Annotated in this window: 52 protein-coding genes, 2 pseudogenes and 1 riboswitch (1 of these 55 cut by a window edge); of the genes and pseudogenes, 29 read left to right on the top strand and 25 right to left on the bottom strand. The window is 69.0% G+C overall.

Annotated features, from left to right (window positions below):
- Positions 1–610, top strand: partial view of a hypothetical protein gene (locus GSI01S_RS19435; RefSeq protein ID WP_006894631.1) — the 3' portion only. Its footprint begins 143 nt before the window's first position; the window shows 610 of its 753 coding nt (coding positions 144–753); its start codon lies off the left edge, out of view; the stop codon is at positions 608–610.
- Between the two features lie 24 nt (positions 611–634).
- Here the strand turns inward: GSI01S_RS19435 and GSI01S_RS01900 are convergent, their stop codons facing one another.
- Positions 635–1,072 (bottom strand): type II toxin-antitoxin system Rv0910 family toxin, encoded by a 438-nt coding sequence (locus GSI01S_RS01900; protein ID WP_006894629.1) that lies wholly within the window; start codon positions 1,070–1,072, stop codon positions 635–637.
- On the opposite strand from GSI01S_RS01900, the gene GSI01S_RS01895 reads away from it, so the two are divergent.
- Positions 1,050–1,703, top strand: coding sequence for a DNA-3-methyladenine glycosylase (locus GSI01S_RS01895; RefSeq protein WP_006894627.1), 654 nt, complete (start codon positions 1,050–1,052; stop codon positions 1,701–1,703). The genes GSI01S_RS01900 and GSI01S_RS01895 overlap by 23 nt on opposite strands.
- A gap of 18 nt (positions 1,704–1,721) precedes the next feature.
- Here GSI01S_RS01895 and GSI01S_RS01890 read toward each other — a convergent pair whose 3' ends face one another.
- Genes GSI01S_RS01890 through GSI01S_RS01880 form a run of 3 tightly spaced genes read right to left on the bottom strand, consistent with a single transcriptional unit; the run spans position 1,722 to position 5,620 of the window.
- The gene (locus tag GSI01S_RS01890) at positions 1,722–1,982 is read right to left on the bottom strand and encodes an antitoxin (protein ID WP_039866711.1); all 261 of its coding nucleotides are present in this window, start codon (positions 1,980–1,982) and stop codon (positions 1,722–1,724) included.
- Positions 1,983–2,033: 51 nt separating this feature from the next.
- On the bottom strand, positions 2,034–4,571 hold the full coding sequence (locus GSI01S_RS01885; protein ID WP_006894625.1) for an HAD-IC family P-type ATPase: 2,538 nt from the start codon (positions 4,569–4,571) through the stop codon (positions 2,034–2,036).
- Positions 4,568–5,620 carry an MBL fold metallo-hydrolase gene (locus GSI01S_RS01880; RefSeq protein WP_006894624.1) on the bottom strand — a complete coding sequence of 351 codons (1,053 nt, stop codon included), beginning with the start codon at positions 5,618–5,620 and terminating at the stop codon, positions 4,568–4,570. The genes GSI01S_RS01885 and GSI01S_RS01880 overlap by 4 nt, the downstream gene beginning before the upstream one ends.
- Before the next feature lie 143 nt (positions 5,621–5,763).
- Here GSI01S_RS01880 and GSI01S_RS01875 point away from each other — a divergent pair, with 143 nt between their 5' ends.
- Positions 5,764–7,014 (top strand): alanine racemase, encoded by a 1,251-nt coding sequence (locus tag GSI01S_RS01875; RefSeq protein WP_006894622.1) that lies wholly within the window; start codon positions 5,764–5,766, stop codon positions 7,012–7,014.
- Positions 7,011–8,330, top strand: coding sequence for a D-arabinono-1,4-lactone oxidase (locus tag GSI01S_RS01870; protein ID WP_006894621.1), 1,320 nt, complete (start codon positions 7,011–7,013; stop codon positions 8,328–8,330). Before GSI01S_RS01875 ends, GSI01S_RS01870 begins: the two co-directional genes overlap by 4 nt.
- 16 nt (positions 8,331–8,346) lie before the next feature.
- On the opposite strand, the gene GSI01S_RS01865 is transcribed toward GSI01S_RS01870, so the two are convergent.
- Positions 8,347–9,078: an enoyl-CoA hydratase gene (locus GSI01S_RS01865; protein ID WP_006894620.1), complete on the bottom strand. Its 732-nt coding sequence runs from the start codon at positions 9,076–9,078 to the stop codon at positions 8,347–8,349.
- Between the two features lie 97 nt (positions 9,079–9,175).
- On the opposite strand from GSI01S_RS01865, the gene GSI01S_RS01860 reads away from it, so the two are divergent.
- The 6 genes and pseudogenes from GSI01S_RS01860 to GSI01S_RS01835 all read left to right on the top strand — a co-directional run bounded on the left by GSI01S_RS01860 (position 9,176) and on the right by GSI01S_RS01835 (position 14,116).
- A complete protein-coding gene (locus GSI01S_RS01860; protein ID WP_006894618.1) occupies positions 9,176–9,448 on the top strand; it encodes a helix-turn-helix transcriptional regulator in 273 nt (90 codons plus the stop codon).
- Positions 9,441–10,016 carry a hypothetical protein gene (locus GSI01S_RS01855; protein ID WP_006894616.1) on the top strand — a complete coding sequence of 192 codons (576 nt, stop codon included), beginning with the start codon at positions 9,441–9,443 and terminating at the stop codon, positions 10,014–10,016. Before GSI01S_RS01860 ends, GSI01S_RS01855 begins: the two co-directional genes overlap by 8 nt.
- A 9-nt stretch (positions 10,017–10,025) precedes the next feature.
- On the top strand, positions 10,026–10,916 hold the full coding sequence (locus tag GSI01S_RS01850) for an ABC transporter ATP-binding protein (RefSeq protein ID WP_006894615.1): 891 nt from the start codon (positions 10,026–10,028) through the stop codon (positions 10,914–10,916).
- Between the two features lie 4 nt (positions 10,917–10,920).
- Positions 10,921–12,108 (top strand): ABC transporter permease, encoded by a 1,188-nt coding sequence (locus tag GSI01S_RS01845; protein ID WP_039866710.1) that lies wholly within the window; start codon positions 10,921–10,923, stop codon positions 12,106–12,108.
- A 145-nt stretch (positions 12,109–12,253) separates the two neighbouring features.
- Positions 12,254–13,713, top strand: a pseudogene (locus GSI01S_RS01840) (HNH endonuclease signature motif containing protein).
- A 49-nt stretch (positions 13,714–13,762) separates the two neighbouring features.
- On the top strand, positions 13,763–14,116 hold the full coding sequence (locus GSI01S_RS01835) for an Rv0313 family protein (RefSeq protein ID WP_006894606.1): 354 nt from the start codon (positions 13,763–13,765) through the stop codon (positions 14,114–14,116).
- 8 nt (positions 14,117–14,124) lie between these two features.
- Here GSI01S_RS01835 and GSI01S_RS01830 read toward each other — a convergent pair whose 3' ends face one another.
- The 3 genes from GSI01S_RS01830 to GSI01S_RS01820 form a co-directional block, all read right to left on the bottom strand.
- Entirely contained in the window at positions 14,125–15,108 is a 984-nt protein-coding gene (locus GSI01S_RS01830) for an oxidoreductase (protein ID WP_006894605.1), read from the bottom strand.
- Between the two features lie 211 nt (positions 15,109–15,319).
- The gene (locus GSI01S_RS01825; RefSeq protein WP_006894604.1) at positions 15,320–15,676 is read right to left on the bottom strand and encodes an FKBP-type peptidyl-prolyl cis-trans isomerase; all 357 of its coding nucleotides are present in this window, start codon (positions 15,674–15,676) and stop codon (positions 15,320–15,322) included.
- A gap of 2 nt (positions 15,677–15,678) precedes the next feature.
- Entirely contained in the window at positions 15,679–16,989 is a 1,311-nt protein-coding gene (locus tag GSI01S_RS01820; RefSeq protein WP_006894603.1) for a citrate synthase, read from the bottom strand.
- Positions 16,990–17,131: 142 nt separating this feature from the next.
- Here GSI01S_RS01820 and GSI01S_RS19970 point away from each other — a divergent pair, with 142 nt between their 5' ends.
- From GSI01S_RS19970 to GSI01S_RS01805, 3 genes are all read left to right on the top strand, one after another.
- The gene (locus GSI01S_RS19970) at positions 17,132–17,818 is read left to right on the top strand and encodes a 5-oxoprolinase subunit B family protein (RefSeq protein ID WP_006894602.1); all 687 of its coding nucleotides are present in this window, start codon (positions 17,132–17,134) and stop codon (positions 17,816–17,818) included.
- On the top strand, positions 17,815–18,717 hold the full coding sequence (locus tag GSI01S_RS19965; protein WP_006894601.1) for a 5-oxoprolinase subunit C family protein: 903 nt from the start codon (positions 17,815–17,817) through the stop codon (positions 18,715–18,717). The genes GSI01S_RS19970 and GSI01S_RS19965 overlap by 4 nt, the downstream gene beginning before the upstream one ends.
- 134 nt (positions 18,718–18,851) lie before the next feature.
- On the top strand, positions 18,852–19,895 hold the full coding sequence (locus GSI01S_RS01805; RefSeq protein WP_006894600.1) for an oxygenase MpaB family protein: 1,044 nt from the start codon (positions 18,852–18,854) through the stop codon (positions 19,893–19,895).
- 82 nt (positions 19,896–19,977) lie between these two features.
- On the opposite strand, the gene GSI01S_RS01800 is transcribed toward GSI01S_RS01805, so the two are convergent.
- Genes GSI01S_RS01800 through yczR form a run of 3 tightly spaced genes read right to left on the bottom strand, consistent with a single transcriptional unit; the run spans position 19,978 to position 23,491 of the window.
- The gene (locus tag GSI01S_RS01800) at positions 19,978–21,276 is read right to left on the bottom strand and encodes an MFS transporter (protein WP_006894599.1); all 1,299 of its coding nucleotides are present in this window, start codon (positions 21,274–21,276) and stop codon (positions 19,978–19,980) included.
- The gene (pdxH, locus tag GSI01S_RS01795; RefSeq protein ID WP_006894598.1) at positions 21,276–21,998 is read right to left on the bottom strand and encodes a pyridoxamine 5'-phosphate oxidase; all 723 of its coding nucleotides are present in this window, start codon (positions 21,996–21,998) and stop codon (positions 21,276–21,278) included. The genes GSI01S_RS01800 and pdxH overlap by 1 nt, the downstream gene beginning before the upstream one ends.
- Before the next feature lie 11 nt (positions 21,999–22,009).
- Positions 22,010–23,491 carry a MocR-like transcription factor YczR gene (yczR, locus tag GSI01S_RS01790; protein WP_039866708.1) on the bottom strand — a complete coding sequence of 494 codons (1,482 nt, stop codon included), beginning with the start codon at positions 23,489–23,491 and terminating at the stop codon, positions 22,010–22,012.
- Between the two features lie 60 nt (positions 23,492–23,551).
- On the opposite strand from yczR, the gene yczE reads away from it, so the two are divergent.
- Positions 23,552–24,328, top strand: a complete 777-nt coding sequence (gene yczE, locus GSI01S_RS01785) for a membrane protein YczE (RefSeq protein ID WP_231875717.1) — start codon at positions 23,552–23,554, stop codon at positions 24,326–24,328.
- Here the strand turns inward: yczE and GSI01S_RS20805 are convergent.
- Positions 24,291–25,367, bottom strand: a pseudogene (locus tag GSI01S_RS20805) (efflux permease Rv1217c-related protein); the annotation flags it as partial. The gene yczE and the pseudogene GSI01S_RS20805 sit on opposite strands and share 38 nt — an antisense overlap.
- Before the next feature lie 431 nt (positions 25,368–25,798).
- Positions 25,799–26,734, bottom strand: coding sequence for an ABC transporter ATP-binding protein (locus GSI01S_RS01775; RefSeq protein WP_039866706.1), 936 nt, complete (start codon positions 26,732–26,734; stop codon positions 25,799–25,801).
- A 106-nt stretch (positions 26,735–26,840) separates the two neighbouring features.
- Here GSI01S_RS01775 and serC point away from each other — a divergent pair, with 106 nt between their 5' ends.
- From serC to GSI01S_RS01760, 3 genes are all read left to right on the top strand, one after another.
- Positions 26,841–27,974 (top strand): phosphoserine transaminase, encoded by a 1,134-nt coding sequence (serC, locus tag GSI01S_RS01770; protein WP_006894593.1) that lies wholly within the window; start codon positions 26,841–26,843, stop codon positions 27,972–27,974.
- A gap of 116 nt (positions 27,975–28,090) precedes the next feature.
- Positions 28,091–29,062, top strand: coding sequence for a septation protein SepH (gene sepH / locus GSI01S_RS01765; protein WP_006894592.1), 972 nt, complete (start codon positions 28,091–28,093; stop codon positions 29,060–29,062).
- Entirely contained in the window at positions 29,062–29,934 is an 873-nt protein-coding gene (locus GSI01S_RS01760) for a DUF6928 family protein (protein WP_233500107.1), read from the top strand. The genes sepH and GSI01S_RS01760 overlap by 1 nt, the downstream gene beginning before the upstream one ends.
- A gap of 414 nt (positions 29,935–30,348) precedes the next feature.
- Here the strand turns inward: GSI01S_RS01760 and GSI01S_RS01755 are convergent, their stop codons facing one another.
- Entirely contained in the window at positions 30,349–31,212 is an 864-nt protein-coding gene (locus GSI01S_RS01755) for a TrmH family RNA methyltransferase (protein ID WP_006894589.1), read from the bottom strand.
- A 75-nt stretch (positions 31,213–31,287) separates the two neighbouring features.
- Here GSI01S_RS01755 and GSI01S_RS01750 point away from each other — a divergent pair, with 75 nt between their 5' ends.
- Positions 31,288–32,520: a GNAT family N-acetyltransferase gene (locus GSI01S_RS01750; protein ID WP_006894587.1), complete on the top strand. Its 1,233-nt coding sequence runs from the start codon at positions 31,288–31,290 to the stop codon at positions 32,518–32,520.
- A 4-nt stretch (positions 32,521–32,524) separates the two neighbouring features.
- Here GSI01S_RS01750 and GSI01S_RS01745 read toward each other — a convergent pair whose 3' ends face one another.
- On the bottom strand, positions 32,525–34,030 hold the full coding sequence (locus tag GSI01S_RS01745; RefSeq protein WP_006894586.1) for an NCS2 family permease: 1,506 nt from the start codon (positions 34,028–34,030) through the stop codon (positions 32,525–32,527).
- 97 nt (positions 34,031–34,127) lie between these two features.
- Here GSI01S_RS01745 and GSI01S_RS01740 point away from each other — a divergent pair, with 97 nt between their 5' ends.
- Positions 34,128–34,382, top strand: coding sequence for a DUF2530 domain-containing protein (locus GSI01S_RS01740; RefSeq protein ID WP_006894584.1), 255 nt, complete (start codon positions 34,128–34,130; stop codon positions 34,380–34,382).
- Here GSI01S_RS01740 and GSI01S_RS01735 read toward each other — a convergent pair.
- The 3 genes from GSI01S_RS01735 to GSI01S_RS01725 are packed head-to-tail and all read right to left on the bottom strand — an operon-like array spanning position 34,358 to position 38,618.
- Positions 34,358–35,011 (bottom strand): phosphatase PAP2 family protein, encoded by a 654-nt coding sequence (locus GSI01S_RS01735; protein WP_006894582.1) that lies wholly within the window; start codon positions 35,009–35,011, stop codon positions 34,358–34,360. The two genes, GSI01S_RS01740 and GSI01S_RS01735, sit on opposite strands and share 25 nt — an antisense overlap.
- Before the next feature lie 51 nt (positions 35,012–35,062).
- A complete protein-coding gene (locus tag GSI01S_RS01730) occupies positions 35,063–37,855 on the bottom strand; it encodes a sacsin N-terminal ATP-binding-like domain-containing protein (protein ID WP_006894580.1) in 2,793 nt (930 codons plus the stop codon).
- Entirely contained in the window at positions 37,836–38,618 is a 783-nt protein-coding gene (locus GSI01S_RS01725) for a DUF3027 domain-containing protein (RefSeq protein ID WP_039866704.1), read from the bottom strand. The genes GSI01S_RS01730 and GSI01S_RS01725 overlap by 20 nt, the downstream gene beginning before the upstream one ends.
- A gap of 142 nt (positions 38,619–38,760) precedes the next feature.
- Here GSI01S_RS01725 and GSI01S_RS01720 point away from each other — a divergent pair, with 142 nt between their 5' ends.
- On the top strand, positions 38,761–40,557 hold the full coding sequence (locus GSI01S_RS01720) for an MFS transporter (RefSeq protein ID WP_006894577.1): 1,797 nt from the start codon (positions 38,761–38,763) through the stop codon (positions 40,555–40,557).
- Between the two features lie 78 nt (positions 40,558–40,635).
- Entirely contained in the window at positions 40,636–41,220 is a 585-nt protein-coding gene (locus tag GSI01S_RS01715; RefSeq protein ID WP_039866702.1) for a DUF2771 family protein, read from the top strand.
- A gap of 22 nt (positions 41,221–41,242) precedes the next feature.
- Here GSI01S_RS01715 and GSI01S_RS01710 read toward each other — a convergent pair whose 3' ends face one another.
- Entirely contained in the window at positions 41,243–41,662 is a 420-nt protein-coding gene (locus tag GSI01S_RS01710) for a cold-shock protein (RefSeq protein ID WP_006894574.1), read from the bottom strand.
- A gap of 116 nt (positions 41,663–41,778) precedes the next feature.
- Between GSI01S_RS01710 and GSI01S_RS01705 the strand changes: the two genes are divergently transcribed.
- From GSI01S_RS01705 to GSI01S_RS01695, 3 genes are all read left to right on the top strand, one after another.
- Positions 41,779–41,988, top strand: a complete 210-nt coding sequence (locus GSI01S_RS01705) for a hypothetical protein (protein WP_006894572.1) — start codon at positions 41,779–41,781, stop codon at positions 41,986–41,988.
- Positions 41,985–42,515, top strand: coding sequence for a flavin reductase family protein (locus GSI01S_RS01700; RefSeq protein WP_006894569.1), 531 nt, complete (start codon positions 41,985–41,987; stop codon positions 42,513–42,515). The genes GSI01S_RS01705 and GSI01S_RS01700 overlap by 4 nt, the downstream gene beginning before the upstream one ends.
- 263 nt (positions 42,516–42,778) lie before the next feature.
- Positions 42,779–42,971: riboswitch (cyclic di-AMP (ydaO/yuaA leader) on the top strand.
- 8 nt (positions 42,972–42,979) lie between these two features.
- Positions 42,980–43,612 carry a transglycosylase family protein gene (locus GSI01S_RS01695; protein ID WP_006894567.1) on the top strand — a complete coding sequence of 211 codons (633 nt, stop codon included), beginning with the start codon at positions 42,980–42,982 and terminating at the stop codon, positions 43,610–43,612.
- Between the two features lie 147 nt (positions 43,613–43,759).
- On the opposite strand, the gene GSI01S_RS01690 is transcribed toward GSI01S_RS01695, so the two are convergent.
- Positions 43,760–43,942: a hypothetical protein gene (locus tag GSI01S_RS01690; protein ID WP_006894566.1), complete on the bottom strand. Its 183-nt coding sequence runs from the start codon at positions 43,940–43,942 to the stop codon at positions 43,760–43,762.
- A gap of 46 nt (positions 43,943–43,988) precedes the next feature.
- On the opposite strand from GSI01S_RS01690, the gene GSI01S_RS01685 reads away from it, so the two are divergent.
- The 5 genes from GSI01S_RS01685 (at position 43,989) to GSI01S_RS01665 (ending at position 50,441) form a co-directional block, all read left to right on the top strand.
- Positions 43,989–46,328, top strand: a complete 2,340-nt coding sequence (locus GSI01S_RS01685) for a helicase-associated domain-containing protein (protein WP_006894565.1) — start codon at positions 43,989–43,991, stop codon at positions 46,326–46,328.
- A gap of 49 nt (positions 46,329–46,377) precedes the next feature.
- Positions 46,378–48,030, top strand: a complete 1,653-nt coding sequence (locus tag GSI01S_RS01680) for a DNA repair helicase XPB (RefSeq protein ID WP_006894564.1) — start codon at positions 46,378–46,380, stop codon at positions 48,028–48,030.
- Between the two features lie 84 nt (positions 48,031–48,114).
- Positions 48,115–48,567 carry a hypothetical protein gene (locus GSI01S_RS01675; protein WP_006894563.1) on the top strand — a complete coding sequence of 151 codons (453 nt, stop codon included), beginning with the start codon at positions 48,115–48,117 and terminating at the stop codon, positions 48,565–48,567.
- Between the two features lie 33 nt (positions 48,568–48,600).
- On the top strand, positions 48,601–49,758 hold the full coding sequence (locus GSI01S_RS01670) for a pyridoxal phosphate-dependent aminotransferase (RefSeq protein WP_039866699.1): 1,158 nt from the start codon (positions 48,601–48,603) through the stop codon (positions 49,756–49,758).
- A 53-nt stretch (positions 49,759–49,811) separates the two neighbouring features.
- Complete coding sequence (locus tag GSI01S_RS01665) at positions 49,812–50,441, top strand: alpha-ketoglutarate-dependent dioxygenase AlkB (RefSeq protein WP_006894559.1); 630 nt, start codon at positions 49,812–49,814, stop codon at positions 50,439–50,441.
- An 11-nt stretch (positions 50,442–50,452) separates the two neighbouring features.
- Here the strand turns inward: GSI01S_RS01665 and GSI01S_RS01660 are convergent, their stop codons facing one another.
- The 5 genes from GSI01S_RS01660 to GSI01S_RS01640 all read right to left on the bottom strand — a co-directional run.
- Entirely contained in the window at positions 50,453–51,322 is an 870-nt protein-coding gene (locus tag GSI01S_RS01660) for an oxidoreductase (protein WP_006894557.1), read from the bottom strand.
- A 1-nt stretch (position 51,323) separates the two neighbouring features.
- Positions 51,324–53,051 (bottom strand): adenylate/guanylate cyclase domain-containing protein, encoded by a 1,728-nt coding sequence (locus GSI01S_RS01655; RefSeq protein ID WP_101841614.1) that lies wholly within the window; start codon positions 53,049–53,051, stop codon positions 51,324–51,326.
- 75 nt (positions 53,052–53,126) lie between these two features.
- The gene (locus GSI01S_RS01650) at positions 53,127–53,681 is read right to left on the bottom strand and encodes a YceI family protein (RefSeq protein ID WP_006894554.1); all 555 of its coding nucleotides are present in this window, start codon (positions 53,679–53,681) and stop codon (positions 53,127–53,129) included.
- A 151-nt stretch (positions 53,682–53,832) separates the two neighbouring features.
- Positions 53,833–54,996 (bottom strand): zinc-binding dehydrogenase, encoded by a 1,164-nt coding sequence (locus GSI01S_RS01645; protein ID WP_006894553.1) that lies wholly within the window; start codon positions 54,994–54,996, stop codon positions 53,833–53,835.
- A 93-nt stretch (positions 54,997–55,089) separates the two neighbouring features.
- Positions 55,090–57,163, bottom strand: a 2,074-nt coding sequence (locus GSI01S_RS01640; protein WP_006894552.1) for a hypothetical protein, incomplete at its 5' end; no start/stop codon positions are given.

Genomic DNA, 57,163 nt, shown 5'->3' with positions numbered 1-57,163 from the left:
GTTCTCCGAGTCGCCGGCTCCGGACACGACGGCCGTGGTTCCGACCGCGGAGCCGACTGTCACGCCTACCGCGGAGACCACTGAGCCCATCACCGAGACCACCCCCGAGGCCGCCACCAGCCGTCCCCCGTCGTCGGTGTCCCCGGCGACCTCGACGACTTCCTCGAACCCGTCCACCGAGGACGTGAAACACGGACGCGCCGCCGTCGCGCCGTCGGCGGCATCGGATCTGTCGGTCTCGGCGGGCTCCTACGGGACCATCGTGCCGTACGCCACCAGCGCCACCGGCATCCTGCCCGCCGTCACGGTGAGTACGTGGCAGGGACAGGGCTGGTCCGCGAGCGCGTCTTCGACGGACTTCACCTGCCCGAACGGCGCAGTGATTCCTAAATCGCAGGTCACCTACAGTGCGACGGCGCCCGCCGGCGTCGCGGGCACCGCGACCGGCCCGCAGACGCTCGCGTCGCCGAAGACCGTGTTCACCAGCGGCGGATCTGGGCTGAACGGTGTTCTCAACACCGGCACCTGGACTCCGGCGCTCACCGTCGCCTACCCGAACGGCGCCTCGATGTGCACCTACACGGGAACGATCACCGTGTCGGCGTACTGATCGGTCGGCTCCGCTCTGCCGGGCTCAGCCGAACAATTCGTTGAACTTGACGAGCGACTTCTCGATGTCGCCCTTGACCGCCATCGCCGCGGCCTTGCCCGCCGGTCCGATCAGCGGCAGACCGCCGAGGTCGATGAGGAACGTGACCCGGGAGCCGTCGCCCTCCGGCTTCACGAGCAGGTTGATCTTGGCCTTCACTCCGCCCTTGCCGTTACCCTTGAGCACGACCTCGCCGGGCCGGTCGAGCTTCTCGATCTCCCACGCGAACCGCACGCGCGCCCCCTTGACGGAGACCACCGACGAGACCGCGGTGCCCTTCTTGAGGTCGTCGGGGGCGGGCAGCGGGCTGCGCCAGCCGTCGTGGAGGACCAGCCAGTCGTCGTACCGGGCGAGATCGGCGGCACACTTGAAGGCGTCTTCCGGGGAGAGCGCGACATGAATGGAGTCACTGGTCTTTGCCATGAGTACAGAGACTAACCGCCACCGCGCGTCACAGGTAGATCCGGCCCACGCCGGGACGGCACCCGAGCCGACGATCCTCGCGGCGGCGCGGTCGCTCCTGAACCGTGTCCTGGTGGGGCACGGCGTGTCGGTGCGAATCACCGAAGTGGAGGCCTACAACGGGCCCGACGACCCCGCTTCGCACGCGTTCACCCGGACGCCGCGGTCGGAGATCATGTACGGTCCGCCGAACCGCCTGTACGTGTATCAGATCCACACCCACCACTGCGCGAACGTGGTCACCAGTCCGGAGGGGCAGGGCTCGGCGGTGCTGATCCGAGCCGGCGCGGTGATCGACGGAGTGCAGGCGGCCCGCGACCGCCGCGGAGGCGTCGCCGAGCATCTCCTCGCACGCGGCCCGGGCAATCTCACCCGCGCGCTCGGAATCACCAAAGCCGACCTCGACACCGATCTGCTCGATCCGGTCGGCGTGCACCTGCTGCCCGCCGACCCGGCGTCGGATCCGACCGCCGGCGGGCACGTGATCGCCGGGCCGCGCGTGGGCGTCCGGCTCGCCGCCGACCGACCGTGGCGGTTCTGGATCGACGGCGAGCCGTCGGTGTCGGCGTACCGGCGGCATCCACGGGCCTGACCGACCCCCGGGAGTTGCCTACTGGGCCGGGCCTTCGCCCTTCGGCGGTTCGGCCTGTTCGGCCTGGGGCTGCTCGGCCGGGGCGTGCTCGGCTCTGCGGTCCTCGGGCTTCGACTGCTCGGCACCGACCGCCTTGCGCGCGGCGTCCTGAGCCTTGTCGACCTGCGAGGCGTACTTGTTGCCGGTGGCCTTGTCGATTAGGTCGCCGCCCTTCTCGATGAGATCGGGGTTCGACTTCAGCGCGTCCTTGGCCTTGTCCACGAGTCCTTTGAGATCCATGTGCCGATGGTACGTCGACTCAGGCGGGCGCGCGTCACACCGGCGGTCCAGTCACACCAGCGGTTCAGCGGTGCGCGACCGCCGATTCAGCACGCCGTCGAGCACGCGTGTGGAGACCTCCACCGCGACGATGCCCACGACCGCACACACTCCCGCGACCGCCATCATCGGACCGTTCGACGAGTCGAGGTGGAACCACCGCTGGCTCAGCGGAAGCATGAAGATCAGCACGTACATCCCGACCGAGACCGCGAGCAGCAGGATCTTCCACCAGTTGTAGGGACGCGCGACCACCACGAGCACGTACACCGCGACCGCGATCATGGTCGCGAGCGCGGCCGTGGCCGCCTGTGTCTGGACCGCGCCGACGGTCTGCGTGGCGTTGGCGACGGCGGCGATCCCGTCGGAGGGCCGGGTCGCCGCATTCGCGACGTACCCGCCCAGGGCCGCGGAGTAGTCGCGGTTCACCAGCAAGAAGCAGACGAACGTGGACAGGCCCACGATGATGCCGTTCGGCACCGCCTGCGTCAGCACCCGGCGGACGAAGCCCGGCTGAGCGCGCTCGTTGTTCGGCGCCAGCGAGAGGATGAAGGCAGGCACCCCGATGGTGAACCAGGCCGAGATGGTGACATGGATCGGCTGGAACGGGTAGCTGATCGACGCCCAGCCCATCACCTTGGCGAGCAGCCCCGCGCCGCCGATGAGCAGCGCCAGCAGCACCGCGTACACCGTCTTGGTGAGGAACAGGTTCGACACACGCTCGATGTTGCCGATCACTCGGCGGCCCTCGCCGACCACGTAGGGCAGCGTCGCGAACTTGTTGTCCAGCAGGACGATCTGCGCCACCGAACGCGCGGCCGACGAACCCGAACCCATCGCGACGCCGATGTCGGAGTCCTTGAGCGCGAGCACGTCGTTGACGCCGTCGCCGGTCATCGCGACGGTGTGGTCCTTGGACTGCAGGGCCTTGACCATCGCGCGTTTCTGGTCCGGGCGCACCCGGCCGAAGGCATCGTGGTCGGCGATCACACCGGCCAGTTCGGCGTCGTCGGTCGGCAACTCGCGAGCGTCGACGGCGGTCTCGGGCGAGCCGAGTCCCAGCGACTCCCCGACGGCGCCCACCGATCGGGCGTTGTCGCCGGAGATGATCTTGACCGCGACATTCTGCGACTCGAAGTACTCGATGGTGTCGCGGGCGTCGGGTCGCACACGCTGCTCCAACACCACCAGGGCGGTGGGCACGAGCGTTCCGGGCACCGCCGTGTCGGCCGTCGGCTCGGTATCGACCGGAACATCGGTGGTCGCGACCAGCAGCACCCGCAATCCGGTCGATCCGAGGTCGGACGCCAGCCGGGCCGTGTCGCTGTCGGGGTCGAGCAATACGTCGGGTGCGCCGATCAGCCAGTTCCCCACCGAGACGCCGGACGCGTCGATGAACGACATGCCCGAGAACTTGTTGGCCGAACTGAACGGCAGCACCGCGGAGGTCGACCACTCGGGAGCGTCCGGGAACGCCTCCTGGATCGCCGCGATGCTGGCGTTGGGCCGCGGATCGTGCGCGGCGATCGCCGCGAGGGCCGCTTCCACATCCCCCTGCTTCACCGCGCCCGGACCCGAGCCGGGTGCCACGATCCGCACCTCCGACAGCCGCATGCCGTTCTCGGTCAGCGTGCCGGTCTTGTCGGTGCACACCACATCGACGCGCGCCAGACCTTCGATGGCCGGGAGTTCGTTCACCAGGCACTGCCGCTGCCCCAGGCGGACCACACCGACCGCGAAGGCGATCGACGTCATCAGCACGAGGCCTTCGGGCACCATCGGAACCAGCGCGGCGACCATGCCCAGCAGTGCGGTGCGCAGCCCGTTCTGGCTGATGAACAGCTGGTTGATGATCGTCAGGATGCCCGCCGGGATCAGCAGCCAGGTGATCACCCGGAGGATCTGATCGATTCCCGAACGCAGCTCCGACGACACGAGCGAGAACTTCGAGGCCTCCGCGGCGAGCTTGTTGGCGTACGAATCAGCGCCGACCTTGGTGGCGCGATACGCACCCGAGCCGGCCACCACGAAGCTGCCGGACATGATCTCGTCGCCGAGAGACTTATCGACGGCGTCCGCCTCGCCGGTGAGCAGCGACTCGTCCATGTCGAGCGACTCCGACTCGATGGTCTCGCCGTCGACGATCACCTGATCGCCGGGACCGAGTTCGATGACGTCGCCCAGCACCACCTGATCGGAGGGGATCTCGGCGGCGATTCCGTTGCGCCGGACCACCGGTCTGGTCTGTCCGACGATCGCCAGCCGGTCGAGGGTGCGCTTGGCGCGGACCTCCTGAATGATGCCGATGCCGCTGTTGGCGACGATCAGCAGCCCGAACAGTCCGTTGATGAACGAGCCGGTGGCGGCGACGATCAGGAACAGCACCCCGAGGATTGCGTTGATCCTGGTGAACACGTTGGCCCGGACGATGTCGGCGACCGAGCGGCCCGACTTGTCGGAGGTGACGTTGACCTGCCCCGCCGCGACGCGTGCGGCCACCTGCTCGTCGGTGAGCCCCGGATCGCGCTCGGTGGTCGTCGATGTGGTCATGCGGATCGCTCCCACCAGGTCGGATCGGAAAAGGCTGTGCCGCTGCGGCTGTGCGCGACCAGCGTGGCGCCGGGCCGCGGCACGCAGATGTCGACGCCCACCCGGTCCGCCTCGGTCGTGAGTCTGCCGACGGGGTCGGCCCACGAGTGCCGCGCGAGATTGAACGTACCCCAGTGGATCGGGACGAAGAGCGCGTCGCGCTCGTCGCCGTTCAGCAGTCGATGGACCACGAGTGCCTCTTCCGGGTCGACGTGGACGTCCGGCCACACGGGATCGTAGGCGCCGACGGCCACGAGGCTGAGATCGAACGGGCCGAGCGCCGCGCCGGTGTCGGCGTAGCTCTCCGTGAATCCGGTGTCGCCCGAGAAGAAGAAGCGGTGCTGCGGTCCCACGGCCGCCCAGCTGACCCACTGGGTCAGGTTGCGGGAGAGTCCACGGCCCGAGAAGTGCCGGGCGGGCACCGCGTGGAAGCTGATCGTGGTGCCGCGGACCGTCAGATCCACCTGTTCGAACCAGTCGGCCTGCCGAATGCGCGCGGCATCGACGCCCCATGAGATCAGATGCGCCGCGACACCGATCGGCACGACGAAGATCGCGTTCGGCTGTGTCAGCGCGATGGTCAGCACCGTCGGGGTGTCCAGATGGTCGTAGTGATCGTGGCTGATCAGCACGACGTCGAGCGGGGGCAGCTCGCCGGCCGTCAGGGGCGCCCGGTGCATGCGCCGGGGACCGATGCTCTGCGAGGGCGAGCAACGGTCGGACAGCACCGGATCAGTGACGATCCGCACGCCGTCGAGTTCGACGGCCATGCTCGCATGGCCCAGCCAGGTGGCTGACAGCGCACCGGGTTCGCCGGAGAACTCGGGACGCAGAACCGGGACGCGGTGGCCGGGCCTCCCCCGACGCCGCATCATGTCGATCATCACCGACATGTCCGGGCCCTGGACCTGAGCGGCGGCCTCGCGGTTGGCGAAGACTCCGTCCGTCGCGAACCGCGAAGCCGCGGTCATCGGTGCGATCTGTTCGCGGCTCGCGCCCACCGCGTGCACGGGCGGCAAGATCCGTGCCGTCCGCGCGAGTCTCGCCTGTACTGCCGAAGCGCTTTCGGCGACGGTGTTTCCCAGTGTCCTCACGCTTGTCTAGCGTAATCGTTGTCGAAACCGCCGGAGTTCTACACAAGGAGTGCCGCGCCATGCCGCCCACGCGAAGCCCGTACGTCACCGATCCCGCGGACTACTGGGGCGGGATCGACGACGCGGTGCGCCGCGCCGGACTCGACTCCCCTGTGCTCGCACTCGATCTCGGGGCACTCGAACACAACATCGCCGATCTGCGCGCCCGCGCCGGGGGCGTCCCGATCCGGGTGGCCAGCAAGTCGCTGCGTGTGCGCTCGGTCATCGACGACGTCCTCGGGCGCGACGGATTCGCCGGCGTCCTGGCCTACGACGTCGCCGAAGCGCACTGGCTGGCCACCGAATCCGGGATCACCGACGTACTCCTGGGATACCCGACGGTCAGACGGGGCGCCCTGGAACGGCTGCTGGCCGACGAGACGGCGTGCGAGCGGGTGACCCTGCTCATCGACGACCCGGCTCAACTCGACATCGTCGACGACGTCGCCGCCGCGCGGCGGCGACCGGAGGTCCGGATCGCGATCGACCTCGACGCCTCCCTGCGCGCCGCCGCCGGCCACGTCCACGTCGGGGTCCGCCGCTCCCCCGTTCACACCGTGGAGCAGGCACGCTCCCTGGCGCGCACGGTCGTCGCGCGCGACGGGTTCCGTCTGGTGGGCGCGATGTCGTACGAAGCGCAGGTCGCGGGGGTCGGAAACGAGGTCGCGGGCAAGTTCCTGACCAACACCGCGGTGCAGACCATGCAGGCGGTGTCGATGCTGGAACTGCGGCGCCGCCGCGGAAAGGCGATCGCGGCGCTGCGCGAGGTGGCCGACCTGGAGTTCGTCAACGCCGGCGGCACCGGATCGCTGGAGGAGACGGCCAAGGACCGGGCGATCACCGACATCGCCGCGGGCAGCGGCTTCTTCGGCGGACATCTCTTCGACACGTACAAGCACTTCCGTCCGGCGCCCGCGCTGTCCTTCGGACTCGACGTTCTGCGCCGTCCCGACGACGAAATCGTGACATGTGCCGGGGGTGGATGGATCGCCTCCGGACCCCCGGGACCCGACCGTCTCCCCAAGCCGGTCTGGCCCGCCGGCCTGCAGTTCATCGGCACCGAGGCCGCGGGCGAGGTGCAGACTCCGCTGCGTGGTTCGGCCGCACGGTCGCTGACGGTCGGCGATAGGGTGTGGTTCCGGCACACCAAGTCGGGTGAAGTGTGCGAGAGGTCGGAGTCGGTGGCCCTCATCGAACGAGACTCCGGCGGGCGTGCGGACGTCGTCGAGGTGGTTCCGACCTACCGTGGAGAAGGGAAGTGTTTCTTGTGAGCCGAGCGGCATCGGGTACGTGGACGAACTGGGGCGGGACCGCGCACTGCGCCCCCAGCAGGCTCATCGTCCCGCAGAGCGTCGACGAACTGGCCGCCGCCGTCCGGGCCGCGGCCGAACGCGGTGAGACGGTGAAGCCGGTCGGCGCAGGCCACAGTTTCTCGGAGATCGCCGTCGCACCGGGCATCCAGGTCGGCATGTCGGGATTCCAGGGCGTTCGCGCCGTCGACGCCGACCGCAAGCGCATCACCCTCGGAGCGGGCACCCACCTGCACCAGATTCCGGCGATGCTCGAGCCGCTGGGTCTGGCGATGACCAATCTCGGCGACATCGACCGGCAGACGGTCTCCGGAGCCACGTCCACCGGCACGCACGGCACGGGCGGGGCGTTCGGCGGCATCTCGACGCAGATCCGCGGCGTCACGCTGGTCGACGGAACCGGGCAGGTCCGCACCGTCGGCGAGGACGACCCCGACCTGAAGGCCGCAGCTCTCGGCCTCGGCGCACTCGGCGTGCTGACCGATGTCACGCTCCAGCTGGTGGACGCCTTCGCGATCGAAGCGGTGGAGGCACCCGCCGACGCGGACGAGACCATCGACGGCTTCCTCGATCGAGTCGCCTCCGTGGATCACTACGAGTTCTACTGGTTCCCGCACACCACCCGCACCCTCACCAAGACCAACACCCGGCTGCCCGCGGGCACCCCCGCGAACGGACCGTCCAAGATCCGCCGCTACATCGACGACGAACTGCTCTCGAACGGGATGTTCCGGGTGCTGTGCACGCTCAGCGCCACCCAGCCGCGCGTGGTCCCCGCGATCAATCAGGTGTCGGGGCGGGCGCTGTCGGCGCGCACATACACCGACCGCTCCGACAAGATCTTCATCTCCGCACGCAACGTTCGGTTCCGCGAGATGGAGTACGCGATCCCCCTCGAAGCGGTACCGGAGGCGCTGCGCGAACTGCGTGCCACCATCAACCGGCGCAGGCACAAGGTGAGCTTCCCGGTCGAGGTGCGCGCGGCCGCGGCCGACGACCTGATGCTCTCGACGGCGAGCGGCCGGGCGTCGGGTTACATCGCGGTACACCGCTATCACCGCGACGACGTGCGCGACTCCGAGGCCTACTTCCGCGACGTCGAGGACATCATGGTCGCGCACGGCGGCCGGCCGCACTGGGGCAAGATGCACACCCGCGACGCGGAGTACCTCCGCAGTGTGTATCCCGAGTTCGACGACTTCCTCGCCGTCCGGAATCACTTCGATCCGAACCGCACCTTCGCGAACCCCTATCTGCGGCAGACCCTCGGCGACTGATCAGCGCCCCTGAAACTCAGCGTCCCTGAAACACCGGGGCACGCTTCTCCGCCCGCGCGGCACGGGCCTCCTGAACGTCCTCGCTGAGCCACGCCGCGCGCATGGCGGCCGCTCGTTCCTCGGGCGCGTCGTCTCGCGCCCCGTCTCCGGTGAGCACGAGCTTGTAGTGCCGCAGGGTGAGCGGCGCGTACTCGGCGATCTCGGCGGCCCACTTCTGGGCGACGGCCAGATCACCGAACCTGTTGGCGAAGCCGAGCGTGAGGGCACGGTCCGACGAGAGCGGCTCGCAGCCGAGCAGCATCCCGCGCGCCTGGCCCGCACCCACCAGCGACACGAGCCTCCTGATGGTCCACTCGTCGACGGCGACGCCGATCTTGGCCGCCGGAATCCCCGCGAACGCCACATCGGCCATCACCCGGAGATCGGCCGCCATCGCCAGCTGCAATCCGGCTCCGAGCGCGGCGCCGTTCAGTGCGGCGATGACGGGGACGGGAGTCGATTCGATCTGCTCGATGAGCGCGACGAGCCGGTCCAGGAACGACTGGTCGTAGACGGGACCGGAGAGGTCGGCGCCAGCACTGAAGACATTGCCCCGACCGGTGAGCACGATGGCGCGGGCGCCGCCGTCGACCGCGGCCGTGAACGCCTCCGAGAGGCCCTGGACCATGTCCTGATCGAGGGCGTTCCGCTTCTCCTCGCGGGCGAGTTCGATGGTCGTCACGGATCCCACGGTGCTGCTCACAATCATGCGGGCATGCTATCCACCGCGCTTCAGCAGTGCCTTCCGGGCCCGACTTGATACTGAACCATTGACAATTTGTTGTGTTTTCCCAACACTATGTTTTGTGAGTCCGATCAGGCGGGGACCCAAGCTCCCCATCTACAACCGCATCGCCGTTCTGCGCGCGGAGCGGAAGATGTCACGGGCACAGTTGGCCGAACTGGTCGACATCAATGTTCAGTCGGTCGGCGCGCTGGAGCGTGGCGACAACTATCCGAGCCTCGACCTGGCGTTCCGGATCTGCGACGTCTTCGGCCTGCCGGTCGAAGCGGTCTTCAGCCGGACCGAGTTCACCGCCATGTCGACGGAACTGTACGGGGGACCCGACCATGCATGACCCGAACTACGTGTTTCCAGACTCCGCCATCCCCGAATGGGTGCGGCGGTACAGCCGGTCGGCGGCGCGACGCCACGACACCTTCGTCCGAACCACCGGTACGTGGCTGCCCGGCCTTCGCAACCGCCGCGGCCGACGATTGCTGTCGTCGGTCCTGCTGATCCTGCTCTGCGTGGTGGTGATCTCCTCGATCGCATCGTTCTGGGCGCCGCTGTGGTCGGCCGTGCCCTTCGCGATCGGCCTGGTGACCTCCCTCGTGGTGCTGATGATGCTGCGAGTGGTCACCGAATCCATCGCGGGCGCACCCGCCGACACCCTCGACGAGTTGCAGCTGACTCAGCGCAACGCCGCCCGCGCGCTCAGCTACAACCTGCTCCTGCCGCCGATGATGGTCGTCTACGCCATCCTCATCGTCCTCGGCTACCGCGACTACGTCTCCGGTGAGACCGTCATGTCGATCGCGTGGCTGCTGATCGCGTCCGTGTACGCGCTCTCCTGCGTTCCGGACGTCCTCATGTCCTGGTGGATGCAGGACCCCGAACCCGAACACTCCAGCGACGAGATCTAGGAGATCCCCGTGCCACAAGCACTGAACATCAATCACCTCGCCAAGTCGTACGGCTCCGTGCGGGCGCTCGACGATGTCACCTTCTCCGTGGCGCCGGGCGAGATCTTCGGATTCGTCGGCAGCAACGGGGCAGGCAAGTCGACCACGATGCGCATCGTGCTCGGCGTGCTGGCCGCCGATTCCGGCGACGTGCGGCTCGGCGACGCGCCCATCGACTTCGACGGCCGCAAGCGAATCGGGTACATGCCCGAGGAGCGCGGTCTCTACCCGAAGATGAAGGTCGGCGATCAGCTCGCCTACCTCGCACGGCTGCACGGATTGTCGAAGTCCGAGGCCGCCGACGCGACCGAGAAGTGGACTCGCAGGCTGGGCATCCACGGTCGGCTCGGCGACCAGGTCAACGACCTCTCGCTCGGCAACCAACAGCGCGTGCAGTTGGCCGCCGCACTGGTGCACGACCCCGATTTGCTGGTGCTCGACGAGCCCTTCTCCGGGCTCGATCCGGTGGCCGTCGACGTGATGAGCGAAGTCCTCACCGACAAGGCCGCGCAGGGCATCCCGGTCATCTTCTCCTCGCACCAGCTCGACCTGGTGGAGCGTCTCTGCGACCGAGTCGGCGTCATCTCCGGCGGGGTGATGAAGGCACTCGGCACCGTCGACGACCTCCGTGCCCGCGACGGCCTTCGCTTGGAGGTGCGCGGCCCACGGTCGGAGACCCGCTGGGCCGACGGCCTGCCGGGCGTCACCGATGTGGAGTACCGCGACGCTTCGGCCGTGCTGCACATCGACCACGGAACCGACGACCAGCAGATTCTCACCGCCGCGATGGCCGCCGGCCCAGTGCACCGGTTCGCCACCACCGCCCCTTCCCTGACCGAGCTGTTCCGAGAGTTGGTGTGACGAAATGAATTCCACGTTGAACAACATCAAGCTCGTCGCCGGGCGCGAGATCAACACCCGCGCGCGGGAGAAGTCGTTCATCATCTCGACCGGCGTGATGATGGCGGTGATCATCATCGGCGCCATCGTCTGGTCCGCACTGTCCGGCGGCGACAGCGTCGACAGGGTCGGGATCGTCGGCGCAGACGCCGGACTGTCGGCGACCATCGAGTCCGGCGGAGACGCCGCCGGACAGCGGATCGAGACCGAAGTGCTGCCGAACGCCGACGCGGCGCGGTCGGCCGTCGGCGACGGGGATCTGGCCGCGGCTCTCATCGTCACCGGACCCGGTGCCTACACCGCCGTCAGCAAGAACGGCATGGATCCGACGATCGAGGGCGTCCTGCGCGGTGCCGTCGCCCAGCGAGATCTGTCGGAGGCGCTGTCCGCCCGCGGCGTCGACGCCGCCTCGCTGCCGCAGCCTCGTTTCACGCTGGACCGGACGCAGGCCGAGAAGCCCGACGAGGCGCAGCGTGTGACCGTCGCCCTGATCGGATCGATCCTGCTGATCATGACGATCATGATGGGCGGGCTGATGGTGGCAGTGGGCGTGGTGGAGGAGAAGTCGTCGCGCATCGTCGAACTGCTGCTGTCGGCCGTGCGTCCGCTCCAGCTGCTCTGGGGCAAGATCCTCGGTATCGGCGCCATCTCTCTGGCACAGGTGGTGCTGATCGGAGCGACCGCGCTCATCGCGGGCCGCGCCACCGGGCTCCTCACCCTGACCGGCACCGCGACCACCGTCTTCGCCGCCGTGATCGCATGGTTCCTGCTCGGATTCCTCTTCTTCGCCGCGCTCTATGCGGCCACCGGCGCGATGGTGAGCCGGCAGGAGGAATTGAACTCCAGTTCGGCACCGCTGACGATCCTCGTGCTCGCCGCACTGTACTCCGGCACCTTCGGCATCCAGGCGCTCGATTCCACGCTGATTCAGACGCTCAGTTGGATCCCGCCGTTCAGCGCAGTGCTGATGCCCATCCGCATCGCGACCGGAGACACCGATCCGGGGCAGGTGATCGGCACCTTCGCCATCATGGTCGCCGCCTGCCTGCTCGCCGTCTGGGTCGCATCGCGGATCTACACGCGGTCGATCCTGCGCACCGGCAGTCGTATCAAGTGGGGTGAGGTGGCCGCGATGGTGTCGGGCCGGAAGTGAGCCGAGGCTGCGCGCCCGGCTTGAGCAGCAGAGGTTGCCAGAGGTCCTGTCGGAGGTTTTGTCGGAGGGGATCGGTATGATTCGAACATAGAAACACAGCAGAAGTGTTCTCGGACACTGTGCAGGTCGAAAGGGGGTGGGTTCGATGGTCGCGTCAGAAGTGCTGCTCCCGGACGACCCGGCCGCCCTCGCGCGGCTGTTGGAAGCTGCGGCGACCAAGTTCGCGTCCCTGCCGCTGTCCGCGGTCCCAGAAGACACCCTGCTGGAAACCGTCGAGACATTGGAACGTACGCATCGTCGTCTCGACGGTGTCGACGCCGCGGTGTTGGTGGAGGTCTCCGACCGGGCGCCTACCGCAAAGCCGGATACCTGTCGGTGCATCAGTATTTGGCGCAGGGGTTGCGGCTCGGTGACGGTGCCGCCCGACGCCGGCGCGTCAGCGCCGCCGGGATCGGACGGTTCACCGACCTGCAAGGCCAAACCCGCGAACCGGTACTGCCGGCGACCGCGGTCGCGGTCGGCGAGGGAGCGATCGGTGCCGACCACGTCCGCGAGATCGACGCCGTCATGGACAAGATCCCCACCGCCATCGACGCCGACACCCGAGCACGCGCCGAGGCACAGCTGGCGTCGGTCGCGCGCGAGCTGAGTCCGGCCGGAGTCCGCACCGCCGGCATCCGACTGCTCGCGCACCTGGATCCGGACGGAACCGTCACCGACGAACGCGACCGCAAACGCCTGCGCGGCTTCACGATCCTGCCGCAGGATCTGCGGCTGATGAGCAAAGTCCGCGGGTATCTGACCCCGGCGTTGCGGGCGGAAATGGAGGCGGCACTGCCGTCGTGGGCGGCACCGGGGATGAACAATCCCGACGACCCGGACTCCCCGTCGGGGACCGTGGAGTCGGCCGACCCGGCCGCTCTGGCGGCCGCCGTCGAACGCGATACTCGCACGCCCGGGCAGCGCACCCATGACGGTCTGCAAGCCCTGCTGCGCACCTCCCGTGGTGTTGGGGGTGGTCGGCGGTCGGGTGATCTGGTCATCACCGTCACCGACCGGGAGTTGGCCGAGCGGGCGGGGGTGGCGTTGACCGCGACCGGGACTCGGCTGCCGGTGGCGGAGTTGATCGAGGTCGCTGCTACCGCGACCCCGCATCTGGCGGTCTTCTCCGCCCACGCCGGGCAGGCGTTGTATCTCGGTCGGGGTCGCCGGCTGGCGTCGCGGGCGCAGCGGTTGATGCTCTTCGCCCGCGACCACGGCTGCACCGCCCCCGGCTGCGACGCCCCGTTCACCCGCACCCAAGCCCATCACTTCCCCGACTGGGCCGACGGCGGACCCACCGACATCGACCACCTCGGCGCCGCATGCGGGCGCCACAATCGCTCCGTCGGCCCCCGCCCCGGGCAATGGCAGACGATGATCCTGATCGACGGACCCCACGCCGGCCGCGTCGCCTGGCGACCCAGCGGCAACCGCACCGCCCGACGATGGCGGATCAACCAGATCCACCACGCCGAACTCCTCCCGGACCACGAACCGCAGCCGCCGCCCGAACCCAGCGAATCCCGGATCGAGAACTACCTCGACACCCTCCTGGCCGCCTGACCGGACACACCGCTGGCGCCGGCGCCGGATCGTGGGGACGATGGACAGCATGGCTCCATCGAACGACTTCGGTCCCGACGACTTCGACCGCTTCGCTCGCGAAGCCGGAGAAGGCTTGCGGAAGCTGCTCCGTCAAGCCCTCGACAATCCTCGGACCACGCTCACCTGGGCCGACATCGCGGCCTCTGCCACTCGCCCGCGCACGTCGCCGGAGCCTGAACAGGATGCCGGGATCATCGACGCGGAGCCGGGCGTGTGGGCCATCGTGCGCGACGACGGCGGCCCGCGCGTGGAGCGGGTCTTCGCCACCGAACTCGAAGCACTGCGCGCCAACCAACAGAACACCGATCCCGCGCGATCAGTTCAGTTCCTCGAGTTCGGGGCCGACCTCACGGCCAACTGAGCCGGCTGTCAGATCGTGACGACTCCTCGACCGGTCGCTCCGCCGGCGAGAATGCGGTCGAGTGCCTGCGGCAACTCGTCGAGCCCCACCTCGTAGGTCAGCAGATCCAGATGCTGCGGGCGCAGATCGGTCTCGAGTCGCTGCCACAGGGCACGCCGGGCGGTGATGCCGAGCTGGACCGAGTCGATGCCGGCCAGGGTCACCCCGCGCAGAATGAAGGGCATCACCGTGGTCGGCAGGTCCGCCCCGCCGGTCAGACCGCTCGCGGCGACAGTACCGCCGTAACGGACAGTACTGAGAACGTAGGCGAGCGTCCTTCCGCCCACACAGTCGACGGCCGACGCCCATCGCTGTTTGTCGAGCGGACGGATCCGCGCCTCGGGGTCCTCCGGGAGCCGGCCGATCACCGACGACGCCCCCAACCGGGTGAGCAGGTCCACAGCATCGGGTTTGCCCGACGATGCGACGACCTCGAAACCGAACTTCGAGAGCAGATCCACACTCACCGAACCGACACCGCCGCTGGCGCCGGTGACCAGGATCGGCCAGTCGGAGGGACGATAGCCGCCGTCCAAGATCGCTTTCACACTCATCGCCGCGGTGAATCCCGCAGTGCCGATCGCGGCGGCCTCCCGAGTCGAGAGAGATTCGAGACGAACCACCTGGTCGGCAGGGACCCGCGCGTACTCGGCGTACCCCCCGTGACGGGCGGTACCGATGTCGTAGCCGTGAGCGACCACGGGGTCGCCCGGCGCGAACTCCGGTGAGGTCGATTCACTCACCACTCCAGCGATGTCGATGCCCGGAACGATCGGATACTCGCGGACCACGCCTCCGCGTGGCGTGACGGCCAAAGCGTCCTTGTAGTTGATGCTCGAGTACTCGACCTTGATGGTCACTTCGCCCGGAGGGAGGAAGGTGTCGTCGACCGTCTCCGCGGCCAGGCTGATGCCGTCAGCGCTCTCGCGTGCCACCATCGCGGTGAATGTCATCTTCGCTCCTTGGGTGTGGGGTGTGGGGGGTGGGGGTTTCGACTCGCTTCGCTCGCTCAACCAGCGGGACTACGAAGCTCGCTCAACCAGCGGAACTACGAGACTCGCCCAACCAGCGGACCGCTCCGGCCTGCCTCGCCGACCGGTCCGTCCGGGAACGACGAAGGCCGCGTCGCAGGGAAGCGACGCGGCCTTGTCTGTCATTCCGAGGTCAGACGCCGAGCAGATCGATCACGAAGATCAGGGTCTTGCCCGAGAGCCGGTGTCCGGCGCCCGCCGGACCGTAGGCCAGCTCCGGCGGAACCACCAGTCGGCGTCGACCGCCGACCTTCATTCCGGGAATGCCCTCCTGCCAACCGGGGATCAACGCGTCGAGGGGGAATCGGGCGGACTGCCCGCGGTCCCACGACGAGTCGAACTCCTCGCCGGAGTCGAACTCCACGCCGACGTAGTGCACGTCGACGGTGCCGCCGTGCTGCGCTTCGGGACCGTCGCCGATCACCAGGTCGGTGATCTCCAGCGACGTCGGGGCCGGGCCCTCCGGAAAGTCGACTTCGGGCTTGCTCATGGTCAGCGGTCCCCCATCTGGACGTAATCACGTTCGGTGTAACCGGTGTACAGCTGACGCGGACGGCCGATCTTGGTGGTCGGATCGTTGTGCATCTCACGCCAGTGAGCGATCCAGCCGGGCAGCCGGCCGAGAGCGAACAGCACGGTGAACATGCGGGTCGGGAAGCCCATCGCCCGGTAGATGACGCCGGTGTAGAAGTCCACGTTCGGGTAGAGCTTGCGCTCGACGAAGTAGTCGTCGTGCAGCGCGACCTCTTCCAGGCCCTTCGCGATGTCGAGCAGCTCGTCCTCCACACCCAGCGAGGTGAGGATCTGATCGGCGGTCTTCTTCACGATCGCTGCACGCGGATCGTAGTTCTTGTACACGCGGTGACCGAAGCCCATGAGCTTCACGCCGTCTTCCTTGTTCTTCACCTTGGTCATGAAGGCCTTGGTGTCGCCGCCGGAAGCGCGGATCTCGTCGAGCATCTCCAGTACCGCCTGGTTGGCACCGCCGTGCAGCGGGCCCCAGAGCGCGTTGATGCCGCCCGAGATGGAGGTGAAGAGGTTGGCCTGCGACGAGCCCACCAGACGCACCGTCGACGTCGAGCAGTTCTGCTCGTGATCGGCGTGCAGGATGAACAGCATGTCGAGGGCCTTGGCGACCTCAGGATCGACCTCGTAGGGCTCGGCCGGGAAGCCGAAGGTCATCCGGAGGAAGTTCTCGACCAGGCTCAGCGAGTTGTCCGGGTACAGGAACGGCTGCCCCTGCGACTTCTTGTACGCGTAGGCCGCGATGGTCGGCAGCTTGGCGAGGAGCCGGATCGTGGCCAGCTCCACCTGCTCGGGATCCTTCGGATCGAGCGAGTCCTGGTAGTAGGCGCTCAGCGCGTTGACCGCACTCGAGACCACCGGCATCGGGTGCGCGTTGCGCGGGAAGCCGTCGAAGAACCGCTTGAGGTCCTCGTGCAGGAGGGTGTGCCGCTGGATCTTGGTGGCGAACTCCTCCAACTGCGCGGCAGTCGGCAGCTCACCGTAGATCAGCAGGTAGCTCACCTCGATGAAGGTGGACTTCTCCGCCAGCTGCTCGATCGGGATACCGCGGTACCGCAGGATGCCCGCATCACCGTCGATATAGGTGATCGCGGACTTCGTCGACGCGGTGTTGACGAAGCCCCCGTCGAAGGTCGTCAACCCGGTCTGGGCGAGGAACGGGCCCAGAGCGACGGAATCGCTGCCCTCGGTGGCCTTGAGGATCGGCAGGTCGATCTCGCCACCCGGGTAGGTGAACTTTCCTGTCGCCTGTTCGGTCACGTCATTGTCAACGGACACACAAACCCCTTTGACTCGCGGGTGAGCAGTTGCTGGGTAACAACCTAGTCGTGGTTCGACTGAGACGCCGCATGAGGGTCACCTCGGCGCCCGCGACGCTTGTCGCGTGCTCAGCTTACTCACATGTCGGTACCGTGTTGGAATGCGAGAGCTCCGAGCGGGAAGCGACGCCGTCCTCCTGGACTTCAGCACCGGCCGGGCCCCCGAAGCCGAAGCCGCACACACCGCGCGTGCCCTTCGCGAGGCCCTCGACGAGGGTCGCCTGATGCCGTGCGACATCGTGCCCGGCGCACACACGATCCTCGTGGAGACCCGACCCGGTTCCGGCTTGGACGAGTTGTCGGTGCTGCGGGTGGTCCACGACGCACGGCGGTCCTTCACTCCCCCGGACGAGCACTCCCCGACTCCTTCACCGCCGGATCTGGTGATCCCGGTGGTGTACGACGGCGACGATCTCGCCGACGCGGCAGCACTCGCCGGAATGACCGAGAAACAGCTGATCGCAACGCATTCGAGAGTGCTGTGGACCGTGCAGTTCATGGGGTTCGCGCCCGGCTTCGGCTATCTCGTACCCGGCCCCGAGACCAGCGCTCGGGACGCCGACGCCCTCGCTCGCATCACTCGCCGCGGCCAATCGCGGCCCGCCGTGCCGACGGGATCGGTCGCCGTCGCCGCCGGCTACAGCGCCGTCTACCCGCGCAGCAGTCCGGGCGGCTGGTTCCTGCTCGGCCGCACCGATCTGCCGATGTGGGACAGCGAGGCCCGTCCGCCGTCACTGCTGACCGCGGGAATGACGGTCCGCTTCGAGCCGACCGAGGCGCCATCGTGACACATCCCACTCCGGCCACTCCGGCACAGCAACCTCAGGCGCGCCTGAGCATCGAGGCTCCGGGCCCGCTCGCCACCGTTCAGGACTTCGGTCGCCCCGGCCTCGCGCATCTCGGCGTACCACGATCCGGCGCGGCCGACCTCCCGTCCCTCGCGCAGGCGAACAGACTCGTCGGGAACCCCGAGGACGCCGCGGCGATCGAGGTGACGCTCGGCGGATGGGCGGCGCGGGCCACGGGCCGGATGCTGATCGCGGTCACCGGCCCGGCGGTCAGCCTCACCGTCGACGGCGTCGAAGTCGGCAGCCACAGCGTCGTCGCGGTCCACGACGGCGGCGTGATCCGCATCCACACCCCGTCTCGCGGCTGCCGGAACTATCTCGCGGTGCGCGGCGGGTTCGATGTACCGGCGGAACTCGGTTCCCGATCCACCGACACCCTCTCCGGACTGGGCCCGGCCCCCCTGCGCGCCGGCGACGTGCTGACCGTCGGAACCTGCGAGGACGACTGGCCCGCAACCTCGCTCGCACCCGTCGGCAGCATCGCGGACATCGTCGAACTGGTCGCCGCCCCCGGACCGCGCGACGACCGGCTCGTCGACGTCGGAGTTCTCGGGACCGGACGCTGGCGGGTGGCGCCGGCGAGCAACCGCGTCGGAGTCCGCCTGGACCGAGCCCACTCCGCCCCGCCGCTCGAGCACCGCTCCGACCTGCCGGAGATGCGCAGCGAGGGCGTCCCGCTCGGCGGTGTGCAGATCCCGCCGAGCGGCCAGCCGGTGATCTTCCTCGCCGACCACCCGGTGACCGGCGGATACCCGGTGGTGGCCGTCCTGAACCCGGAGTCGGTCTGGCGGGCAGCGCAACTGACGGCGGGCGACGAGGTGCGGTTCGTCCTGCGATGAGTCCCGCACCCCGGGCCATTGACTGTCGAGATCGTTGACTGTCGAGAGCGTTGACTGTCGAGATCGTTGGCTGTCGAGATCGTTGACTAGCAGTATCGTTGACTAGCGGTGAGACGGATATTAACGTTTGTCTCATGACCCAGGTGACAGCCCCGTCCGGCAGTGAGCGATTCGACGACAACGGCCGCGTCCCGGGCGCTCGATCCTCATCCGACATTCCGGCTCCGGGACCCGGCTCGGTCACCTGGCGCTACTTCGGAAGCTGGCGGGGGATGCTGATGGGCCTGTGGTCGGGCTCGATGCAGAACATGCACCCCAAGCTCGCCGCCGGAGTCTGGGATCACTCCGACTTCTTCGGCGAGCGCTGGGAACGCCTCATGCGCTCGCTCTACCCGATCAGCGGCGTCGTCTTCGACCAGACCCCGGAGACGGGCCGCAGCGTGCGCGACTACCACCTCACCATCAAAGGCACCATGGACAACGGCGAGCGCTATCACGCGCTCGATCCCGACGTCTTCTACTGGGCGCACGCGACGTTCTGGTACGGGAACATCCGGTGCGCCGAGGCCTTCGGCCCACCGATCTCCGAGGCGGACAAGCGAGCGTTGTTCGAGGAGTCTCGTGGCTGGTACGCCCAGTACGGCGTCAGCATGCGTCCGTGCCCCGACACCTACGAGGAGTTCCTCGAGTACTGGGACCACATGTGCCGGCATGTGCTCCGCGACCATGCCGCAGTGCGCACCGTGTTGGACATCTCGCAGCTGCCGCCTCCGCCCTGGATGCGCGCGTGGATGCCTATGTGGTTGTGGCGCAAGCAGATCCGAGTCGTCGGGCGGTTCTTCATGTGGATCACCACCGGTCTGTACGACGAACCGGTCCGCGAGATGATGGAGTTGACGTGGACCCCCGCCGACGAGCGCCGGTTCCGGCTCTTCGGGAAGGCGGTGAACGCGGTGATGGGGCTGCTGCCGCCGCGCTATGAGAGTCATCCCCGCCGCCGGGACGCCGTCGACCGACTGTCGGGCCGTGTCGCGGCCGACGCGCCGCTGCTGGAGAGCCCGCTTCGCAACCTTCCGCCGGAATCAGAACGCGGCAATCCCATCCACTACTGTCCGGTGCACGCCTCGCGCAGGGCCAACTTGCCGTGGCAGAGCAACGACGCGGCCCCGCGTCGGTAGTCGTCGCCTCCCGCTCACCGGGTCAGCGCGGCGATGATCGAGTTCCTGCAATCGCTCGACTGAACGTCCCCGGACATCACAGCTAACCCGTCGATACCCGGTACCGATAGAACACCGGCACGGCCAGCGTCGCGACGACCGTGAAGATCACCACCAGCACACCGCCTCCGGCGAAGGTCGCAGCGGTCCCGGCCGCGGCCGCCGCGGCGCCGTGGGTCACGTCTGCGATGCGCGGGCCGCCCGCGACCACCACGATGAAGACGCCCTGCAGTCGGCCGCGGACGTCGTCGCTGGCCGCCGACTGCAGCATCGTCTGGCGGAAGGCCGCCGACGCCATGTCCGCGGCACCGCCGATCATCAGGGCCAGCACCACGATCGGGAGGACGGGAAGCATGGAGCCGTGGGCGAACACCAACACCCCGCCCGCCACCGCGATCGAGACACCCCAGATCAGCACGCACACCACCACCGCGCGTCCCTGCCGCTGCACCCGCGACACCCAGCCAGACAGGACGCCGCCGACCACCGCGCCGAGCGGGATGGCGATGAACAGCAGCGCGAAGGCCACGCCGCCGTCGGACGGTCCACCGAAGCTCTCATGTGCGATCTGCGGGAACAGCGCGCGCGGCATCCCGAAGATCATGGCGATCAGGTCGATGACGAACGACATCAGGAGCACCGGGTGGCCCTTCAGGTACACCAGGCCGTCGACCACCGACCGGAAGCCGGCGGTGGGCCGCGCGGGCGGCGTACCGCCGTCGCCCGCGTCGGGGACGCCGTGCTCCGGCGGCAGCGGGGGCAGGCTCACCACCGCCCACAGGGTCGCGAACAGACAGACGGCGTCGACGAAGTACAGGGTCGAGAAGCCCAGAACCGGGATCAGCGCACCGCCGACCAGGGGTCCGGCGATGGCACCGGCCTGCATCACGGTCATGTTCAGCGAGTTCGCGGCGGGCAGTCGTTCGAGCGGCAGGATGCGAGGCAGAACAGCTGTGCGAGTGGGCTGATTGACAGCGAAGAAGGCCTGCTGGAGCGCGAAGATCACCAGCAGGAGCCAGACATTGCCGACTCCGGCCGCCGCCTGTGCCCAGAAGGCCGCGGAGGTGACGATCAGGCCGACAGTGGTGACCATCAGGATGCGGCGCCTGTCGAAGGTGTCGGCGAGCGCCCCGCCCCATAACCCGAAGACCACCAGGGGGACGAGGCCGAAGACACCGCTGAGTCCGACGTACGCCGAGCTTCCGGTGATCGCGTACAACTGTGCGGGCACGGCGACGATGGTCAGTTGCGCACCGACCACCGTGATGATGTTGGCGGTCCAGAGCCGGCGGAAGTAGACGTTCTGCAGCGGCCGGGTATCGGCCAGGATTCCACGCGCCATCAGGGCTGGAGCCGCTCCAACCGCCAGCCGTCGGCGGTCCGGACGGCGCAGGCCCGGTTGTGCAACCGGTTGGCGCGCCCCTGCCAGAACTCGACGACGTCCGGCTCCAGGCGGTATCCGCCCCAGCCCGGCGGAACCGGTACCGGCTCCCCCTCGTCCGCACCGCCGAATCGTTCCGCGACCGCCGCCGCGGCCTCCTCCAGTTCCGCACGGGAGCCGATCGGCTGCGACTGCGCCGATGCGAACGCCGACAGCTGCGATCCGCGCGGCCGCGATTCCCAGTAGCGGCGGGTCTCTTCCGAGTCCACCTTCACCACGCGGCCGCGGAAGTGGACCTGGCGCTCCAGCGCGATCCACGGAAACGTCGCCGACGCATGGGGATTGGCAGCGATGGCCCGTCCCTTCTGCGAGTCGTAGCCGGTGAAGAAGACGATGCCCGCTTCGCTGACTCCCTTGCACAGCACGGTGCGCGTCGCCGGACGGCCCTGCGCATCGACGGTTCCCAGCACCATGGCGTTGGGTTCGGGGATGCGCGCGGCGATGGCTTCGGCCAGCCATGTCTCGAAGAGCGATAGCCAGGGCGGGTCCCCGGTCAGCCATGACGGATCGAGGTTCGCTCGCACTCCGTCGGCACCCGCCGCCCCGTCACCCGGACCGTCCGCACCCGACCCGTATCCGACTCGCATACTCGGCAGGTCTACCAGCTTCTTCACGCCCTGCATGCTACTTCCGATCACACCACCAGCCGATCCGGCAGTCCGTCGCCGCCCGGCACCGGCGCCGGCGCGTCGACTCCGGACACCGCCCGGTAGGCCCGACCGACCAGTTCGATCCCACGCACGAGCGTCTGGGCATCGAGCGTGTACGGGATCCTGATGTGGCCGTCGAAGCCGCCGAGCGGGCCGAACGAGCCGCCGGGGATCAGTCGGACGCCGAGTTCGGCCGCCGCCGCGGCCGTCGCGGTCGCCACCGGGCGGGGCAGCGCCACCCACAGGCAGAGACCGCCCACACCGCGCACCGGCACCGCGCCGGGCAGGTGCCGGCCGATCGCCCGCAACGCGGCCGCGCGTTGGGCGCGGAGCACCGCCCGGCGTGCGGGAAGGAAGGCGTCGAGATTCGCGAGTGCGTACTGAGCCGCGAACTGCTCCACCACCGCTCCCCCGAGGTCGGATTCGTAGCGAGCCAGCGCGTAGGCGTCCGGCCTGCCGTCGACGCGGATCCAGCCGACGCGCAGACCCGGCCAGACGGTCTTGCTGGCCGAACCGAGTGTGATGATCTGCGACCTGTGCCTCGGTCCCCGTGCGGAGGGAGCGAAGGCCGCCACCGGCGGCGGCGCACTCACGTCGAGCCCCAACTCCACCATCGTCTCGTCGACGATCACCGGCACCCGGTGACGCGCGGAGATCTCGGCGAGGCGCAGGCGCCCGGCCTCGTCGAGCAGCAGTCCGGTGGGATTGTGGAAATCGGGAATGGCGAAGATCAGGCGCGGTTGCTGCAACCGGACCACCGATTCGAGCTGGTCGAGGTCCCAGCCATAGGTGGGATGCAGTCCCACCGTGACCGGCCGGGCACGATGCCGGGCGAGGGCCAGGATGGTCCCGTGATGAGTCGGCTGCTCGAGCAGGACGCGATCACCCGGCGCGACGTGGACGTCGAGCACCAGGCGCAACGCGTGCTGAGCGCCGGAGGTGACGAGGATCTGATCAGGCGTGGTCGGCAGACCGCGCGCGGTGTACCTCTCGGCGATCGTCTCCGCGAGTGCACGCAGGCCGTTGGGATACAGCCCGGTTCCGGCGAGGTAGCCCGGCGCGCATTCGAGTGCATGGCGGAATCCGTCGTGAACGATCTGTTCGGGAGCGGTCGGCGCGGCGATGTTGAGCTTGATCATGTCGGCTTCGGCCCCGAGATCGATCGGCTCCGGCGGCACCTGCACCGGCAGGGTGAGCACACTGCGCGCCCCCTGCCGCGACTGCAGATGGCCGCCGTCGCGCAGCGCCGCGTAGGCCGCCGCCACCGTCGTGCGCGAGACGTTCAGCGCCTGCGCGAGGGTGCGTTCACTCGGCAGCGCGGTGCCGACCGGAACGCGTCCGTCGAGCACCAGCATCCGCAGCGCGTCCGCAAGCGCCTGATAGCCGGGCCGCGGACCGTCCGGGCGCCAGGCCCCGAGATGTCGTGCCAGTGCGGCCGCACCGATTGCGCCGGTAGGAGTGATCACAAGTCCAGTGTTCCACAACTGGCTATGGATTCAATGGCCAGTTTCGGCCACGGTGGTCTCATGTTCAAGAGACTCCTCGCACTCGCCGTCGGCCTCGTGCTCTACGGCGCTTCGATGGCGATGATCCTGCACGCCGGACTCGGCAACATCCCCTGGGACGTCCTGCATCAGGGAATCGCCGACCAGGTGGGCCTCTCGATCGGCACGGTGTCGATCATCGTCGGTGCGGTGGTCCTGCTCGCATGGCTTCCGCTCCGACAACGGCCCGGCGTGGGCACCGTGGCGAACGTGGTGGTCCTCGGCCTGACCTTCGACGCGGTCTCGCCCTACCTGCCCGACCGGCCAGGGCTCGCGGTCGCGGTCCCCATGATGCTGGGCGGCATCGTCCTCAACGGCTTCGCCACCGCGCTGTACATCGGCGCACGGCTCGGCCCCGGGCCGCGCGACGGCCTGATGACCGGGATCGTTGCGCGGACGGGATGGTCGGTGCGCGTGGTCCGAACCGTCCTGGAAGTCGCAGTGGTGGCGGTCGGGTTCGCTCTCGGCGGCACCCTCGGGGTCGGCACCGTGCTCTACGCGGTGGCAGTCGGTCCGCTCATCCAACTGTTCGCCCGGCTGATGCGCGTCGATCGCGCGGTGGCCGGCGAGACCCGCGTCACGGACGCGGCCCACACCTCTGCCGCAGGTCTGCCCAATTCTTCAGAACCCGCTATTGCCCCAGATCCCGCCGCTCCCAGAGCGCCGCGGCGGCGACCACGAAGGCCGCTGCGGCGAGCGCCGGGATCACGAGCGGCAGCGCCTGGACCGATTGCAGCGGAATCTGGGGAACGTGCGTGAACGGCGACACGTCGCGCACCCACTGCGGCAGGCCGAGCATCCCGCCGAAGGGGCCCAGCAGCCACGAGGCGATGAGGATCGGCCAGCCGACCACGGCGAGCCGTCCCCGGGCGCCGTACAGCAGCACGGCCAGCGACATGGTCGCCGCGGCCGCCGGGACCGAAGCCGCCGCCATCGGGAATGCGACCTCCGCCGTGCTCCCCCATCCCGCGCCGGAGAGTCCGGCGCCGAGGAGGACCGATGCCGGCGCCGCCGCCATCACGATCACCACGGTGACACCGATGACACCCGCCTGGGTCCAGAAGTAGCGTCGCCGGGACACCGGGGTGGCGAGCAGCACCTCGAGGCGACCGCTCACTTCCTCCGACCGCCATTTGGTGAGCAGCGAGACGCCCGCACCCACCGCCGCTACCGCGAGGAACCCGGTCATCGTCGACAGGAAGACCTGTTTCAGTGTGCCCGCCGCTCCGGACGACTCGAGGAAGTCGGTGATCGCCTTGTTGGTACCCGCGAACTGATCCACCTGATCAGTGATGACGCCGACCGTGACGCCGTACACCGCGACGCCGCCGATCCAGGCCGCCGCCGTCGAACGGCTCTGCCGCCACGCGAGAGCCAGCGGCGACCGCAAGTGCGGTCCGGTCGCCGGGCCGGGTCTGGCGGCGAGCAGCCCCGCCCCCAGGTCGCGGCGCCTGCGGACCACCGGAGCCAGCGCGAGACCTGCGACGAACGCCGCGACGGAGGCCAGCGCCGGCCAGAAACTGTTGCCGTCGAAGGGCTCGATCGCCTCGGCCCAGCCGACCGGGTTCGTCCATCTCAACCAGGCCGCGGCGGGCACCGTGTCGGCGACGCCGCGCAGGACGTATCCGGCGAGCACCACGCCGGACGCGGCGAGATTCGCCGAATGGGCCGAGGGGAACACCTCGGCGGCGACCAGCGCCAGGCCGGCGGCGGCCAGACCGGTCGAGGCGTATTGCGCGAACACCGCGAGCAGCGACACCGGGTCCGCGCCGTCGACGGTGAGCAGGCTCGCCGCCATCGCCGCGGACACGACGAGCACGAAACCGACGACGACGCTCACCGCGGCGACGGCGGGAGCCACCGGTCCGACCGACCCGGCCAGGACCAACTCGGTGCGTCCCTCTTCCTCCTCCTTGCGGGTCAGCCGAACCACCGCCATCGCGGCACAGACGCCGAGCGCGGCGATCATGAACAGTCCCGCCCGCCACGACGCCAGCGCCGCCAGAGAGTCGTCTCCGGGAACACTTCCCAAGAGGAACCGGAACGCCGCATTGGTCCCCGCGACCGTCCGCAGGCTCTGCTGCTGAGCGGGATCGCCGGCGAGATTCTGGATCATCGCGGCGGTCGACAGATTGATGGCCGCGAACAGCACCACTGTCACCGGGATGATCAGCCGCTCACGGCGCACGTCCATGCGCGCCAGCAGCGGCCAGCGCGTAGTCGGCGAAGTCATGCCCGCTCCCGGCTGCCGCGGACCGCGTCCTGATCGTCCTGATCGCGGTAGTTCTGCAGGAACAACTCCTCCAGGCTCGGCGGTTCGATCGCCAGCCGGGCGACCCCCGCGGCCGACAGCGCCGCGGTGACGGCGGGGAGGGCATCGTCGTCGACGGTGAAGGTCACGTCCCCGGAAGCCGTCGTGTCGAGATCGTGCACCCCCGGCACCGCGGACAGGTCGCTCGGACCGGGGAGGGTGGCCGTGACCCGCAACCGGCGCAGATGTCGCAGATCCTCGAGCCGGCCCGCCTGCACGGTCTTTCCCGCCCGGATGATCGTGACGGTGTTGCAGAGCTCCTCCACCTCGGAGAGCAGGTGCGACGACATCAGGACGGCCGCCCCGCGTGCGGCGCGCTCGGCAGCGCAGCGCATGAACTCGCGCGCCATCAGCGGGTCGAGCCCGGACGTCGGCTCGTCGAACACCAGCAGATCGGTGTCGGCCGCGAAGGCCGCGACGAGCGCCACTTTCTGCCGGTTCCCTTTGGAGTACGACCGCGCCTTCTTCGTCGGATCGAGTTCGAACCGCTCGATCAGTTCGTCGCGCGCGGGCGTGGCTGCCGGGTCCAGACCCCGCAGCCGCAGCAGGAGGTCGATCGACTCACCACCGCTGAGCTGCGGCCACAGCGTGACGTCGCCGGGCACATAGGCCAGCCGGCGGTGCACGGACACCGCATCGCGATGCGGGTCGGCACCGAAAAGCCGGACCTGCCCGCCGTCGTGGCGGAGCATGCCGAGCAGGATGCGGATGGTAGTAGATTTACCCGCGCCGTTCGGCCCCAGGAATCCGGCGATCTCGCCGGTCTCGACACTGAGGTCGAGCCCGTCGAGCGCGGTGAACCTGCCGAAGTTCTTCCGCAGACCTCGTACATCGATCACCTTCGACGTGTCCATTTCCTCACCTTCGACGAAACAGCGAAACGGTGTCCAGAGTCATCCTGCTCTTGCACGGCGCCCGCTGCTGCGCAATGCCGTGCTGGGCTGTCTTAGAATCGTCGTCATGACCGATACCGCGATCACGCTGCCCGCCGAACTCCTTCCCGCAGACGGCCGTTTCGGCTGCGGCCCGTCCAAGGTCCGCCCCGAGCAGCTGCAATCGCTGGTCGACACCGGCGCTTCGGTCTTCGGCACCAGCCACCGTCAGGCACCGGTCAAGAACGTCGTCGGCGCGGTCCGCGAGGGTCTGGCACAGCTGTTCTCGCTGCCGGAGGGCTACGAAGTCGTCCTCTCCAACGGCGGCACCACCGCGTTCTGGGACGCCGCGGCATTCGGCCTGATCCGCGAGCGCGCCCTCAATCTCACTTACGGCGAGTTCTCCTCCAAGTTCGCCACTGTGTCCAAGAAGGCCCCGTTCCTTCAGGATCCGAAGGTCGTCTCGACCGATCCCGGAACCGCACCCGACCCGGCTGCGCTGACCGCCGGCGACGTCGAAGGCGTCGACCTCATCGGCTGGGCGCAGAACGAGACCTCCACCGGCGTCGCGGTTCCCGTGGTCCGCCCGGCCGCCGCAGGCGATGCGCTGATCGCCATCGACGCCACCTCGGGTGCGGGCGGGCTGCCGGTCGACATCGCGCAGACCGACGTCTACTACTTCGCGCCGCAGAAGAGCTTCGCCTCCGACGGCGGGCTCTGGATCGCGATCATGAGCCCGGCCGCACTGGCTCGCATCGAGGAGATCAAGGAGTCGGGCCGCTGGTGCCCCGAGTTCCTGTCTCTGCCGACGGCGGTCGACAACAGCTCCAAGAACCAGACCTACAACACGCCCGCGCTCGGTTCGCTGTTGCTGCTGAAGAACCAGATCGAGTGGATGAACGACAACGGCGGTCTGGACTTCTGCACCGGCCGCACCGCCGACTCCAGCTCGCGGCTCTACAGCTGGGCCGAGGCCAGCGAGTTCGCGACTCCGTTCGCCGACGAGGCGCACCGCAGCCAGGTGGTCGGCACCATCGACTTCGCGGACTCGGTGGACGCCGCGGCCGTCGCCAAGACGCTGCGTGCCAACGGGGTCGTCGACACCGAGCCCTACCGCAAGCTCGGCCGCAACCAGCTGCGCATCGGCATGTTCCCGGCGATCGACCCCGAGGACGTCACCAAGTTGACCCAGTGCATCGACTACATCGTCGAGCGCCTCTGACCCGGATCGAAGATCTGATCTTCACAGAAGGGCCGCGTGTCCTCTCGCGCTCCGGCACAGAAATTCACTAGTGTTGAGTGCGGTATCCGCGTACCTGGTGACCGGAGGAGGAGTCGATGCGTGAACTGCACGCCGATCGCGCCGACTCAGACGGTGCGTTCATCGTCGTGATGGACCTCGACTCCGGCGAAGAGTTTCAGATCCCGATCGACAGCACGTTGCGCGCGCTCGTCCACCCGCCGGAATCGGTTGAGGCGGATGTCCCCGCCCAGTGCGAGTGCGCGTCGACCGACGCCGCCCGGCCCGAGTCGACCCCCTCCGGGCCCGCTCAGTCGGTGGCCGACCAGCCGACCGATGCGCAGGCGACGTTGTCGCTGACGCCCCGGGAGATCCAGGCTCGTGTCCGGTCCGGTGCCAGCGTCGAAGAACTCGCCGCCGCCACCGGGGTCGGAGTCGAGAAGATCAATCGGTTCGCGCATCCGGTGATCCTGGAACGGAGCCGGGCCGCGGAACTCGCGCGCGCCTCGCATCCGATGGGGGTGGACGGTCCCGTCGCAGGCACACTCGGCGAAATGGTGGCCGAATGCCTTGTGCTGCGCGGACATTCACCACAGAACGCCGAATGGGACGCGTGGCGCACGGAGTCGGGTCAGTGGGTGGTCCAGGTGTCGCCGGAACCGGGCTCGGACCTCTTCGCACACTGGCGCTTCGTGCCCGGTTCGCACGGCGGGACCACCGACCCGATGGACGATCTGGCCGTCGAGCTGACCGAACCGGAACTGGCGCGCAGCAGCCGCAGGCCCACAGTGCAGGCGGTACCGAAGCCTCCGGCCCACGAGGTGGCGCCCGACGGGCACGAATACGTCACGGTGGATGCCGACGACCTCACCGGACGGCAGAGTCACCGACGGGACCCGTTCGGAGAGGTCCTCGATCTGCGGTACGACGACGAGCGTCGAGTGGAGGCATCGACGCCGCAGGAGGAGAGGGAGTCGACGGCACCGCGGCACCGCGGCAAGCGTGCGACACCCACCGTGCCGGCGTGGGAGGACGTACTGCTCGGCGTCCGAAGCCACCCGAACGACTGATGCGACTTGGAGACTCGGTGCTGCCGAACATATCTGCCCTCTGGTTAATCGCCTGCCCCGATCCGGCGGCGGAGTTGGCCGGCGGCGTGTACATCGATCCGGAGAAGACGGCGGACTTCATCGAGAAGGCCTTCGCCGACACCGAGATCACGCCCATCGGAACCTCCGATCTCGCGGCTGCCGTCGACGGCGCCGACAACCGGGTGTTCGCCGCGCACTTCGGCCGCCTGGCGGTGCTCGCGGGCGCCAGCCTTCGCACCACCGACCCCGACGAGCTGACCTCCTATCTCGAGGATCTCGGTGTCGGCCAGACCTGGGCTCTCGTCTCGCTCGACCCCGACACCGACACCGGATGTGTGGCCCGCTGGCAGGACGGTGAACTGCAGCGCGCCTTCGTCGGCACGCCGACGGTGATCCGCACCGACGTGGGGCTGCCGTATCCGTTCGAAGGGCCGTTCTGGGCGGGTGACCACCCGCAGGCCGCCGCCGAACACGATCCGCTCGCGCTGCCCTTCCATCCCGGCGAACTCGCGGACGCCGCGCACGGCGCCTGGTTCGGCTTCAGTTTCCACGGCGACACATCGTCGGCCGTCGACCCCGCGCGCATCCCCGTCACCGTCTACCGCGTCGGGCCCGACGACGGATTCGACAACGTGATCGAATCATCGGTGCCCCTCCGCGCGGACGCCCCGACCGAGCCGCATCACGCGCACGCCGCTCCGGAGGGGTCGACCGAGGAGACCGAGCCGATCCAGCGGATTCCCGCGCCGGTCGCGACCCCGGAGCCGCAGTCGGAGCAGCAGCCGGACTCCCCGCCCGCGCGCACTCCCGGACCGATCTCCCGCTATTTCGGCTTCCGCGGTCGTCTGTGACGGCCGTCGACGCCGGTTGAGCGAATACCGGCCCTCCCAGGCTGGTTAGCCCCTCCCAGGCTGGTTGAGCGAGCGCCGCCCCCGCCGCTGGTTGAGCGAGCGCAGCCCCCGCCGCTGGTTGAGCGAGCGCAGCCCCCGCCGCTGGTTGAGCGAGCGCAGCCCCCGCCGCTGGTTGAGCGAGCGCAGCCCCCGCCGCTGGTTGAGCGAGCGCAGCCCCCCCGCCGCTGGTTGAGCGAGCGCAGCGAGTCGAAACCGGCTCGCGTTTGGTTTCGACTCGCTACGCTCGCTCAACCAGCGGGCGGGAGGGAACCGGCACACGTCGGTTTCGACTCGCTAAGCGCGCTCAACCAGCCTGGGAGGGTTTCGACTCTCTGCGCTCGCTCAACCAGCAGGCGGGAACACCATCGGCACAGATCAGCGGGCGCGCTCGTAGAAGGCCACCGCCGCCGCGGTCGCGACGTTCAGCGAATCGGTGCCCCGGCTCATCGGGATCCGCGCGCGGACGTCGCAGCGGCGCATCGTGTGTTCGGCCAGGCCGGGGCCCTCGGCCCCGACCAGGAAGGCCACCCTGTCGTCGGTCACCGCCTCGGCGAGGGGAACGCTGCCCTCGCCGGGAGTCAGTGCCACCGTGGTGAATCCGGCCGACCGCAGCAGGTCCAGATCGGCCGGCCACGCCTGCGAGCGAGCGAAGGGCACGAGAAGCGCATGCCCCATCGACACGCGCACGCACCGTCGGTACAGGGGGTCGGCGCACCCGGTCCCGAAGATCACTGCGTCCACGCCGAGGCCCGCGGCGTTGCGGAAGATGCTGCCGATGTTCTCGTGATCGTTGACGCCCTCCAGGACGGCGACGGTGCGCGCGTTCTCGATCACCTCGGGAACCGAGAGTTCGACGGGCCGCCGGGCCGCGGCGAGGACGCCGCGATTGAGGTGGAAGCCGATCACCTCGGCCATCACCTCGGCGCTCGCACGGTAGAACGGCACCCCGGCCAGCGCCGGGTTTTCGAGGTCCGAGGCCAGTTCGTCGAGCCGGCGGTCGACGCCGAAGAAGGCATGCGGTGAAAACCTCGAGGCGATCATCCGCTGCGCCACCAGCACTCCCTCCGCGATCACAAGCCCCTTCCCCACCCGGCCGCCGGGCAGCGCGGGTACATCCGGGCGGCGGTCCACCGAGTTGAGGTCCCGGAAGTCGTCGATCCGCGGATCGGACGGGTCGACGATGTCGATGACGTCCACGGCGAGGTGGTCGGTCGGCCGGACTGCGTCTGTCGAGGTCACCAGTCAACGGTGCCACATCGTGGCCGGTCAGCGGTGCTCTGCACCGGCGTCGGTGAGCTTTGGCACACTGGACGGGTGAACAATTCGTCGTCTGACGCTGCCGATCCGCTCTCGCTCGAACGCCCCAGGGGCACCGACTGGCCGGAGATCCTCGAGATCGACGCCCGTGCGTTCGCCCTGCCGAAGCCGCTGCCCGCCGACGAGATGATCGAGTTCCGCAACCGGGCGGGTGAGGGCGACACCGTCATCATCCGCGACACCGGCTCCGACGGACGTCCGATCGTCGCCGTCTCGTTGTACTTCCCCGTGCCGCTCACCGTCCCCGGCGGCGAGTCGGCCACCACGGCCGGACTGTCGTGGGTCTCGGTGTCGGCCACCCATCGGCGCCGCGGTCTGCTGCGGCGGATGATCACCGAGCAGTACCGGACCTGGCGCGAACGCGAGTTCCCCCTCGCCACGCTCACCGCGTCGGAGGGCGGCATCTACGAACGCTTCGGTTTCGGGCCCGCGATCTTCTCTCATCGCGTCCGCGTGACTCCCGCGTCCGCGCAGTTCCGCACTCCCCCGCCGGCCGATTCCCGGGTCCGCTACGGCAACAGCGAGCAGGTGGTCCGGCACGTCCCCGAGGTCCATCGCCGCTGGGCCGCAGGGCGCAACGGCGCGATCACCCGCCCGGAGACCTGGTGGCCGTCGATCATCGCCGACCGTGCCTTCCGCCGGAACTCGCAGACCAGCGGCCTGCACTATCTACTGCACGCCGACGGCTATGCGGCCTACCGGATCGATGCCCGCGACAAGACCGCGATCGTCGAGGACTTCGTCGCCGCCACGCCGGAGGCACACACCGACCTGTGGCGCGTCCTGTCGAGCCTGGACCTGGTCTCGGCCGTGACGGCGTCCATCCCGGTCGACGACCCGCTGCCGCACAAGCTGGTGAACGCGCGAGCCCTCGAGGTGCAGGGACGGGCGGACGAGCTGTGGGTGTCGATCCTCGACGTCGTCGCCGCCCTGGAACTGCGCACCTACGGCGCAGACGGCGACCTGGTCCTGGACGTGACCGACGGTTTCGGCGACCGTGCGGGACGCTACCGGCTGACGGTCGCCGATGCCCGTGCGACGGTGACGCGCACCGACGACGCCCCGCAGGCCGGCATCGACATCGCCACGCTCTCGAGCGTCTACCTCGGGGGTGTCGGCGTCCGCGAGATGGCCGCCGCCGGACGGATCGACGCGGATCCGGAGGTCGTAGCGCAGCTGGCGGCGATGTTCGCCGTCGACGAGGCGCCCTTCGCGGGCACGTTCTTCTGACGCGTCAGCCCGAGATCAGATCGGAGATCGGCCCTCTCGCGAAGTAGAGCAGGAACAGGACCGCCACCACGTACAGCAGCGGATGCATCCGGCGCCACTGTCCCCGCGCCGCTCCGAGCACCACCCAGCTGATGAAGCCGACGCCGATGCCGTTGGCGATCGAGTAGGTGAACGGCATGGTGACGATGGTCAGAAAGGCCGGGAGCGCGAGCTCGAACCGGGTGAAATCGATGTCCCTGATCTGGCCCATCATCATCGCGCCGACGACCACCAGCACGGGTGCGACAGCTTCCATCGGCACCACGCTGTACAGCGGGGTGAAGAACATCGCCGCCAGGAAGAGCACACCGGTCACGATGTTCGCGAATCCCGTGCGCGCGCCCTCGGCGATGCCCGCCGACGACTCGACCAGCACGGTGTTCGACGACGCGGACGACGCGCCGCCGACGATGGCGCCCGTACCCTCGATCATCAGCGCCCGTCCGATGCCCGGGAGATTGCCGTCCTTGTCCGCGAGACCGCCCTCCTTGCCGAGACCGGTCATCGTGCCCATAGCGTCGAAGAAGTTCGACAGCAGCAGGGTGAACAGGAAGACGCAGGCGATCAGAACGCTGACATCGTCGAACTGTCCGGTGAACGCGCCGAACAGGTCCACATCGCCCACGAGGGACAGGTCCGGCAGTCCGCCGATGCCGCTCGGGAGTTTGGGAACGTTCATCGCCCAGCCCCCGTGGCCTTCGGACGCCGGGCCGAGATGCATCACGGCCTCGACGATAATCGAGACCACGGTCATCACGATGATCCCGAGCAGCAGTCCGCCGGGCACCTTCCGAACCACCAGGACCGCCATCAGCAGGACGCCGACGACGAAGACGACCGTCGGCACGGTGCCGATCGACCCGTCGTGCCCCAGCTGGACCGGCGGGGCGCCGGCAGCCTCCGGCCGGGTCACGAAGCCGGCGTTGATGAAACCGATGAAGGCGATGAACGCGCCGATGCCCGCAGCGATCGCCGATTTGAGTTCGGCCGGCACGGCGTTGAAGACGGCGGTCCGGACACCGGTGAGGCCGAGCAGCACGATGATGACACCGTCGATCACCACCAGGCCCATCGCCGCCGGCCAACTCATCTGCGGCGCGATCGTCACCGCCAGCAGGCTGCTGATCCCGATGCCGGCCGCCAGGCCGAACGGATAGTTGGCGACCAGGCCGAAGACGATGGACATCACACCCGCGGCCAGTGCCACCACGGCGGCCACCTGAAGCATCGGGAGCACGTTGCCGAGGGAGTCGGCGTTGATCGGTTTCCCGGGGACACCGCCGATGATGATCGGCGTCAGGACGACGATGTACGCCATCGTGAAGAACGTGACCAGTCCGCCGCGCACTTCCCGGGCCACCGTCGAACCGCGCTCGCGGATCTTGAAGTACCGATCCAGCACGGACTGCGACGTCTTCGCCGTGTCGGTGCCGTTCGCCTCCTGCGGTTCGTTGTCGGCCGGATCGGTCATCGGCGGGCCTCTCAGTGTCGGGCATTCAATGGACCGGATAATTGTTGCGCATGCGCCGCGCGCGAACCACCACGGGCGGGAAAGCTAGTCTGAACCCATGTCAGACGAGTCCGAGATCCCGCAACTCCCGGCCAGGCTCAGGGCACCCGAACCGGTCATCGTGGCCGGGATGCTGATCTGGACGGTGGCCACGTTGGTGGTGTGGCTCGGCGGTGTTGGTCCCGACAGCGCGCTGCCGGTGTGCCTGGTCGGGCTCGGCGTCGGTGTGCTCGGCACCGGCGTGGTACTCCTCCAGAAGGCCGCCGTGCGGCGCGGTTCCCGCGGCGCTCAGGAAGGGCTCGACGTGCGCTGATCCCTGGCGTTCTTCACCTGCTGATCGTGCTGGGCCTGTTGGGCCACCGAATTCGTCACCCGCTTGGTTCCCACCCGCAGCAGGGCGGGTCGCCGGACCAGTTGCGCATGGGCCACGAGACAGACGAGCAGCCATATCAGTCCGAACAACCAGCCGAAGACGACGTCGGAGGTCCAGTGGACGCCGAGGTACACCCGGCTGAGACCGATCACCGCGATCAGCGCGGGAATCCACAGCAGGATCAGCGGTCGCGCCCGCACGCGCGGATACAGCCGGTACAGGATGACGGCGGAGAGCCCGTACACGACGGTGCTGAGCATCGCGTGCCCAGAGGGGAACGACGCTCCCCCGACGTCGATGAGCCGGTCGGTGACCGGTGGTCTGGGTCTGGCGAACAAGAGCTTGAGCAGCACCATCAGCACGTAGCCGCTCAGGCTGCCGACCACGATGAGTGCCGAGAGGTCGATGCGGTTGCCCACCCACGCGAGCACCAGCACCCCGATGACCACCAGGACCACCGTCAGGGTGTCACCGAGGACGGTCAGGAACTGCATAACCGAGGTCAGCGGTTCGTGCCGGGAGTGCACCACCCAGTCGGTGATGCGTTCGTCGATCGGGAACTGCTGCACTACTGCCTCGCTGGTGTCTCTGGAGGGAACTCGTCGTTCGCGGCTCGCCGCTCACGGTACTGGCTCATCGTCCGCCCGCCCCCGACATCGGCTCAGATGCACCGTCCCGTCGTCGTCCACCCACAGGGGCACGCGCCGCCGGTCGTCGGTCTCACCGGTCACCGTGACATGGAGATCGTCGTGGAGCCGCACGCGGTGGGGCGCGGGCAGTCCGGCCGCCGCGGACAGCCGGACGGCGTCGGCGGAGTCGGGGTCGACGGACTCGCCGCCCTGGTCCGGGATCACCCGGTAGACCTCGGCCGCGGTAGGTGCATCGAGGAGATCGGCCAGCAGAGCGGCTGAATCGGCGTCGGGCGGGATCGCAGGCAGGACGGCGCGACCGGCGGGCACCACGCTCATCCACCACGGCGCCCCGACCACCACGGGATCGTCGGAGACTTCGCCGGAGACCGTCCGGGCGCCTCGGGGCGGTTCGACGTCGTCGACCGCGAACGCCCCGGAACGCACGGCACTGATCAGCGCGGCATGGGCACGGACTGCGACGCCGGGTGCGACCGTCCGTGCCGGATCGGCGAGCCTTGCCAGCCAGTCGGCCGCGTCGTCGGCGTCGTCCGGCTCACCGGCGGCGAGGAGTCCGGCGGCCGCCACGGGCACCTCGACGGGGTCGAACAGCCCGCGCAGCGACGTCTCGTCGACCGATCGGAGACCCCGTAGCGCCGTGCCGTCGATCTCGGCGTATCGGCGCAGCCACCACCGCGTGTACCCGCCGGTCAGCGCGGACGCGGTGTCGGGGTCGTCGGCCAGCAGCGCGAGAGCGGCCGGCCACTGCCGAGGGTCGACGAGGTCCAGGTCGCGAACGGCGATCAGTTCTTCGGGCGGCACCTCGTGCTCCTCCCACCATCGCTCCTCGTCGGGCAGGTCGTGATCCGGCGCGACGGGCGCGTCGTCGCGCACGAGCGTGAATCCCCATCCGACGCCGAGTCGGCGCAGAGCCGTCGGCCCGTACGTCTCGACCACCGAATCGGCGACGGTTCCGAACGGAGAGTCGTCGACCAGCACCTGCGCCAGCGGGCTGTCGGGCAGCAGGAGTTCGTCCGCCGGCCACCGCTCGCCGTCGGCTCCGAGCAGTTCCAGACCGCCGAGTTCGGCCGGCGCGCGACCGGCGTCGGGCAGTCCGAGGATCCTGAGCACCACGTCGGTCACGGCGTCCGGGTCGGCAGCGCGGTCGTCGGAATCGGGGCCGGCGTCGAGCTCCGCGATCAGCTCGGGCAGCGCCAGAGCCGCCGCGGGCGAGATGCGCGTGAGTCCGAGGCGGTCCAGGAGCGGGTCGTAGGCGGCGGGATCGACGGTCGGCACCCAGCTCGGGACGGGCGGATCGTCGAGCCCGTCCAGCCCGTCGATGAGAAAGAGCCCGCGGCACCCGACGTTCATGCGGCCGTCGGCGCGCGGAACCGGCAGCGTTCCCAGTTCCTCGGCGGTCCGTGCGTCCGGGACCATCGGCGCCAGCGCCGCGTAGAGCCGCGACCACCATGCGGTGTCCTCGCCGCCGGCACCGGACAGCAGCTCGGCCAGATCGGCCAGGCCGAGGCGCCGAGCGCCCAACCCCACCAGCAGCGACGCCGTCACCCGGTCACTGACATCCGGATGCGCCAACGGTTCGAGAAGGTCGCCGAGCAGCGCCGCGAGGTCGGCCGTCAGGCCCGGGAGCACCCACGCCCGTTCGGGCGAGAGCGCCTCCCCGGTGGCAGACGGCAGCCACCGGGCAGTGCGCAGCCGGTCCCGGACCGCCTCCCGGAGCACCGCGTCCACCCGGCCCGATGCGAGCGCCGGCGGGGGAATCACCGCTTGCTTCTGGTCGTCGGGAACCAGTGCCGCGAGTTCGGGATAACCCGCGGCCGCCGCCTCGACGTCGGCGTCGGGATGCAGTTCCCGGCGATCGGGCGTCAACGGCAGGTCGGCGATCACGCGCGCGGGAAGGGTCAGTTCGATATCCGTGGCGTTGGGGCTGCGCAGCGCGTCGCCCGACAGCGGCCGTATCCGTCCGTCCCGGATCGGCACCAGCCATCGGGCGGTGGCGGCTCGCGCGATCAGCCAGCGCCGGTGCTCGGTGCCGTCGCGGGTGATGACGACGGTGTCGCCGTCGGCCAGACGCTCGTAACTCCGCCCGGCGACGTCGATCCGCGCGAGCGCCTCCAGTTCGAGCAGGAGGTCGGGCGCCTGGTGCTGCGCCGCCGACACGATCGCGGCCGCGGCCTCCTCGTCGGCCGTCTCCAGCACCACCTCGGTGTCGAATCCCGCAGCGGGCTGGGCCGCCGAGGGCCAGGCCAGTCGCTGCGCGGGGACCCGATCAAGATCCAGCTCCGAATCGGGATCGTCGATCAGCGCGCGGATCTGTCCGCGAGTCCGATCGGCGTCGAACTCGATCGATCCGCTGCGTGAGGCGAGGGTGACGCGCGCGGCGAGCGACGTGGCACGGAAACCCATGCCGAAGCGGCCGACGGTGGTCCCGCCGTGGATCAGCGGGCTCTTCGGCGACACGCGCAGCGCCGTGAGCGACCGGACTCCGGCGGCCGTCAGCGGCGCACCGGTGTTCGCGACGTGGACGGTGGCGCCGTCGGCCCACACCGCCACTCGGCCGTCGATGCCGGCCAGGCTCGCCGCGTCGGCCGCATTGGCCGCGAGCTCGGTGAAGAGGCGGTCGCGGTAACCGATCTCGAGAAGTTCCGCCTCGGCCGCAGCGTCCTCGGCCAGACGGGTGGGCGACGACAGCCAGCCCTGCAGGGTGCTCCGGCGCAGGTCCGCGGTCCCGAACGGATCCGCGGGATCAGTCTCCGGCCGGGGCATCGCTCGCCGGAACGGCCGGCAGCGTCACGACCTCGACGGCACCGTCGTCGAAGGCGTCGTAGGCCGGGCTGCCATTGCCCGGTGCGGGCCGTACGTCCGAATGCGCGCCGCAACCGTACTCCGCGGAGACCGCGCGGCCGTCGGCGGACAGCTCGTTGGCGCAGACGCCGAAGGCGCCGTGGAGCGCTCCGGCGAGGGGCAGGTAGAAACCACAGGTCCCGCACGAGTGCCGGGCGTTGCGGGCCATCGCCGAATCGGGACCGAATTCGCCGTCGTACCAGCGCTGGGCGGCGTCGGCGCGGCCCTCGAAGGAGAGCAGGCGCTTGCGTCCGAGGCCGATCTCCGCCGAGACCTGCCCCACCTGATCCCGGTCGATGGGATCGACGTCGAGGGTGTCGATCTGCCCGGGGACCAGCCGCGGATCGTCGGCGGGCGCGGCCAGCAGATCGCCGGGACCGAGATCGCCCGGCGCGACGCGATCCACCCAGGGAACCCATTCGGGGGCGAGCAGAGCGCCGTCGCCGGGGAGCAGGACGGTCTCGCTGACCGTCAGTTCCCTCGACTCGGGCGCACCCGCGACGACGACGCACCACTGCCAACCCCGGTAGCCGGGGACTTCGGCGGCGAAGTAGTGGGTGGCGGCGTACTCGCCCTCCGAGCGCGCCCCCAGATGCTCACCAGGCGTTTCGCCGTCGGCGATCAATGCTTCGCGCGCGAAGGCGACAGCATCCACCAGGGCGCCGTTCTCGAATGCAACACTCACCCTTCCAGTGTGCAATAGCGGCCCGGGGTAATGCACGTCAGGCACCTTTCGCAGACGATTCGCGGGATCGGCGAGGCACGCACGAAGCATCGGGCGCCGCCTGTTCCCAGCCTTGTCCGCGTCATAGGGAACAATTGATGACGTGAATCCTCGTCAACCCGGTGACAACCGCCCCCACGGCGGTGACCGGCAGCAGTCTCCGCGGTCTCCGCGGCGGCCGGCGCCGCATCCCGGCCAGGCGAACTACCCGGCCGACCCGCGACCGCGCGTGCCCACCCGACCGTTCGAGTCCCGCGAACGTCCGGCCAGCGAGGGCTATCTGCCTCCGCGCACCCGCAACCCGCATCTGCCCCCGCTCGACCCGCAGACCGAACCCGTCGACCAGCCGACCACCCGGATCAAGCCGGAGGCCGGCGCGCAGGACCGTCGCCGCGGCACCGAATACGTTCCACCCGAGAAGGTCACGGTGGTCCGGGTCTTCGCGCGGCGGTCGAAGTACTTCACCGCCCGCGGCGTGAACATGGTGCATCGCGCGGCGACGGCCGACGGCGCCGACCGGTCCGGACTCACCGCGCTCACGCTGCCGGTGATCGCCAACAGCGCCGTCGACGCCGCGATGGCGGTCGCGCTGGCGAACACGCTGTTCTTCGCCGCGGCCACCGGCGAATCGAAGGTCAACGTCGGCCTGTACCTGGCTTTGACGATCGCACCGTTCGCGCTCATCGCACCGCTGATCGGGCCGCTTCTGGACCGGCTGCAGAACGGGCGGCGAATCGCGATGGCCGCGACCTTCGGCCTCCGCGCGGTCCTCGGGTTGCTCATCATCGTGAACTCCTCGTGGGACTCCTCATCCGGGCAGCTCACGTACAAGCCGTGGGTGCTCTATCCGTGCGCCCTCGGGCTCATGGTCCTGTCGAAATCGTTCGGGGTGCTCAAATCGGCCGTGGCACCGCGCGTGCTGCCGCCCTCGATCGATCTGCCCCGCGTCAACTCCCGGCTCACCACGTTCGGCCTGATCGGCGGCACCATCGTCGGCGGCGGCATCGCGGGCGCGCTCGAGATGGTGCTCGGCAAGTTCCTCCCCTTCCACGTTCCGGGCGCGATGATCTGGCTGGTGCTGGTCGCAGCGATGGGCGGCTACTATTGCATGAAGATCCCGTCGTGGGTGGAGGTGACCGAGGGCGAGGTCCCGACGACGATCACCTACCGCGGCAGTCCGGACGCCGAGGCCCCCACCGAGCGGGCCCACAAGCCGAGCCTCTCGAAGCGGTTGGCGGCCAAGATGCGCCAGCCGCTGGGCCGTTCGGTGGTGACCGGACTGTGGGGCAACGGAACCATCCGCATCCTGACCGGGTTTCTCACCCTGTACATCGCCTTCTACGCCAAGGCGCAGGACCACCTGGGTTCCGGCTGGGCGCAGCTGATGATGCTGGGTGCGGTGGGTGCCGCCGCCGGCGTCGGCAACGCCGTCGGAAACGGCCTCGGCACGCGGATCGAGCTGCGCAATCCCACCGCGATCGTCGTGTGGTCCACCGCCGCCACATTCGTCGGATGTCTGCTGGCCGCGGTCTTCAACTCGCTGATCTTCGTCGTCGCCGCAGGCTTCATCGGCTCGGCGACCAGCGCCATCGCGAAGGTCTGCATGGACTCGAGCATCCAGGACGATCTACCGGAGGAGTCCCGGGCGTCCGCATTCGGCCGGTCGGAGACGGTGCTCCAACTCTGCTGGGTCTTCGGCGCCACCCTGGGTGTGCTCCTGCCCACCGAGCTGTGGATCGGCTTCACCGTGGTCACCGTGTTCGTCGGCATCGGTCTCGTCCAGACCTTCCTGACCAGCCGCGGTTCCACGATGGTGCCGGGCTTCGGCGGCCGCCGCCCCGATCACGCGGCCCCGACGATGCCGATCGAAGTGCCCGACCATCTGCGCGCACCGCGCTGAGCCGCGGCCGACACGCCCCTGATCGAGCCCGCACATCCCCCAGCCCCCGCCCCCTAACCGAAGGACGTATTCGACGTGATGCAACCGGGAGACAAGAAGGCCCTCGCGATCATCGGAGCCGTGGTGGTCGCGGCCCTGGTGATCATCGCCGGCGCCACCACGCTGCTCGTCCGGGGACACGAGAAGCCGCTGCCGACCATCTCGTTCCAGGCCGGCGACCACCTGACCCGGGCCGAACCGTCGTACTGGTGCTCGGTGAAGATGGACGACTGCCGACTCGTCGACCGGAACGGCAAGTTCAAGCTCCGCACCTACGACCACCCGGTCGCCATCGGCGAGCGGGTGACCCTGAGCGTTCCGAAGGAGATCTCAGACGGGCCGTGGACGCTCATCGCCGAATACGCGACACCACGGGGCATCGCACGCGTGATGTGGCTGCACCTGCCGGGCACCACTTTCACGCAGATTCTGCACAGCGAACCCGATCGGGTGCTGATGGGCGTGGAGGTGTCGTCGATCTCGGCGTACCGGGAGAAGACCCCCGGCCAGGACAACGACTCGCTCGACGTCGACCTGTCGATCCGCGGCACCTTCTCGATCCGGACTCTGCCGGTCGACTTCCGCATTCCGAACACCGCGACGCTGCCCGACCAGCGCGGCTAGCTCGGCCGGACGGAGGCCCGCGTCAGCGGTCGAGTTCGCGTGTGACGCCGCGGACGACCTCCGAGATCCGCTGGGCGGTCTTCCGGTCGGGATAGCGGCCGTTGCGCAGATCCGGCTGCACCTTGCCTTCGAGCAAGGTGATGAGATCGGCGATGAGCCCGTGCAGTTCGTCGGGCGAGAGACGCTTCGCGTCCCGCTCGCGGCGTGCCGCCTCGCGCGTGTTGCGCGCCACACTGGGCGCCGGTTCGAGGACCGTGACGCGCAGCGCCTGCGGGCCGCGGCGTCCCGCCGCCATGTCGAACTCCACCTTCTGTCCGACCTTCAGCTCCGAGACGTCCGAGGGCAGCGCGTTGGCCCGGACGTACACATCCTCGCCGTCGGTCTGCGACAGGAACCCGAAGCCCTTCGCGGAGTCGTACCACTTCACCCGGCCGGTCGGCACAGTGCTCACCTTCACAACTGATCTGGTCTGCCACAGACAAAAGCGCCTTGGCCCGATGGCAGTCCGAGCGGAGGCGCGCTGCAACAGATTCTAGCGTTCGGGCTACCGTTGACGCCATGCAGACCCAGAAGTCCTCACGCCTGCTCGGGGTCGCCGTCGTCATGTTCGGCATCGGGATGATCGCGAGCATCGCCCTGCTGTTCCCGGCGGTCCGGGACACCGGGACGGCCGTCGTCACGACCGTCTACGTTCTGGCCATGGGCGCACCGCTGGGATTGCTGCTCGGGATCGTGTTCGCCCTGCTGTCCGGCCGGCGCAGCCGGTGAACCGCATCGACCCGGACCGGCCGCTGCGGCCCGTCAGCGACGAGACCGAACTCAAACGAGCTTTCAGTTGCTTCCCATCCGGCGTGGTGGCCGTGTGTCGCACAGGCGACGATCCCGGGGGCGACCCGATCGGGATGTCCGCCAGCGCCTTCACCACCGTCTCGCTCGATCCGCCGCTGGTGTCGGTGTGCGTCCGCAACGGCTCCACCACCTGGCCCGCACTGAGGGGCGGCACCGTCGGCGTGAGTGTCTTCGCCGCGCACCAGGGCGACGTCTGCCGCAGGCTCGCGGGGCCGCCGGAGGACCGGTTCACCGGGGTACGCCCCATCGCCGACGACTCGGGCGCGGTCTTCATCCCCGGCGCCGCCGCCCACCTGGCATGCACGGTGTTCTCAGAGATCCCCGCGGGCGACCACCTCGTGGTGCTTCTGACCATCGACGCCCTGCGCTGCGACCCGAACGTCGAACCACTTGTCTTCCACGCCAGCAGCTTCCGCGCACTCGAAGCTCGACGCGCGCAATCCTGACATACCGGCGTGTCGGAACTCTCAAACAGGATGTGACCTTTGTCACATAACAACCCGATAACAAACGGGATACGAGACGGGTATCAGTGCCGTGAGCAGCACGGACGTGCCACGACGCCCGATCGGCCGCTTCACGCCACCTCAGAGCACCTCTTCGCATCAGATGTTCTCGCGGGCCCGACGACGTAGTGTTCATGACGGCCGCCACCCAGGCGACCACCCGAACGCCCGTTCCGCCGGTCGCGCCCAACCTCGCTCCGCCGGCAGGACACCCGCTGATGCAGTTTCAGGAGCGAGGACGGGGGACCCACAATCCTCCGGGAAGCGGTCGATCACCTCGGTGGTCGGCCTTGGGGTTAAGCCCGGCAGACGTCGCACCCAGTGACGCGAGCCGGACCGGGCACCTCTCAGCCCGAACCCGACAGCTCACCTCGTAGGCGCGTGGAGAGAGGAAACGAAGACATATGTCCGGACGTCACTCGAAGCAGACGACCAATACCAAGACTTTCGCGAAGATCGCCCTCACGTCGGCCATCATCGGCGGCGGCGCGGCCCTGATGGGCGGCGGTCACGCCTCGGCAGCGACCGATTCCGAGTGGGATCAGGTCGCACAGTGCGAGTCCGGCGGCAACTGGGCCATCAACACCGGAAACGGCTACCAGGGCGGCCTGCAGTTCAGCCCGAGCACCTGGGCGGCCCACGGCGGCACCCAGTACGCACCGAGCGCCGACCAGGCCACCCGCGAGCAGCAGATCGCCGTCGGCGAGCGCGTTCTCGCCACCCAGGGCAAGGGCGCATGGCCCACCTGCGGCGGTCCCCTCTCGGGCCCCACCCAGCGCAGCGCCCCGGCCACCCCCAAGCCGGCCAACCCGCTCGCACCGAAGCAGCAGGACGCCCCGAAGACCGGCCTGGCCAAGTCTGCCGACGCCAAGAACACCGAAGAGGCCAAGCAGCAGATCGACAAGGTCGTCAACGACTCCAAGGTGAGCCCCGAGGTGCGCAGCGCCTGGAAGGCCGCCAAGGACTCCGGCTACCAGCTCACCCCGGACCAGCTGAAGCTGTACAACCAGAACAAGGGCCTGATCAACCTCCCCTGATCACCCGAGAAGTTCATCCGAGAAGACCTCCGCTTCGGCGGGGGTCTTCTCGCATTTCGCGACCGCCCCCGCACCGACGTGACACATGGCGCACGAAAACCGGCCGGACCACACGGTCCGGCCGGTCTCGGCAGAGCTCAGGTCAGGTCAGCGGTTGACGACGGTCTTCGACTGGATGTACGGCAGGCTGTCGACGGGCTGCGGCAGCTCGTAGTAATCGCCGAACGGCGAGAGCGCACCCGCCAGGTGAGAGGTGAACTCCGTCACCGCGTGCTGCTCACCGATATCCGTCGGCCAACCGTTGTCCACGTATCCACTCTTCTTAGCCACGGCCTCATTGTGCCATGCCCGCTGAACCGGCGGTACAGTTGTCCGAATGAGTCCCGACCTGCCGCTGCGCGGGTTGGCCGACGATCTCGCCGAGCGGTCCGACGATGCGCTCGTCGAGTTGCTGATCGCCCGGCCCGACCTCGCCTCTCCCCCGCCCCGCGGCACCGGTGTCCTCGCCCAGCGCGCGCTGTCGGCGGCGTCGATCTCCCTGGCGGGCGAAGGGCTCGACCTTCTGGCGGTCGCGGTGATCGAGGCCTTTCTCGACGCGTCAAGTGCGATCGGCGAACGCAAGGAACTCCTCGGGCCGGTGAGCCGGGACGCGATCGTCGCCCGTCTCGGTCGGCGGGCGCGGCGCGGCGACGTCGACGCGCGTCTCGACCAGATGGTCACCCGTGCACTGCTGTGGGGCACCGGGCCGCGTCGACGCGGCAGGCACACCGACTGGATCGCCGGGGCGCATCTGCCCGACGCCCTGCCGTGGCGGGCTCACAATCTGCTCGGCCCCATCGCGGAGTCGACTCCCGCGCAGATCCGCGAGCGCATCGAATCGGCCGCCGAGCGGCCCAGGGAACTGCTCACCACACTCGCCCAGGGGTCGTCTCTCGGGCGCAGTCGCGACGCCGCACCGGATGCCGATCCGAGCGCGCCGGTGCCCACCCTCATCTCCCTCGGTCTGCTCGCACGGATCGATGAGCAGACCGTGGAGCTTCCGCCCCAGGTGGGACAACTGCTTCGCGGTCAGCCGCCGCTCGAGACCGCGGTCCTGCGGGAACCGCCACTCACCGGTGCGGACGGCCCCGGGCGGTTCGACGCGAAGGCCGTCGACGCCGCGGGTGCGGGCGAGGCGCTCGAACTGCTCCGTCACTCCGGCGATCTGATCGAGGCGCTCGGCACCGCGCCGGCGGCCCTGCTGCGGTCCGGCGGCCTGGGCATCCGCGAACTCCGGCGCCTCGCCAAGACCACCGCCCTGACCGTGAGCCGCGTCGGCCTGCTCGTCGAGCTGCTGGCCAGGCAGCGGCTGCTCGACGCGGGTGCGCCCGACTCCGACGCGGGCGACCACCTCGCCGACGACGTCTTCGCGCCCACCGGCGCCGTCGACGCCTGGGCGCATCTGAGTTCCGGGCGACGATGGCTCGGCATGGCGCGGGCGTGGCTCGATCTGCCGCGGCAGCCCTGGCAGATCGGCGACACCGACCGCGAGGGGAACACCCTCGCGGCGCTGTCGTCCGAACTGTTCGACGCCACCGCCGCGGCCTCGCGCCGCGCGGTGCTGGCTCCGCTCGCCGACGCCGAGCCCGCCCACCCGGTGTCCCCCGAAGCGCTGACCGCGGTACTCGGATGGCGTCATCCGCGCCGTCTCCGCCGGCTCAACGTGCACGTGGTGTCCGAGACCCTGCGCGAGGCGACCGAACTCGGACTCGTGGCGCACGGCTCGCTCACGACCGCCGGGCGGCTGCTCCTCGACGTTCCCGCCGACGCCGAGTCGGCGGCCGACGTGCTCGCGGCGATGGACGCGTCCCTGCCCGACCTCATCGACTACTTTCTGGTCCAGGCCGACCTGACAGTCGTGGTGCCCGGGCCGCTCGATCCGGACGTGGCCGACCGGCTCCGGTTGATCGCCGACCTCGAATCGGGCGGTGCCGCCTCGATGTACCGGATCACCGAAGACAGTGTGCGGCGCACGCTCGACACCGGCCGCACCAGCGCCGAGATCGCCACGTTCCTCCACGAGCACTCACGGACGCCCGTGCCGCAGTCGCTGACATATCTGATCGACGACGTCGCCCGCAGACACGGCCGGCTGCGCGTGGGCGTGGCGGCGTCGTTCATCCGCTGCGACGACACCGCGACGCTCACCGAGGTGCTGCGCAGCGAGGCCGCGACCGAGCTGGCCCTGCGCGCCCTGGCCCCGACGGTCGCGGTGTCGGCGGCACCGCTGCGCGATGTGATCGACCGGCTGCGCGCATCGGGGTTCAGCCCCGCGGGCGAGGACTCCTCCGGAGCGCTGATCGACCTGCGCAGCCGAGGCGTCCGCGTCCCGGCCCGCGGTGCGGCGTCGTCCCCACCGCATCGACGCGCCGCTCTCGGTCCCGGTCAGGCGCACGCCGTCGTCTCCCGGATGCGGACCGCCGACCGCGCCGCCGGACCGGTCGCCGCGGCCTCGGCGTCGGGTGCCGCCGGCGAGACCGTGTCCACGCTGATCCAACTGGCCCTGCGCACCGGGAGGCGCCTGCGCATCGGTTATGTGGACGCGCAGGGCGCGGCGAGTCGGCATGTGGTGCACGCCCGTTCGCTGGCCGCCGGACAATTGGTGGCCGACGAGGAGGGCGGCGAGCCCGACCTCCGGTTCGCGCTGCACCGGATCACCCGGGTCGAGGTGCTCTGACTCCCGACGGCAGGTGGCCGCACCGCGCCCGAACCTGGACAATGGACCGGTGACCGACGGACCTCTCATCGTGCAATCGGACAAGACCCTCCTGCTGGAGGTCGACCATCCGGGGGCGGCCGCCGCGCGGGCCGCGATCGCACCCTTCGCCGAACTCGAGCGCGCTCCCGAGCACGTCCACACCTACCGGGTCACTCCGCTGGCACTGTGGAACGCGCGGGCCGCCGGCCACGACGCCGAGCAGGTGGTCGACGCCCTCGTCACGCACTCGCGTTTCCCGGTTCCGCAGCCGCTGCTGGTCGACATCGTCGACACGATGGGCCGCTTCGGGCGGCTCCAGCTGATGAAGAACCCCGCGCACGGGCTCACCCTCGTGAGTCTGGATCGCGCCGTGCTGGAGGAGATCCTGCGGAACAAGAAGGTCGCGCCCATGCTCGGCGCGCGGATCGACGACGACACCGTCGTGGTCCACCCGTCCGAGCGCGGGCGCCTCAAGCAGATCCTGCTGAAGGTCGGCTGGCCCGCGGAAGACCTCGCCGGTTACGTCGACGGCGAGGCGCACCCGATCGAATTGGAGCAGACCGACTGGCATCTGCGCGACTATCAGGAGTTGGCGGCCGACTCGTTCTGGGCGGGCGGTTCGGGCGTCGTGGTCCTGCCGTGCGGTGCGGGAAAGACTATGGTCGGCGCCGCGGCGATGGCCAAGGCCGGCGCCACCACGCTGATCCTCGTGACGAACACGGTCGCCGGCCGCCAGTGGAAGCGCGAGTTGGTGGCCCGGACCTCCCTGACCGAGGACGAGATCGGCGAGTACTCGGGCGAGCGCAAGGAGATCCGGCCCGTCACCATCGCCACCTACCAGGTGATGACCCGCAAGTCGAAGGGCGAGTACAAGAACCTCGACCTGTTCGACTCGCGCGACTGGGGTCTGATCATCTACGACGAGGTGCATCTGCTTCCGGCCCCGGTGTTCCGCATGACCGCCGACCTCCAGTCGCGACGGCGCCTCGGCCTCACCGCCACGCTGGTCCGCGAGGACGGACGCGAGGGCGACGTCTTCAGCCTCATCGGCCCCAAACGCTACGACGCCCCGTGGAAGGACATCGAGGCGCAGGGCTGGATCGCTCCGGCCGAGTGCATCGAGGTCCGGGTGACGATGACCGATTCGGAGCGGCTGCAGTACGCCGTCGCCGAACCAGAGGAGAAGTACAAGCTCTGCTCCACCGCCCACTCCAAGATCCGCGTGGTCCGGTCGATCCTCGAACGCCACCGGGACTCCCAGACCCTCGTCATCGGCGCCTACATCGACCAGCTCGAGGAGTTGGGCCGGGAACTCGACGCCCCGGTGATCCAGGGCTCCACCCGGAACGCCGAACGCGAGAAGCTCTTCGACGCCTTCCGCCGGGGAGAGTTGCAGACCCTGGTGGTCTCGAAAGTCGCGAACTTCTCCATCGATCTCCCCGAGGCCTCGGTGGCGGTTCAGGTCTCGGGTACGTTCGGTTCTCGCCAGGAGGAGGCCCAGCGCCTCGGCCGTCTGCTGCGGCCCAAGGCCGACGGCGGTCAAGCGCACTTCTACTCGGTCGTCTCGCGCGACAGCCTCGACGCCGACTACGCCGCGCACCGCCAGCGATTCCTCGCCGAGCAGGGCTACGCGTACCGGATCGTCGACGCCGACGACATCGTCGGACCGCCGCTGCCGTGAGACGCACGTAACACTCGTCGTCTGTTCGTGCGACATACCGGTTGTCGGGGGTTCGAACACCATCGTCGATTCCAAGGGGGAACCGTGAACCGTCTCGTCACCGGAACTGTCGTCGCTCTCGCAGCGGGAGCCGTCGTCGCGGGAACCGCGGCCGGGGCCGGCGCGGCCGGCGCCGACATCGAGACCAGCGAGTACGTCGCGCAGAACTGCATCGGCCTGTCACCGAACATCATCGATAATCCCTACTACGGCGGCGTCACCGTCTACCCCGACGGCAATGGGCGCATCAGCGTCACCTGGGGCAATCCCAGCATCTGGGGCTACCGCACCGACGGCACCCTGACCTGGAAGAACCTGCGCACCGGCCGGAGCGGCCAGAGCAATGCCCACTTCACCCACGACGCCGAGGGCGCCGGGTTCTCGGCGGAGATCGCCACGGGTCCGGGACCGGTCCGGATCACCACGCGAGCGATGAACCGAGGGCCCTTCCTCACCCTGGCCGCGCCGACGTGCACGGGAGTGGCGCACGTCCGCTGACCGCATGGGTCGGGTGTGTGCCAACCTGGAGCCATGCCATTGGTCGACCGCATGCGCCCGTTCACGTCCACCGTCTTCGCGGAGATGTCGGCCCTCGCGGTGAAGCACGACGCGATCAACCTGGGTCAGGGGTTCCCCGACTCCGACGGGCCGGCATCGATGCTGGCGGCGGCCGTCGACGCGATCGAATCAGGCGGCAATCAGTACCCGCCCGGGATCGGTGTGCCGTCGCTGCGCCACGCGATCGCCGCACATGAGCGCGATCACTACGGCATCGACCGCGACCCCGATTCGCAGGTCCTGGTGACCGTCGGCGCCACCGAGGCCATCGCCGGTGCCCTGCTCGGGCTCGTCGAGCCCGGCCGCGAGGTGGTGATGATCGAGCCGTACTACGACTCCTATGCGGCCTGCGTCGCCCTTGCGGGCGGTGTCCGGCGCACCGTTCCGCTGGTGCGCGACGGCGACGGATTCGTGCTCGACCGATCGGCGCTGGCCGCCGCGTTCGGACCGAATACCGCTGCGGTGCTGGTCAACTCGCCGCACAATCCGACGGGCACGGTACTCACCGACGACGACCTCGCCCAGATCGCACGGTTGACGATCGAGTACGACGCCGTCGCCATCACCGACGAGGTGTACGAGCACCTGCTCTTCGACGGCCGCGGCCAGCACCCGCTCGCGTTGCTGCCCGGGATGGCCGAGCGCACCCTGCGGATCTCGAGCGCCGCCAAGACCTTCGCGTGCACGGGGTGGAAGGTCGGCTGGATCACCGGTCCCGCCGATCTGGTGGCGGCGGCGCGTGCGGCCAAGCAGTTCCTCACCTACGTCGGCAGCGGACCGTTCCAGCCCGCGGTAGCGCACGCGCTGCGCACCGAGATGGACTGGGTGCGGGCCAACGCCGCCGACCTGGCGCGCAAACGGACCGTCCTGTCGAACGCGCTGCGCACGGCCGGGTTCGACGTCCACCGCAGCGAGGCCGGGTACTTCGTCTGCGCCGATCCGCGCCCTCTCGGGTATTCGGACGGATTCGAGTTCTGCCGCGAGATGCCGGCGCGGATCGGGGTCGCCGCCGTGCCGGTCAGCGCATTCGTCGACGACGATCAGCCGTGGCGGCACCTGGTCCGCTTCGCCTTCTGCAAGCGCGACGAGGTCATCGCCGAGGCCGCCGAGCGACTCGGCAGTCTGCGATGACCGCGCGCCGTTCGTACTAGAACATACGTTCGATACCCTGGTAGGCTCCAGCCATGGGCACTGGAGTTCAGGCCTCGTTGTTCGACTCGGCTGACGCGGACGTCGGCCTGGCCGCACTGAGCGCGAGCACCGTACGACACCCGCTCTCCGACGGCGCCTGGGTCGATGTGCGCCCGGGCTGGGTCACCGGGTCGATGCACCTGTTCGACGCCCTACGCGCCGATGTGCCGTGGCGAGCCGAACGCCGGCAGATGTACGAGTCGGTAGTCGACGTCCCGCGACTGCTGGCCTTCTACGATCAGCGCAGCGCGCTGCCGCACGAGATCCTCGAACGGGCCCGCGGTGCACTGACGCACCACTACCGACGAGAACTGCCCGAGGGCTTCGCCACCGCGGGTCTGGCATTGTATCGGGACGGCTCCGACAGCGTCGCCTGGCACGGTGACCGGATCGGTCGGGGACGGATCGACGACACCCTGGTCGCGATCGTCTCCCTGGGCGCTCCGCGCACCCTTCTGCTGCGCCCGCGGGGCGGCGGACCGTCACGGAAATTCATCCTCGGTTCCGGCGATCTGTTGGTGATGGGTGGCTCATGCCAGCGCACATGGGATCACGCGGTCCCGAAGACGCCCGGGGCCGGCCCGCGGATCAGCGTCCAGTTCCGTCCCGCCGGGGTGCGTTGACCCGCGCGCTCTCAGACGTCGAAAGTGACGCCCGTCAGTTCCTCGGACGCCGACCAGAGGCGGTCGCGAACCCGCTGATCGTCGGCCGCCGCACGATAACGTGCACGCGACGGTGTACCGCGCAGCACCCGGTTGGGCCCCCAATAGCTGCCGTTCGGGACGTCGGCCGTCGCCGCGAACAGTGCGGGCAACGCCCCCTGAGCCGCAGGCTGCCCCACGCGAAGCATCGCGCCCGCCTTCATCAGGTAGTCCACGGGCGTCTCGGATTGCCCCATCAGACCGGTCGAGGTGTAGCCGGGATGAGCCAGGACCGCCCGCACGGGGGATCCCGACTGGGTGAGCCTGCGCGCCAGCTCTCGTCCGAACACGGTGTTCGCCAGCTTGGAGTCGCCGTACGCCGCCCATCGGTTGTAGCGCCGCCGCTCCCAGTTGAGGTCGTCGGCGTGGATCCTTCCCCAGTTCTGCGCGAGCGAGGACATGATGACGATCCGCTCGCGCACTCTGGGCAGCAGCAGTCCGGTGAGGGCGAAATGCCCCAGGTGGTTGGTGCCCATCTGCATCTCGAAACCGTCGGCCGTACGCCTGTGCGGCAGTGCCATCACTCCGGCGTTGTTGACCAGGACGTCGAACGGCTCGACGCCGGCCGCGAAATCGCGCACAGAGCCCAGATCGGCCAGATCGAGATGCGCGACGCGCGCCGACGCGCCGATCCGGCCCGCCACACGTTCGGCTTTGTCCAGGTTGCGGCAGGCGAGGGTCACGTCGGCGCCGGCCGCCGCGGCAGCCCTGGCGATCTCGGCACCCAGCCCGCTGTTCGCGCCGGTGATCACCCAGGTGCGGCCGCTCTGGTCGGGTAATCCGGCTGTCGGCCGATCGCTCATGTCACTGCTCCTTCGCGGCCGCACGCGGCGAACGCTCACGCGGTATGGCGAACTTCACCAGGTCAGCCAGCACACTACCGAGCGACGGCGGCTCGGCGCGGATCAGCAACTCGCGCGGCGCGAAGATCTCGGTCGGCTCCGGCCGACCGCGCAGGGTCACCCGATCCACGCGGCGCCACTTCGCCACCTCGTCGGCGCCGGCACGGTCGATGGCCGCGCCGCTGGCGTAGACGGGCGAGTATCCCTCCTTGGCCCGGTCGGACAACCGCGCGCACTCGTTCACCGGGTCCCCGATCACGGTGTACTCGTACCGGGTCCGCGCTCCGATGTTGCCGGCGAACACCGGACCGTAGGCCACGGCCATCCCCCACTCCAGCGGGAGCTTCTCACCGAGCGCCACACCGAGTTCGCGCGCGGCCCCCAACGCCGATTCGGCGGGATTGTCCAGTGGCGCGGGCACACCGAATACGGCGAGCGCCGCATCGCCCTCGAACTTGTTGATGAAGCCGCCGTGCCGTTCCACCACCTCGGCGACGATGGAGAAGAAGGCGTTGAGAACCACCGCGGTCTCGCGCGGGTCGCGCCGTGCCGCGAACGACGTCGACCCGGTGATATCGACGAAGATCACCGCGACCTCGGTGTTCGATCCGACCAGATCTCCGCCGTGTTCGAGAGCCAGGTCGGCGACCCCCACTCCGACGTGGCGGGAGAAGATCTCGCGCATCCGGTCACGTTCCTGAAGGCCGTCGAGCATCCCGTTGATGCCATGCTGGAGCACACCGATCTCGGAGGAGTCGTAGACGGCGACGCGCCTGGTCAGGTCGCCGTCGCGAGCGGATTCGATGACATCGCTCATCTCGTTGAGGGGATCGCGGATCGCACGGCCCACCAGTCCGACGACGCGCCCGCCCGAGGCGAGCGCGATGAAGGCCAGAAACGCGATCGGCCAGTCGAAACGATCCTCCACCTGCGGGACCAGGCCGAGTACCCGCCCGACGATGATCGTGACCATCCCGACCATCGGCACCGCCGAGGAGACCAGCCAGATCACCGCCATGCGCTCGCGCACGCCGTGCATCGCGAACCGCATCGACCGCCCGCCGAAGGCGAGCACCGTCAACGGCCGGACCGCGCTCTCGATGAACATGTAGTTCAGGCACGCCGAGGTTATGGCGGCGAGCATGAACGCCACGAGCATGGCGAGCAGGAACACCGGCTCGGCGTCGGAGAGCACCACGTACATCAGGTACGCGGCGAGCCAGCCGACCAGGTCGGCGTACACCACGCGGGTCGGGATCACCTGCACTTGTCTTCGACGGTCGTCGTCGGCGGGACCGCCGCTGACGAACCACGCGAACTGCGGTTTCAGGAACAGCAGCGAGATCGCGAGACTGACGATCAGTCCGACCAGCGTCGAGAACAGTACCGCGAGCATGCCGGGATCCTCGGAACCCGAGTGCAGCGTGAGTTCGCCGCCGCTGAACGCGAGGAACACCGCGATGAAGGTCTCGATGCTGATCAGGATCTTGGCCCCGCCGAGAATCGCGCTTCCGAGCACCATGGCCCGGGCGACGATTCCGCGGCGGGTCGCCACGTCCATCGCCCGCCACTCGGTGGCGACGCGTTCGCTTCCGCCTTCCACGAGCCGCCCGCCGAAGTAGGCCAGTTTCAGCCTGCGGTCCACCCATTCGGCAAAACGGTGCAGCTCAGTGCGAGTCTCGCCACGCACAAGCAATCACCTCCCGGCCCAATGGAATCTCACTGAGATTACCGAAGACCGGGAGGTGATGTCGGGGTGGAGCGATCAGGCGGTGTGCGTCGCCTCGATCTCGAGCGTGATGGTGATCTTGTCACCGACCACGGTTCCACCGGTCTCCAGCGGCATCTCGATGTCGATGCCGAAATCCTTGCGGTTGATCACGGTCGAGGCCTCAAAGCCCGCGACCGGGCCCTGGCCCATTCCCGCGTTGACGCCGTTGTACTCCATCTTCAGGGTAACCGGCTTGGTGACGCCCTTGAGCGTGAAGTCGCCGGTGAGCTCGTAGTCCCCGCCCTTCTCCACGACGGAGGTGGAGGTGAAAGTGGCGGTCGGGAACTTCTCGGCGTCGAAGAAGTCGGCCGACTTGATGTGGCCGTCGCGCTGTTCGTTGCGGGTGTTGATCGAGGTGACGTCGATCTCGGCCTGAACCGACGGCGTGCCGTCCTCGGCGATGGTGATGGTGCCGGTGAAGGCGTCGAAGGTGCCGCGGACCTTCGAGACCATCAGGTGGCGGACCGAGAAGCCGATGGTCGAGTGGACCGGGTCGATGGTCCAGGTGCCGGGGGTCAGGTCAGCGGGGGTGACGGTTGCTGCAGTCATGACGGTTCTCCTTGCGGAAGCGATCTCGATGGCGTCTGTGGTTCTGCGGCGGCGTGTGCCGCACACACACAGAGCATAACCGGACCGTGGTCCGGATAATTCCGGTTGTGGCGCCAATCACGGAAAGTACCGTCGGATCACGTCCGGACGCTCAGACGTCCACGACGTCGCTCGCCGGATCGATGAGGATCTTCGCGTGACTGCGTGCCGAGGCGAGCGCCTCGAATGCCCCCGCGGCACCGCCGAGCCCGACTGTGCCGGTGAGCAGCGGCCTCGGCTGAACCGTCCCGCGCGCGATCATGTGCAGCGTGGCCCGGAACTCGGCGGGGTCGTAGCCGAAGACGAAGCGCAGGTCGATCTCCTTGTTGCCTGCCATCGCAGGCTGGAAGACATCCGGCTCCATGCACACTCCGACCACCACGACCCGCGAGCGGAAGGGCACGTGCGCGACGAGGTCGTCGATCATTCCGGGAACGCCGACGCATTCGAAGACCACGGGCCCGCGCGGCGTGAGCGACAGCTTGTCGGCGACGCTCATCAGCGACCACCACGGCGTCCGGGGAATGGTCTGAAGTGCGTGCATGGCGTCGAACGCCACCGAGAACAGATCTCCGACGCGGGTGAAGTGCTTCCTCTGTTGCGGCGCCGCGTCCCACGGACTGTCGACGGCGGGGTCGACCACGACGTCTGCTCCGCACTGACGGGCGAGGTCGCGGCGCAGTTCGGAGAGGTCGGCGGCGACCACCGTGCGCACTCCCGCCGCTTTCAGCATCAGGATCACCGCGAGGCCGATGGGGCCGCAGCCGACCACAACGGCCACGTCGCGCCGGCCGATCTCACTGCGCCGGACCGCGTGATGCGCCACCGCGAGCGGCTCGGTCAAGGCCGCGAGTTCCACGTCCACACCGTCGGGGACGGGCATCGCCAGATCTTCCTGGACCACCATGTATTCGGCGTACGCCCCGGGCGCCTGCGCCGAGAGCCCCACCATTTCGACCTCGCCGTCGTGACGGATGATCGGCAGCGCGACCACCGCTGTGCCCGGCTTCCACCGTTTGCGGCATTTGGGACCGTACGAGACCACCTCCCCGACGAACTCGTGGCCCATCACCACCTCGTGGGCGGGGCGCATGAAGTGGTCGTAGCCCACCTTCTCCCCGATGTCGGCGGCGACGTCTCCGTGAACCCGCGCATGCAGGTCGGACCCGCAGATCCCGGCGCGGAGCACTTTGATCAATACGTGGCCCGGACCGGGGCGGGGAATCTCCATCTCGCGCACGTCGAGCGAACCTTCGTGACACACCACAGCTTTCATGCGTCCACTGTAGGGCCGGGTGCGTGCCGGCATCAGGACGCACAACGGCATCCGAGGGAACATTCCCCTCGGATGCCGTCGTGCCTACTGATCTCAGTCGGGACTGCGGTGGCGCGCCCGGCGAACGGTGTACGTCGGGTCCACCTTGACGCGCGGCCGCGTCTCCTCGGATTCGGAGCCGGCGAAGCCGTGGTCCGGGTGCTGCCCGGTGCCGGCGTCCACCCAGTGATGCCTGCCGGTGTCGGGCTCGGGCTGGACGTACTGCGTCTCGCCGCCGGTCGCCGGCTCCGGCTGGTCGTGGGTCACGGTCCGGACGGTGTCCTCGGACTCCTCGACGTAGGTCTCCACCGGCTTCTCGACCACCTTGCGGACGATGACCGGCTTCTCGACCACGACGATCTGCTCGATGGGCTTCTCGACCACCTTCTCGACCTCGACGTAGACCGGCTTCTCGACCACCTTCTCCACGATGTGCTCGACGGGCTTCTCGACGATCCGCTCCACGACGTGGTCGAACCGCTTCTCGATCACGTTCTCCACCAGGACGGGGGTCTGCACGTTCTTGTCGAACTCGCGGCGGACTTCCTGCTCGACCACCTTCTCGATGATCTCCGGCCGTTCGACGATCTTCTCCACGACGTGCTCCACCGGCTTGTCGACGATCTTCTCGACCACGTTGGGCTGTTCCACCACGCGCTCGACGGTCCGGTCCACCGGCTGCTCGATGACCTTCTCGACCACATTCGGCCGCTCCACCACCCGCTCCACCACGCGGTCAACGGGGCGCTCGACGACCTTGTCGATCACGTTGGGCACTTCGACGACGCGTTCCACCACGCGGTCGACCGGCTGCTCGATGACCTTCTCGACCACGTTCGGTCGCTCCACCACCCGCTCGACCACATGGTCCACCGGCTGCTCGACGATCTTCTCGACCACATTCGGTCGCTCCACCACCCGCTCGACCACATGGTCCACCGGCTGCTCGACGATCTTCTCGACCACATTCGGCCGCTCCACCACCCGCTCCACCACGCGGTCGACGGGCCGCTCCACCACCTGCTCGATGACGTTGGGGATCTCGACCACCTTGTCGACGACACGGTCGACGGGCTTCTCCACCACGTTCTCGACGACGTTGGGCACTTCCACAACCCGTTCCACCACGTGCTCGACGGGCTTCTCGATGATCTTCTCGACCAGTTCGGGCTTCTCGACCACGCGCTCCACGGCGTGTTCGACGGGGTTCTCGACGATCTTCTCGACCACGTTCGGCTTCTCGACCACCCGCTCGACCACATGGTCCACCGGCTTCTCGACCAGTTTCTCGGTGACGTTGGGGATCTCGACGATCCGTTCCACCTCACGGTCGACGGGCTTCTCGATCACCTTCTCGACCACGTTCGGCTTCTCGACGATCCGCTCGACCACATGGTCGACCGGCTTCTCGATCGGCTTGTCGACGATCTGCTCCACGATCACCTCGCGCGGCACCTCGACGGTCTTGATCTCCGCCTTCTCTACGACGAGTTCGATCTCCTTCTCGACGACCTTCTCGACCGTCTTGTAGACGATCTTCTCGACCGGGACCTCGATCTCCTTCTCGACCGTCGTCTCCGCCGCCGATTCCTCGGTCGCGTCGACGTGCTTCTCGACGACCTTCTCGACGGGCTTGTAGACGATCTTCTCGACCGGGACCTCGATCTCCTTCTCGACGATCTTCTCGACGGGAACTTCGCGGATCACCTCGACGATCTTCTCGACGGGCTTCTCGATCACCTTCTCGACGACCGACTCGACCGGGACCTCCACCACCTTGTCGACGATGGTGACGATCGGCTTCTCCACCATCCGCTCGACGCTGATGGGCTTCTCGACGACGTCGTCGGTGATCTCGACCAGCAGCTTCTCCACCATGCGCGAGACCTCGGTGGGCCGCTCCACGATCTCGTCCACCACAGTCACGAGCAGCTTCTCCACGAGCCGCTGGATCTCGATCGGTTTGTCGACGATCTCGTCGAGGATCGTGACGATCGGCTTCTCCACCAACCGCGGGATGTCGATCTCGTTGTCGACGATCTCGTCCTTCACCGTCACGATCGGCTTCTCGATGACGCGCGGCACGTCGACGGGGGTGTCGACGATCTCGTCGACGAAGGTGACGACG

This window comes from Gordonia sihwensis NBRC 108236 (assembly GCF_000333035.1).
Taxonomy (GTDB): domain Bacteria; phylum Actinomycetota; class Actinomycetes; order Mycobacteriales; family Mycobacteriaceae; genus Gordonia; species Gordonia sihwensis.
This window is presented reverse-complemented; position numbering and strand designations above follow the sequence as displayed.

What these genes read in the sequence shown, in the direction of transcription:
- GSI01S_RS01830 (WP_006894605.1), bottom strand. Translation starts at nt 15,108, where the DNA reads ATGACATTCACCGCGATGGTGGCACGCGAGAGCGCTGACGGCATCAGC.
- GSI01S_RS01835 (WP_006894606.1), top strand. Translation starts at nt 13,763, where the DNA reads ATGGCTCCATCGAACGACTTCGGTCCCGACGACTTCGACCGCTTCGCT.
- GSI01S_RS01890 (WP_039866711.1), bottom strand. Translation starts at nt 1,982, where the DNA reads ATGGATCTCAAAGGACTCGTGGACAAGGCCAAGGACGCGCTGAAGTCG.
- GSI01S_RS01650 (WP_006894554.1), bottom strand. Translation starts at nt 53,681, where the DNA reads ATGACTGCAGCAACCGTCACCCCCGCTGACCTGACCCCCGGCACCTGG.
- GSI01S_RS01670 (WP_039866699.1), top strand. Translation starts at nt 48,601, where the DNA reads ATGCCATTGGTCGACCGCATGCGCCCGTTCACGTCCACCGTCTTCGCG.
- GSI01S_RS01695 (WP_006894567.1), top strand. Translation starts at nt 42,980, where the DNA reads ATGTCCGGACGTCACTCGAAGCAGACGACCAATACCAAGACTTTCGCG.
- GSI01S_RS01740 (WP_006894584.1), top strand. Translation starts at nt 34,128, where the DNA reads ATGTCAGACGAGTCCGAGATCCCGCAACTCCCGGCCAGGCTCAGGGCA.
- GSI01S_RS01885 (WP_006894625.1), bottom strand. Translation starts at nt 4,571, where the DNA reads ATGACCACATCGACGACCACCGAGCGCGATCCGGGGCTCACCGACGAG.
- GSI01S_RS01660 (WP_006894557.1), bottom strand. Translation starts at nt 51,322, where the DNA reads ATGAGCGATCGGCCGACAGCCGGATTACCCGACCAGAGCGGCCGCACC.
- GSI01S_RS19970 (WP_006894602.1), top strand. Translation starts at nt 17,132, where the DNA reads ATGCGAGAGCTCCGAGCGGGAAGCGACGCCGTCCTCCTGGACTTCAGC.
- GSI01S_RS01665 (WP_006894559.1), top strand. Translation starts at nt 49,812, where the DNA reads ATGGGCACTGGAGTTCAGGCCTCGTTGTTCGACTCGGCTGACGCGGAC.
- GSI01S_RS01865 (WP_006894620.1), bottom strand. Translation starts at nt 9,078, where the DNA reads ATGATTGTGAGCAGCACCGTGGGATCCGTGACGACCATCGAACTCGCC.
- GSI01S_RS01800 (WP_006894599.1), bottom strand. Translation starts at nt 21,276, where the DNA reads ATGGCGCGTGGAATCCTGGCCGATACCCGGCCGCTGCAGAACGTCTAC.
- GSI01S_RS01730 (WP_006894580.1), bottom strand. Translation starts at nt 37,855, where the DNA reads ATGCCCCGGCCGGAGACTGATCCCGCGGATCCGTTCGGGACCGCGGAC.
- GSI01S_RS01760 (WP_233500107.1), top strand. Translation starts at nt 29,062, where the DNA reads ATGCGACTTGGAGACTCGGTGCTGCCGAACATATCTGCCCTCTGGTTA.
- serC (WP_006894593.1), top strand. Translation starts at nt 26,841, where the DNA reads ATGACCGATACCGCGATCACGCTGCCCGCCGAACTCCTTCCCGCAGAC.
- GSI01S_RS01805 (WP_006894600.1), top strand. Translation starts at nt 18,852, where the DNA reads ATGACCCAGGTGACAGCCCCGTCCGGCAGTGAGCGATTCGACGACAAC.
- pdxH (WP_006894598.1), bottom strand. Translation starts at nt 21,998, where the DNA reads ATGCAGGGCGTGAAGAAGCTGGTAGACCTGCCGAGTATGCGAGTCGGA.
- GSI01S_RS01825 (WP_006894604.1), bottom strand. Translation starts at nt 15,676, where the DNA reads ATGAGCAAGCCCGAAGTCGACTTTCCGGAGGGCCCGGCCCCGACGTCG.
- GSI01S_RS01685 (WP_006894565.1), top strand. Translation starts at nt 43,989, where the DNA reads ATGAGTCCCGACCTGCCGCTGCGCGGGTTGGCCGACGATCTCGCCGAG.
- yczE (WP_231875717.1), top strand. Translation starts at nt 23,552, where the DNA reads ATGTTCAAGAGACTCCTCGCACTCGCCGTCGGCCTCGTGCTCTACGGC.
- GSI01S_RS01715 (WP_039866702.1), top strand. Translation starts at nt 40,636, where the DNA reads ATGCAACCGGGAGACAAGAAGGCCCTCGCGATCATCGGAGCCGTGGTG.
- GSI01S_RS01775 (WP_039866706.1), bottom strand. Translation starts at nt 26,734, where the DNA reads ATGGACACGTCGAAGGTGATCGATGTACGAGGTCTGCGGAAGAACTTC.
- GSI01S_RS01745 (WP_006894586.1), bottom strand. Translation starts at nt 34,030, where the DNA reads ATGACCGATCCGGCCGACAACGAACCGCAGGAGGCGAACGGCACCGAC.
- GSI01S_RS01855 (WP_006894616.1), top strand. Translation starts at nt 9,441, where the DNA reads ATGCATGACCCGAACTACGTGTTTCCAGACTCCGCCATCCCCGAATGG.
- sepH (WP_006894592.1), top strand. Translation starts at nt 28,091, where the DNA reads ATGCGTGAACTGCACGCCGATCGCGCCGACTCAGACGGTGCGTTCATC.
- GSI01S_RS01705 (WP_006894572.1), top strand. Translation starts at nt 41,779, where the DNA reads ATGCAGACCCAGAAGTCCTCACGCCTGCTCGGGGTCGCCGTCGTCATG.
- GSI01S_RS01900 (WP_006894629.1), bottom strand. Translation starts at nt 1,072, where the DNA reads ATGGCAAAGACCAGTGACTCCATTCATGTCGCGCTCTCCCCGGAAGAC.
- GSI01S_RS01645 (WP_006894553.1), bottom strand. Translation starts at nt 54,996, where the DNA reads ATGAAAGCTGTGGTGTGTCACGAAGGTTCGCTCGACGTGCGCGAGATG.
- GSI01S_RS01895 (WP_006894627.1), top strand. Translation starts at nt 1,050, where the DNA reads ATGGAGTCACTGGTCTTTGCCATGAGTACAGAGACTAACCGCCACCGC.
- GSI01S_RS01845 (WP_039866710.1), top strand. Translation starts at nt 10,921, where the DNA reads ATGAATTCCACGTTGAACAACATCAAGCTCGTCGCCGGGCGCGAGATC.
- GSI01S_RS01875 (WP_006894622.1), top strand. Translation starts at nt 5,764, where the DNA reads ATGCCGCCCACGCGAAGCCCGTACGTCACCGATCCCGCGGACTACTGG.